Source organism: endosymbiont of Galathealinum brachiosum, assembly GCA_003349885.1.
Classification (GTDB): Bacteria; Pseudomonadota; Gammaproteobacteria; order SZUA-229; family SZUA-229; genus SZUA-229.
The window spans coordinates 115,344-173,014 of sequence record QFXC01000013.1; the positions used below are offsets into that span (position 1 = coordinate 115,344).

At 40.4% G+C, this 57,671-nt stretch carries 53 protein-coding genes and 1 pseudogene (2 of these 54 cut by a window edge); 17 read left to right on the forward strand and 37 right to left on the reverse strand.

Annotation, left to right across the window (positions count from 1 at the left end):
• From DIZ80_13390 to DIZ80_13465, 16 genes are all read right to left on the reverse strand, one after another.
• Nucleotides 1-312, reverse strand: the 5' portion of a protein-coding gene (locus DIZ80_13390) for a periplasmic nitrate reductase electron transfer subunit (GenBank protein RDH81107.1). The gene continues 132 nt to the left of window position 1, outside the view; only the first 312 of its 444 coding nucleotides appear in the window; it begins with the start codon at nt 310-312; its stop codon lies beyond the left edge, outside the window.
• Nucleotides 309-1,205 (reverse strand): quinol dehydrogenase ferredoxin subunit NapH, encoded by an 897-nt coding sequence (locus DIZ80_13395; GenBank protein ID RDH81108.1) that lies wholly within the window; start codon nt 1,203-1,205, stop codon nt 309-311. The genes DIZ80_13390 and DIZ80_13395 overlap by 4 nt, the downstream gene beginning before the upstream one ends.
• Entirely contained in the window at nt 1,205-2,047 is an 843-nt protein-coding gene (locus DIZ80_13400; GenBank protein RDH81109.1) for a ferredoxin-type protein NapG, read from the reverse strand. The genes DIZ80_13395 and DIZ80_13400 overlap by 1 nt, the downstream gene beginning before the upstream one ends.
• 137 nt (nt 2,048-2,184) lie before the next feature.
• Nucleotides 2,185-4,722 (reverse strand): periplasmic nitrate reductase subunit alpha, encoded by a 2,538-nt coding sequence (locus DIZ80_13405; GenBank protein RDH81110.1) that lies wholly within the window; start codon nt 4,720-4,722, stop codon nt 2,185-2,187.
• The gene (locus DIZ80_13410; protein RDH81111.1) at nt 4,719-5,015 is read right to left on the reverse strand and encodes a nitrate reductase; all 297 of its coding nucleotides are present in this window, start codon (nt 5,013-5,015) and stop codon (nt 4,719-4,721) included. The genes DIZ80_13405 and DIZ80_13410 overlap by 4 nt, the downstream gene beginning before the upstream one ends.
• Nucleotides 5,012-5,677, reverse strand: coding sequence for a ferredoxin-type protein NapF (gene napF / locus DIZ80_13415; protein RDH81112.1), 666 nt, complete (start codon nt 5,675-5,677; stop codon nt 5,012-5,014). Before napF ends, DIZ80_13410 begins: the two co-directional genes overlap by 4 nt.
• A gap of 369 nt (nt 5,678-6,046) precedes the next feature.
• Nucleotides 6,047-6,370, reverse strand: coding sequence for a sulfite reductase (locus DIZ80_13420; protein RDH81113.1), 324 nt, complete (start codon nt 6,368-6,370; stop codon nt 6,047-6,049).
• Nucleotides 6,371-6,533: 163 nt separating this feature from the next.
• Nucleotides 6,534-7,802, reverse strand: coding sequence for a c-type cytochrome biogenesis protein CcmI (gene ccmI, locus DIZ80_13425; protein ID RDH81114.1), 1,269 nt, complete (start codon nt 7,800-7,802; stop codon nt 6,534-6,536).
• A gap of 109 nt (nt 7,803-7,911) precedes the next feature.
• Nucleotides 7,912-8,370, reverse strand: a complete 459-nt coding sequence (locus tag DIZ80_13430; GenBank protein ID RDH81115.1) for a cytochrome c-type biogenesis protein CcmH — start codon at nt 8,368-8,370, stop codon at nt 7,912-7,914.
• Nucleotides 8,371-8,376: 6 nt separating this feature from the next.
• Nucleotides 8,377-8,904, reverse strand: a complete 528-nt coding sequence (locus tag DIZ80_13435; GenBank protein ID RDH81116.1) for a DsbE family thiol:disulfide interchange protein — start codon at nt 8,902-8,904, stop codon at nt 8,377-8,379.
• The gene (locus DIZ80_13440; protein RDH81117.1) at nt 8,904-10,877 is read right to left on the reverse strand and encodes a c-type cytochrome biogenesis protein CcmF; all 1,974 of its coding nucleotides are present in this window, start codon (nt 10,875-10,877) and stop codon (nt 8,904-8,906) included. The genes DIZ80_13435 and DIZ80_13440 overlap by 1 nt, the downstream gene beginning before the upstream one ends.
• On the reverse strand, nt 10,877-11,398 hold the full coding sequence (locus tag DIZ80_13445) for a cytochrome c maturation protein CcmE (GenBank protein ID RDH81118.1): 522 nt from the start codon (nt 11,396-11,398) through the stop codon (nt 10,877-10,879). The genes DIZ80_13440 and DIZ80_13445 overlap by 1 nt, the downstream gene beginning before the upstream one ends.
• Nucleotides 11,399-11,544: 146 nt before the next feature.
• Nucleotides 11,545-11,727, reverse strand: a complete 183-nt coding sequence (gene ccmD, locus DIZ80_13450) for a heme exporter protein CcmD (GenBank protein ID RDH81119.1) — start codon at nt 11,725-11,727, stop codon at nt 11,545-11,547.
• Nucleotides 11,717-12,463, reverse strand: a complete 747-nt coding sequence (locus tag DIZ80_13455; protein RDH81120.1) for a heme ABC transporter permease — start codon at nt 12,461-12,463, stop codon at nt 11,717-11,719. The genes ccmD and DIZ80_13455 overlap by 11 nt, the downstream gene beginning before the upstream one ends.
• 212 nt (nt 12,464-12,675) lie before the next feature.
• A complete protein-coding gene (ccmB, locus tag DIZ80_13460) occupies nt 12,676-13,341 on the reverse strand; it encodes a heme exporter protein CcmB (protein RDH81682.1) in 666 nt (221 codons plus the stop codon).
• Nucleotides 13,342-13,367: 26 nt separating this feature from the next.
• Complete coding sequence (locus DIZ80_13465; protein ID RDH81121.1) at nt 13,368-14,021, reverse strand: heme ABC transporter ATP-binding protein CcmA; 654 nt, start codon at nt 14,019-14,021, stop codon at nt 13,368-13,370.
• 223 nt (nt 14,022-14,244) lie between these two features.
• Here DIZ80_13465 and DIZ80_13470 point away from each other — a divergent pair, with 223 nt between their 5' ends.
• From DIZ80_13470 to DIZ80_13525, 12 genes and pseudogenes are all read left to right on the forward strand, one after another.
• Entirely contained in the window at nt 14,245-15,564 is a 1,320-nt protein-coding gene (locus DIZ80_13470) for a hypothetical protein (protein RDH81122.1), read from the forward strand.
• 45 nt (nt 15,565-15,609) lie between these two features.
• A complete protein-coding gene (locus DIZ80_13475) occupies nt 15,610-17,655 on the forward strand; it encodes a hypothetical protein (GenBank protein ID RDH81123.1) in 2,046 nt (681 codons plus the stop codon).
• Between the two features lie 125 nt (nt 17,656-17,780).
• Nucleotides 17,781-18,101 (forward strand): annotated as a pseudogene (locus tag DIZ80_13480) (hypothetical protein).
• 464 nt (nt 18,102-18,565) lie between these two features.
• On the forward strand, nt 18,566-19,822 hold the full coding sequence (locus tag DIZ80_13485; GenBank protein ID RDH81124.1) for a diphosphate--fructose-6-phosphate 1-phosphotransferase: 1,257 nt from the start codon (nt 18,566-18,568) through the stop codon (nt 19,820-19,822).
• A gap of 80 nt (nt 19,823-19,902) precedes the next feature.
• Nucleotides 19,903-20,106, forward strand: coding sequence for a hypothetical protein (locus tag DIZ80_13490; protein ID RDH81125.1), 204 nt, complete (start codon nt 19,903-19,905; stop codon nt 20,104-20,106).
• A gap of 335 nt (nt 20,107-20,441) precedes the next feature.
• Nucleotides 20,442-22,484 carry a sodium-translocating pyrophosphatase gene (hppA, locus tag DIZ80_13495; GenBank protein ID RDH81126.1) on the forward strand — a complete coding sequence of 681 codons (2,043 nt, stop codon included), beginning with the start codon at nt 20,442-20,444 and terminating at the stop codon, nt 22,482-22,484.
• A 1,074-nt stretch (nt 22,485-23,558) separates the two neighbouring features.
• A complete protein-coding gene (locus DIZ80_13500; protein RDH81683.1) occupies nt 23,559-23,747 on the forward strand; it encodes a hypothetical protein in 189 nt (62 codons plus the stop codon).
• Nucleotides 23,748-23,878: 131 nt separating this feature from the next.
• On the forward strand, nt 23,879-24,508 hold the full coding sequence (locus tag DIZ80_13505; GenBank protein ID RDH81127.1) for a hypothetical protein: 630 nt from the start codon (nt 23,879-23,881) through the stop codon (nt 24,506-24,508).
• A 631-nt stretch (nt 24,509-25,139) separates the two neighbouring features.
• On the forward strand, nt 25,140-25,613 hold the full coding sequence (aprB, locus tag DIZ80_13510; GenBank protein ID RDH81128.1) for an adenylyl-sulfate reductase subunit beta: 474 nt from the start codon (nt 25,140-25,142) through the stop codon (nt 25,611-25,613).
• 51 nt (nt 25,614-25,664) lie between these two features.
• Nucleotides 25,665-27,650: an adenylyl-sulfate reductase subunit alpha gene (locus DIZ80_13515; GenBank protein RDH81129.1), complete on the forward strand. Its 1,986-nt coding sequence runs from the start codon at nt 25,665-25,667 to the stop codon at nt 27,648-27,650.
• Nucleotides 27,651-28,033: 383 nt separating this feature from the next.
• On the forward strand, nt 28,034-28,930 hold the full coding sequence (locus DIZ80_13520; protein ID RDH81130.1) for a 50S rRNA methyltransferase: 897 nt from the start codon (nt 28,034-28,036) through the stop codon (nt 28,928-28,930).
• 170 nt (nt 28,931-29,100) lie between these two features.
• On the forward strand, nt 29,101-29,646 hold the full coding sequence (locus DIZ80_13525) for a YfcE family phosphodiesterase (protein RDH81131.1): 546 nt from the start codon (nt 29,101-29,103) through the stop codon (nt 29,644-29,646).
• Between the two features lie 193 nt (nt 29,647-29,839).
• Here the strand turns inward: DIZ80_13525 and DIZ80_13530 are convergent, their stop codons facing one another.
• A complete protein-coding gene (locus DIZ80_13530) occupies nt 29,840-30,256 on the reverse strand; it encodes a CBS domain-containing protein (protein RDH81132.1) in 417 nt (138 codons plus the stop codon).
• A gap of 132 nt (nt 30,257-30,388) precedes the next feature.
• On the opposite strand from DIZ80_13530, the gene DIZ80_13535 reads away from it, so the two are divergent.
• The 3 genes from DIZ80_13535 to DIZ80_13545 are packed head-to-tail and all read left to right on the forward strand — an operon-like array spanning nt 30,389 to nt 34,419.
• Nucleotides 30,389-32,041: an acetolactate synthase gene (locus tag DIZ80_13535; GenBank protein RDH81133.1), complete on the forward strand. Its 1,653-nt coding sequence runs from the start codon at nt 30,389-30,391 to the stop codon at nt 32,039-32,041.
• Nucleotides 32,042-32,054: 13 nt separating this feature from the next.
• Nucleotides 32,055-33,887: a hypothetical protein gene (locus DIZ80_13540; protein RDH81134.1), complete on the forward strand. Its 1,833-nt coding sequence runs from the start codon at nt 32,055-32,057 to the stop codon at nt 33,885-33,887.
• A gap of 1 nt (nt 33,888) precedes the next feature.
• The gene (locus DIZ80_13545) at nt 33,889-34,419 is read left to right on the forward strand and encodes a hypothetical protein (protein ID RDH81135.1); all 531 of its coding nucleotides are present in this window, start codon (nt 33,889-33,891) and stop codon (nt 34,417-34,419) included.
• A 60-nt stretch (nt 34,420-34,479) separates the two neighbouring features.
• On the opposite strand, the gene DIZ80_13550 is transcribed toward DIZ80_13545, so the two are convergent.
• Nucleotides 34,480-35,088: a class I SAM-dependent methyltransferase gene (locus DIZ80_13550; GenBank protein ID RDH81136.1), complete on the reverse strand. Its 609-nt coding sequence runs from the start codon at nt 35,086-35,088 to the stop codon at nt 34,480-34,482.
• 140 nt (nt 35,089-35,228) lie between these two features.
• Here DIZ80_13550 and DIZ80_13555 point away from each other — a divergent pair, with 140 nt between their 5' ends.
• Entirely contained in the window at nt 35,229-35,483 is a 255-nt protein-coding gene (locus tag DIZ80_13555) for a hypothetical protein (protein RDH81137.1), read from the forward strand.
• 898 nt (nt 35,484-36,381) lie between these two features.
• Complete coding sequence (locus tag DIZ80_13560) at nt 36,382-38,064, forward strand: hypothetical protein (GenBank protein ID RDH81138.1); 1,683 nt, start codon at nt 36,382-36,384, stop codon at nt 38,062-38,064.
• 37 nt (nt 38,065-38,101) lie between these two features.
• On the opposite strand, the gene DIZ80_13565 is transcribed toward DIZ80_13560, so the two are convergent.
• The 19 genes from DIZ80_13565 to flhB form a co-directional block, all read right to left on the reverse strand.
• Nucleotides 38,102-38,623, reverse strand: coding sequence for a hypothetical protein (locus DIZ80_13565; GenBank protein ID RDH81139.1), 522 nt, complete (start codon nt 38,621-38,623; stop codon nt 38,102-38,104).
• A 23-nt stretch (nt 38,624-38,646) separates the two neighbouring features.
• A complete protein-coding gene (locus tag DIZ80_13570; GenBank protein RDH81140.1) occupies nt 38,647-39,192 on the reverse strand; it encodes a hypothetical protein in 546 nt (181 codons plus the stop codon).
• A complete protein-coding gene (locus DIZ80_13575) occupies nt 39,179-40,174 on the reverse strand; it encodes a hypothetical protein (GenBank protein ID RDH81141.1) in 996 nt (331 codons plus the stop codon). Before DIZ80_13575 ends, DIZ80_13570 begins: the two co-directional genes overlap by 14 nt.
• Nucleotides 40,175-40,183: 9 nt before the next feature.
• On the reverse strand, nt 40,184-41,890 hold the full coding sequence (locus DIZ80_13580; GenBank protein RDH81142.1) for a hypothetical protein: 1,707 nt from the start codon (nt 41,888-41,890) through the stop codon (nt 40,184-40,186).
• A gap of 435 nt (nt 41,891-42,325) precedes the next feature.
• On the reverse strand, nt 42,326-42,709 hold the full coding sequence (locus tag DIZ80_13585; protein ID RDH81143.1) for a hypothetical protein: 384 nt from the start codon (nt 42,707-42,709) through the stop codon (nt 42,326-42,328).
• Nucleotides 42,710-42,766: 57 nt separating this feature from the next.
• Nucleotides 42,767-43,237: a chemotaxis protein CheW gene (locus tag DIZ80_13590; GenBank protein RDH81144.1), complete on the reverse strand. Its 471-nt coding sequence runs from the start codon at nt 43,235-43,237 to the stop codon at nt 42,767-42,769.
• A gap of 269 nt (nt 43,238-43,506) precedes the next feature.
• Complete coding sequence (locus DIZ80_13595; GenBank protein RDH81145.1) at nt 43,507-44,301, reverse strand: hypothetical protein; 795 nt, start codon at nt 44,299-44,301, stop codon at nt 43,507-43,509.
• On the reverse strand, nt 44,298-45,104 hold the full coding sequence (locus DIZ80_13600; protein RDH81146.1) for a cobalamin biosynthesis protein CobQ: 807 nt from the start codon (nt 45,102-45,104) through the stop codon (nt 44,298-44,300). The genes DIZ80_13595 and DIZ80_13600 overlap by 4 nt, the downstream gene beginning before the upstream one ends.
• Nucleotide 45,105: 1 nt before the next feature.
• Complete coding sequence (locus DIZ80_13605; GenBank protein ID RDH81147.1) at nt 45,106-45,960, reverse strand: flagellar motor protein MotD; 855 nt, start codon at nt 45,958-45,960, stop codon at nt 45,106-45,108.
• 7 nt (nt 45,961-45,967) lie between these two features.
• The gene (locus DIZ80_13610) at nt 45,968-46,714 is read right to left on the reverse strand and encodes a flagellar motor protein (protein ID RDH81148.1); all 747 of its coding nucleotides are present in this window, start codon (nt 46,712-46,714) and stop codon (nt 45,968-45,970) included.
• A gap of 1 nt (nt 46,715) precedes the next feature.
• Nucleotides 46,716-47,822 (reverse strand): chemotaxis response regulator protein-glutamate methylesterase, encoded by a 1,107-nt coding sequence (locus DIZ80_13615; GenBank protein RDH81149.1) that lies wholly within the window; start codon nt 47,820-47,822, stop codon nt 46,716-46,718.
• An 80-nt stretch (nt 47,823-47,902) separates the two neighbouring features.
• Nucleotides 47,903-50,089: a chemotaxis protein CheA gene (locus DIZ80_13620; protein RDH81150.1), complete on the reverse strand. Its 2,187-nt coding sequence runs from the start codon at nt 50,087-50,089 to the stop codon at nt 47,903-47,905.
• Nucleotides 50,090-50,204: 115 nt separating this feature from the next.
• A complete protein-coding gene (locus DIZ80_13625; protein RDH81151.1) occupies nt 50,205-50,951 on the reverse strand; it encodes a chemotaxis protein CheZ in 747 nt (248 codons plus the stop codon).
• A 16-nt stretch (nt 50,952-50,967) separates the two neighbouring features.
• On the reverse strand, nt 50,968-51,360 hold the full coding sequence (locus tag DIZ80_13630; protein RDH81152.1) for a chemotaxis protein CheY: 393 nt from the start codon (nt 51,358-51,360) through the stop codon (nt 50,968-50,970).
• A 170-nt stretch (nt 51,361-51,530) separates the two neighbouring features.
• Nucleotides 51,531-52,256 carry an RNA polymerase sigma factor FliA gene (fliA, locus tag DIZ80_13635; protein RDH81153.1) on the reverse strand — a complete coding sequence of 242 codons (726 nt, stop codon included), beginning with the start codon at nt 52,254-52,256 and terminating at the stop codon, nt 51,531-51,533.
• Nucleotides 52,257-52,279: 23 nt separating this feature from the next.
• Nucleotides 52,280-53,134 (reverse strand): cobyrinic acid a,c-diamide synthase, encoded by an 855-nt coding sequence (locus DIZ80_13640; protein ID RDH81154.1) that lies wholly within the window; start codon nt 53,132-53,134, stop codon nt 52,280-52,282.
• A gap of 33 nt (nt 53,135-53,167) precedes the next feature.
• The gene (gene flhF, locus DIZ80_13645; protein ID RDH81155.1) at nt 53,168-54,547 is read right to left on the reverse strand and encodes a flagellar biosynthesis protein FlhF; all 1,380 of its coding nucleotides are present in this window, start codon (nt 54,545-54,547) and stop codon (nt 53,168-53,170) included.
• 69 nt (nt 54,548-54,616) lie between these two features.
• Nucleotides 54,617-56,698 carry a flagellar biosynthesis protein FlhA gene (gene flhA / locus DIZ80_13650; GenBank protein RDH81156.1) on the reverse strand — a complete coding sequence of 694 codons (2,082 nt, stop codon included), beginning with the start codon at nt 56,696-56,698 and terminating at the stop codon, nt 54,617-54,619.
• An 82-nt stretch (nt 56,699-56,780) separates the two neighbouring features.
• Nucleotides 56,781-57,671, reverse strand: the 3' portion of a protein-coding gene (gene flhB, locus DIZ80_13655; GenBank protein RDH81157.1) for a flagellar biosynthesis protein FlhB. The gene runs 273 nt beyond the window's last position; 891 of the gene's 1,164 nt are visible here — the last part of the coding sequence; the start codon falls outside the window, past its right edge; it ends in the stop codon at nt 56,781-56,783.

Genomic DNA, 57,671 nt, shown 5'->3' on the forward strand with positions numbered 1-57,671 from the left:
AAAATGTGTTTGAGATACCTTTGTCGCACCTGCCTTCCGATAATTTGCCCAGCTATGACATGTCAGGCATTTATTAAACTTCATATTAATTTTGTAACCTTTTGTTTTATGCGGAATCAATGGAGGCTGTTGCACATAATCACGAATGATAGGCGCCTGATCATTAATATTCTTTTTAACAACTATTTCATTCGAGTTTGCTTCAATATCAGATGCTCCCCTTAACGAGGTAACTCCACTCGCGCCTGAGGTTGTTGATATCAGCACTGATGAACCCATCAGTATTAACCCTGCCAAAATTGAATTTTTCATAAGTGAACCTCGTGTTGTGAAGTTAATAAGTTAGATTTTACGAATCTATGTTTTATTGTGAATACATCTTCTGCACAGACATCGATACAACGACCGCAGTTTGTACAATTTCCTGAATTTATTATCGGGCTGCTATCAGCATCACCCTTAAGGGCCGGTTTAATTACCTGTGGCTCCGGGCAAACTGCGAAACAATCCATGCAGTCATTACAGGCTTCTCGGTTTAACGCATTTACTTTTATTAAACTAAATTGTCCCAGCCCACTATAAAAGGCCCCCATTGGACACAGGTGACTGCACCAGGCACGTCGACTAACAAAAGCATCAAGAATAAATATGCCAACAATAAATAACCAGGATAAACCCATGCCAAAAACCAGTTCTCTTTGAATCATAGTAACCGGGTTAACCAGTTCCCAGACCAACATACCCGTCACAGAAGCAAGCAGTAGTGAAACCATTAACAAACCATATCGGCCCATTCTGGAAAAACTCAGCGAAGTTTTAATTTTTAAAACTCGTCTTAACCAGTCGGCTACATCGGTAACAATATTTATCGGGCAAACCCAGGCACAATATACCCGTCCACCCACGATAAAATAAAACAGGGCTACTATCGCCGCACCGGTAACCACCGTTAACTCAGGTATATAACCGGTAAATAACGTTTGTAAAAACACAAACGGGTCGGTTAATGGAATAGTATCCAACGTTAAACTGGACGACATATTACCTTTAATAATCCAGATCCCAAACAAGGGCCCTAATAAAAATAAAAAGAGAATACTCAACTGGCTAAACCGTCTAAGTAATAACCACTTATGTGCCTGTAACCAGCCTTTTTTAACGATTGCATCCTGGCCAATTATTTTATCTGCTCTTTTAGTTACCATCACAGACGACCTTTATTCAAACGATCAAGAGCACTTTCATTAAATGGGCTATCGTCAGGCTGTATCAAGCCCTCACCCTGAAAATCATAACGAGTGCCTTCAGGCAAATTATATTTATGTTCTAAATCTGGAGTAACCAGACTGCCACCCGCTTTCTGCTTTTCTTCCCAGCCCAAACGATAATGTTTACCCAATTCACCTTTGGCTAACTTAGCTGGCAATACTTTAATTGCTGCTTCATCCAGAATACAGGCATGCTCACATTTTCCACATCCCGTGCAATCAGATGAATGTACAACCGGAATAAACAAAGCATGTTTACCCGTACGCACATTATGTTGACGATCAAGTGTGATTGCTTTATCCATTACCGGGCATACGTTATAACAAACCTCACAACGTAAACCCTGAAAAGCGATGCATGCTTCCTGATCAATTAAAACTGCCAGCCCCATACGTGCATCGTCAATATTCGTTAACTCGGGGTCGAGTGCACCTGTAGGACAAGCCTTAACACAGGGAATGTCTTCGCACATTTCACAGGGAATGTCTCTGGCATCAAAATAAGGAGTACCCAGTGCAACAGACTCACCTAACTTTGAAAGTTTTAATGTGTCATATGGGCAATCACGCACACATAAACCACAACGCACACAGGCCGATAAAAAATCGCTTTCATCTTTTACACCCGGCGGGCGTATTGCTGTTGAAGGTAATGATTTTGTTTGCTGTGAATACAAACCCAGCCCAATTCCAAACAAAGCAGCACCACCAGCCGCTCTGGAAATATTTTCCAGAAAGCGGCGACGGCTTTGTAATGTTAGGTTGGTTGGGTTACTCACTGTTCTATTTTTCCAATTTGTTTTTTAACTACAAGCTTAAATCAAGTCATTAGTCTTTAGTCAGAAGTCGTTAGTCAAAGCGGTAGGCTGCGCCTGTTTTTGCTTTTGACTTAAGACTAACGACTTCTGACTATCTTTTATGCTTTTTCAATCTTGATAGCACACTTCTTATAATCCGTTTCTTTTGAAAGCGGATCAGTCGCATCAAGTGTTACCTTGTTAATCAAACGACCGGCATCAAACCAGGGAACAAACACCAGACCTTTAGGCGGTCTATTACGTCCACGTGTTTCTACCTGACATTCTATTTCGCCACGACGAGAAATAATCTTCGCAGTTAAACCTCGGCGTAAACCACGAGCTTTAGCATCATCAGGATGCATAAAAACAACCGCATCAGGGAATGCCCGATACAACTCGGGAACACGACGCGTCATAGAACCTGAATGCCAGTGCTCTAATACACGACCGGTTGATAACCATAAATCGTATTCTGCATCAGGGCTTTCCGCTGCAGGCTCATAAGGTGCGGTAATAATATTAGCGCGACCATCTTTCTTACCGTAGAACTTAAAACCTTCGCCTTTTTTAACATATGGGTCATAACCTTCCGCATAACGCCATAATGTTTCTTTACCATCAATAACCGGCCATCTCAAACCACGAGTTTTATGGTAAACATCAAAGTCTGCCAACTCATGACCTTTCTTTGTACCTTCCAGCTGGAAGCGACGATACTCTTCAAATAAACCTTTCTGTGGATAGAAACCGAAATCATCCATCTCATCATTCTGGTATGAATTTCCACGGTCATCCATTACCACCTGTTTCTTAAACTTATCTACCTGACCGTTTTCAAACAGTACATTAAATAATGTTTTGCCTTTGTATTGTGGCGATTTAGCTAACAGATCAGCAGGCCATACTTCTTCCATCTTGAAACGTTTTGCAAACTCCATTAATTGCCACAAATCAGATTTCGCTTCACCTGGAGCACCAACCTGTTGACGCCAGAACTGTGTACGACGTTCCGCATTACCATAAGCTCCTTCTTTCTCAGTCCACATGGCTGTTGGCAATATTAAATCGGAAGCAATAGCCGTTACCGTTGGATAAGGATCAGAAGTAACAATAAAGTTATCGGGATTACGGTACCCCGGCATTGTTTCTTCATTAAGATTAGCCGCCGCCTGCACATTGTTATTACACATAACCCAATACACATTTAGCTTGCTGTCTTTTAACATACGGTTTTGTAAAACCGCATGATAACCTGGCTTACCTGGAATCGTACCTTCAGGTAATTCCCAGATTTTCTCTGCAAAATCACGATGCGCTTTTTTCTTAACAACATAGTCAGCAGGTAAACGATGAGAGAAAGTTCCTACTTCACGAGCTGTACCACACGCTGAAGGCTGACCCGTTAATGAGAACGGACCATTACCAGGTTGTGAAATTTTTCCGGTTAATAAATGCACGTTGTACATCAGGCCATTAGTCCATACACCACGTGTATGTTGATTGAAACCCATGGTCCATAAAGAGGTTATTTTCTTTTTAGGATCTGCATAAAGTTTGGCTAAACGCAGTAAGTTCTTTTCTGGAACACCAGAAAGTTTGCTTGTATATTCAAGTGTATATTCTTCAACACTCTTCGCATATTCATCAAATGATATACCGCTTAATTTACCACCTGTACCTGTTCTCTTTTTTTCAAGCTCATGCTCAGGACGTAAACCATAACCAATATCTGTAGTGGTTTTCTTAAAGTTAACATGCTTGTCCATAAAGCTTTTATCATAAGCTTTATTCTGAATAATATAATTCGCAATATAATTCAAAATAACCATATCAGTTTGTGGTGCAAACACCATACCGTTATCAGCCAGATCAAAACTACGGTGTTTGAAGGTTGAAAGTACGTGTACTTCACTCCCCTCTTTGGTTAAACGTGTATCGGTAATACGTGTCCAGAGAATAGGATGCATTTCAGCCATATTAGAACCCCAAAGCACAAATGCATCAGCGTGTTCTAAATCGTCGTAACAACCCATAGGTTCATCGGAACCAAAACCACGAATAAATGCACCTACAGCAGACGCCATACAATGACGTGCATTGGGATCAATGTGGTTTGAACGGAAACCGGCTTTCATTAATTTAGATGCGGCATAACCCTCAAAAATAGTCCACTGGCCTGAACCAAACATACCCACTGTAGACGTTATTTTATCTGCAGGTTTACCTTTATTGGCAGCCATATCATTCTTAAGCGCTTCTTTCCACTTAACGGCCATGATATCAAAAGCTTCATCCCAGCTTACTTCTTCAAACTCACCTTCTTTATCATACTCACCACCTGTTTTACGCAACAGAGGTTTAGTTAAACGGTCTTTTCCGTACATAATCTTCGAAAGAAAATAACCTTTAATACAATTAAGGCCTTTGTTTACCGGTGCATCAGGGTCACCCTGAGTCGCTACAATCTTGCCATTTTGTGTACCTACCAATACTGAACAACCTGTTCCACAAAAACGACAGGGAGCTTTGTCCCATCGAATTTTATCTTCAGAGGCTGCCAATACATCTTTAATACCAGGTATGGTTACACCCGCTGCAGTAGCAGTGGCTGCTATTGCATTATTTTTTACAAATTCGCGTCGCGTCATTTTCATGCTGACATCCTCTCTTCAGTAGATTGTAATTCTATAATTTCTTGTTCGTTAAATTCGTCATCACTAAACTGGTAAATCATCGAAGCAGATAACACACCATCAATTTCATAAAAACCCATAATGCGTTCACCTACCTCTTTACGATACTCATCTTCAACGGTCACGATTATTCTCCCGTCTTCTGAAACCGCATGCACCTCTACACCTTGCTGCTGTTCCAGTGTCTGCTTAACAGAATCAATCATGCCCTGCTTTGCATGCACTAACACACTGCAAATATTGTACTTACTCATAGGTTATCTCCACCTGGGTTTTCGCTAACTGGAATACGGCCAACAGGGTTCATACCTGACCGGCTTTCTAAATTTATTTTCTGAACTTCAATAGCATGAGCCGGGCAAACATGAACACACTCACCACAACCGTCACAAACTGACTCATTAATATTAATCTGACTATTACCACCCACTAGCAATTTAAATTCAATCGCATCTGCTTCACATACTTCACCACAGGAGCGACAAACAATACCTCTTGATGCAAAACACTGTTCATTAATAACAATGTGCTGCTGCCAGGGTGACTGCTGATTATCTTGTGTAAGTAATAAGGCGTTTTCAGGACAGGACTGAACACAGGCTTCACAATAATCACACCCTTGTCTGAGAAAGCTCATTTCAGGAAATCCACTGGAGCCTTTAACAATAAGTTGTGACGGACAGGCTTCTGCACATTTAAAACAACGCGTACAGGTTTCCGTAAAGTGAGCTTCGCCAATAGACCAGGGCGGTCTGATTGCCTGTTCACCTTTAAGCTTTCCTTGCAGAAACTGTTTACGATTTATTGCCTGTGTTTTCAATTTGCCTCTCTTTTGAGATCGTCTGGCTAACACTTTTATATGATTATGAGTAGAACATATTAGTGTAATATAATGTTGATATAGATCAAATATGATCTAGCTCAAATTGCTTCCGCCTTAATTACGTATAAATTGTAAGGTATTAACCGGCTAAACCTTTTTGAAATAGATCAATTAAAATATCATTTTTTAATAATATTATTAAAAACCCTTATGAACGATAATTTCACTTATAAGTAAACTGAGCACAGGTATAAACACTGTTAAATTACCAATTACGCTTATGCGTAAATTAGACACACCAGCAAAAGATTATTCAATCTGAGAAAGCATTCTGATCAAAAAAACACAGAGAATAGAAAAGAGAAATGAAATTATATAGATAAATTAAAACAGCTACGAGAAACACAGCCAAAACAACCAGCTACCCGCGAGTAGCTGATATCTGGCTACTTTATATATTACCTAAGCAACACTACCAAATGAATGATCAACTGCACCCGCTGGCACATCAAGCCCGGCTAATTTACAACCTTCTGCAACCGGACCATCTGGTACCACCTGATGCAAATATTTAATACCACCCTGCATATGAAATTTTTCATCAAGCGCATCTTTTACCTGACGCAATTTAGGATGATCAACTTTTTTATAATATTCCTGCAAAGCACCGATAAGTTGCCAGTGCTCATCACTCATTGAAATCCCATCAGATTTAGCAACCGCTTGCGCAATTTCTATAGACCAGCCATGGGGGGCATTTGGAAATGAATCGATTGATACATGCATAACAGTCTCCCGTATTTAATACAATTGACATACTATGAATGTAGCTGAACTTACAGGTATTACTTATGAATCAGACGGAATGAATTTATAGAATTTAGCATGAATAAGGGTGTTAACCGGAGCAACCACATAGGCACCCTGATTAACACCTCGAGTGCTTGTCCTATTTAACCTGATTAATAACCAGTTTAATTTTTTCCTGTGACTTAACATTGACTGGTGATAACTCTACAAATAAATCGCCAGATTGAACACCAGGCTGCCCTGATTTACTAATTGTCGCAGAAATTTTAACCTGATCAAAACTGGATAATTTCATTTGCGGCATCATTGCCATAGCATCATTTAAACTAACTGTTATAGGAAGGTCTGCTGCGGTTTTCTTAACTGCAGCCAAAGGCATAGGTGGGCCCTGCATAGCTTTGGCAAATATAAACAAAGTATCGTTAGCTGATACCTTATCTTTAAGTGCCGAATCCAGTTCAACTGTTACTATTATTTCTGCTGCATTCGTTACCACTTTTGATTCTGCAGCCGGTGCCACCTTTTTAAGCTGTGCTACTTCATTTGCTGATAGCTGACTTTCTGCACCGCTAATCAACTGATCAAGCTGAGCCAGTGTAGCCGCATCCTCAATTAACATCGGGCGTAATTTGTACCAGTAGGTTAAAGCTTTACTAAAATTTTTCTGCTGATTTTCTGCTGTACCCGCCATCCATAAAACCGTTGGACTGTCTGGCATAAGAACAATCACTTTATCAACTATCGGTTTTGCAACACCGGTTAATCGTCCGCCTTCCGTCATCGCTAAAGCATCTGCATAACGAATTAAAACTTCCGGTTCTTCACCAACCTGTTCAATGACTTTTTCATATGAAGATACCGCTTTGTGATATTGCTTCATCGTCATATACGTTTTTGCCAGCATAAACCAGCCTTCGGGATTTTCAGGCTCTTCTGCCAGACGCTGTTCAAGTTTAGCCACCGCATCTTCTATAGTCATTTCAGGGCGATCTTCACCTGCCGGAATAACCGTTGCTTCAATTCGTGTACCTGTAGCTGCCGCAAAATCACCTAACTGATAATAAATTGCAGCTGCTGCCAGAGGAATGATTGCCGCCAGTACAATTGGCATTAATTTACTGGTCTCTTTAGATTCCGATAATTCATTCTGTGACTGCGATTGAGGCACATCCGATAAATCCAGCGCTAATGTTGATTCAAGTTCGTCATGTAACTGCTGAAAAGTTTGCTGATTGATTTCACCCGCTTCAAGCTGAGATTTAATTTCAGCTAAACGATCTTTTGCGATATCAACATTTAAATCATCATACTCGTCCGAAAACGCATAATTTTTCTTTTTTAATGCAGGCACAATAAAATAAATAGCCATTAAAACTAGAATAACTGCACTTATAATAAAACTGATCATAAAACTCTCAAATTATATATTCTTAACCTGCAGAAGCACGAAGAACACAGGGTATTAATAATAAAACCTTTTGCTGTAAATTCAGGCTTTCTGTTTAAATTATTTTCTATCAATCATCCAATAATGATTTGGCTTTTTTCTGCTGCGTTTTATTGACAGCTTTTTCAACTTCTTTCTTTTGACTGCGCATATATGACACAACCACTAAACCCGCAACTACAAAAAATATAATTGGCCCATACCAGAGTATGTAGGTAGCCTTTTTAACCGGTGGCCTGTACATAACAAAATCGCCATAACGAACAATCATGAAATCAACGATTTCATCTTTGCTTTTACCTTCACTCAGTTTTTTATAAACTAGCAATCGCATATCCTGAGCCAGCTCTGCATTAGAGTCAGCCAGATTCTGATTCTGACAAACCAGACAACGCAATTCCTGAACGAGTACGTTGTAATCGTTTTCCATTTGCGGCGTTGCGAAATCGTGAGTTTCAAAACGCGCATGAGCCTGTGAAGACACAGACAAAATGCACAGAATAAAAATAATATTTTTTAGTATTTTCATATTTAATTAGTTTTTGAAATGTTTTTTAAACTTCTTTTCCCACACGGCCGGTGTTATTCCACCCGCATGTTTAGCGACAACAACACCTTCAGCATTAATTGCAAACGTTTCAGGCGCACCATACACACCCCATTCAATTGCCACCGAACTTTCTGGATCAAAACCAATTTTTAAAAATGGATTTCCCATTTTAGTTATCATGGCTTTTGCTTCAGGACGTTCATCACGCCAGTTCAATCCAACAATCGGTATACCTAACTGGCTTAATTCCATTAGAAAACGATGTTCACGCCAACACTCGGGACACCAGGTACCCCAGACATTAAACAACCAGACCTGACCTAACATATCAGCAGTTTTAACCACTTCAGATTCATTATATAAATCAGGTACATTAATGGTGGGTGCTGCCCGACCTATAAATTCTGTTGGAATATCTCGCGGATTATATTCACCTGTATTGGTCTTGTTTAACATAAAAGCAAAACCGCCTATCATGATAAAAAAACCAGCTAATAGTAAATAACGAGCCATTACACAGTCACCGTATTATTACTCTGAACTTCAGATGTTTTTAGCGCTTTACGATAACGCTTATCCGTCGCAGCGAGTAAACCACCAAATGCCATAATTAAAGAACCTAACCAGATCCAGCGAATAAACGGCTTGTGGTATAAACGTACACTCCAGGCACCTTTACCATCCAGGTCTTCACCCAGTGATACATATAAGTCACGCCAGAAGCCCGGGTCAATACCGGCCTCTGTCATAGGCATACCACCGGCGTTATACAAACGTTTTTGCGAATGTAATCGACCAATTTCCTTGCCCTGATAAAATGTTGTAAACCAGCCTTCTGCTGCTTTATAGTTAGGTCCGACTGCATTTTGAACACCTTCAAAAAGGAATTCATATTCACCGATGCTATAGGACTGCCCTTTAACCAGGCGAATATCTTTTTCTGTGCTGTAAAGCGTTGTTAATGTAATGCCCACTACAAACATCGCTACGCCCATGTGGGCAAATGTCTGACCATAGAAACCACGAGGCGTATTAAGTAATGCCTGTAATTTATTCTGCTTACCGGACACCCTGTCAACGATACCTTGAGCACTGGTCATAGTTATCCAAACGGCTAACATAATTGCAACCACCGCACCCCACTTCACATCATCTATTAATGAATATGGAATGGCAGCGCCTAGAACAACACTCACTACAAATGGAATAAGTAATTTCTTACCCATTCTTTCCAGACTATCCTGTTTCCATCTAGCCAGTGCTGCCACACCCAATAACAATGCAATAGGTATAGTTAATGGAACAAATAACGCATTAAAGTACGGAGGGCCTACTGAAATTTTACCTGCATCTAAAGCATCTAATGCTAATGGATAAAGCGTTCCCAATAAAATCGAAAATGCAGTAACGACTAGTAAAATATTATTAATTAATAAACCACCTTCTCGGCTCATCATATTTAACTTCACTGCACTACGAATTTGCGGTGCGCGGTATGTATACAGCGCAAGTGAACCACCCACAACCACAGCAAGGAATATTAAAATAAAGATACCTCGCTCCGGGTCATTCGCAAATGCATGCACTGACGTTAATACACCGGAGCGCACTAAAAATGTGCCTAATAAACTTAACGAGAACGCAAAGATTGCCAGCAATACCGTCCATGCTTTAAACACACCGCGTTTTTCAGTTGCGGCTAAAGAATGTATTAATGCGGTACCGACTAACCAGGGCATAAAGGATGCGTTTTCTACCGGATCCCAGAACCACCAGCCGCCCCAGCCAAGCTCGTAATAAGCCCACCAGCTTCCAAGTGCAATACCAATGGTTAAAAATACCCAGGCAATGTTTGTCCAGGGGCGCGACCATTTAGCCCAGGCCGAATCAAGACGACCACCTAGCATCGCAGCTATAGCAAAAGCAAATGCCACAGAAAAACCAACATAACCCATATACAACATAGGCGGGTGAATGATTAAACCAAAATCCTGTAATAATGGATTTAAACTGCGACCTTCTAAAGCAGCAGGAAACATTCGATCAAATGGGTTAGACGTAAGTAATGTAAATAATAAAAATCCGACACTCACTAGCCCCATAATGGCAATCACTCGACCGCGCATAATTAAAGGCATCGCACGACTAAACAACGCAACGGCTGCTGTCCACATTGCCAGAAACATAGTCCACAATAATAATGAACCTTCGTGGCCACCCCAGACAGATGATATTTTATAAATAACAGGTAATTCAGTATTAGACTGACGCGCTGTATAACCAACAGAAAAATCATCAGTTAAAAAAGCATACGTTAAACAGATGAAACTGATAACAATGAAAATGGTTTGTCCAATTGCAGCAGGAGCGGCTACTTCAACCCAGCTGGAGATTTTTTTCTGTGCACCTATTAACGGCACTGTGCCCTGAATAACCGCTAAACAAAGCGCAAGCACTAAAGCAAAATGACCAATTTCAGGAATCATTATTTTGAATCTCCAGTTGCTTCACTGCCGGGGTAAGGGTTACCTTGACCAACGGGAATACCTTCAGGATGTTTCATGGCTTCAATATCGTCTTCGTTCCATTTACCCGATTTTTTCAAAGCATCTGCCACTTCCGGTGGCATATAATTTTCATCATGTTTTGCCAGCACTTCTTCAGCTACAAACACGTTATTTTTAATTACACCAGTTGCTACTATGCCCTGACCTTCACGGAATAGATCAGGTAATATTCCCTCATACATAACCGGATAGTTTTTTGCTCCATCGGTTAAATCAAAATCAATTCTCAGACTATTCGGGTCACGTTTAACACTGCCGGTAACAACCAGACCACCAATACGGAAACTGTGATTTTCTGGTGCTTTACCTTCTAATATTTCAGTCGGACTGAAAAAGTGATTAATGTTTTCGTTTAATGCCATCATTATTAGTGTAATAAATACACCGATACCGGCGACTAACATGGCTACAAACATCATTCGTTTTTGGCGGGCTGTCATGTACTTCTCTCACGGTTACAGATTATTATTCTCCGTCCCATGCTAATTATTAGATGGGACGATGAAGTCAGATAATTATTTTTTCAGATAGTTCATATTATTAAACAATTATATATCTCAAAAACTAAAATCAATTTACATACTTTTTATGTGTCTTCCTGACGCTGCCGTTCCTGCTGGCGATACTTTATTTTTAACTCTTTAATAATGCTCTTTTTAGTAAATACAGGGCTAATTAAAATCCAGCCTAATACAACTAATGCCAGACCATAAGATGACCATACATAAACGGCATAACCACCCATATGAAAAAATTCACTAGGACTCATTTTCTACAATCTCCTTCACCCAGCGCGTATTTTGCTCACGGCGTAAAAGCTCACCCCGGGCACGCATTAATACAGACGCAGCATAATAAAGTTTAAATGATGTCGCCATCACCATCAGCGGTATTAACATGGAAATATGCATTGATGGTTTATCAAATTTCGCCACTGTTGCTCCCTGATGCAAGGTACTCCACCACTCAACCGAGTAATGAATAATGGGGATATTAACCACCCCCACGATTAACAGGATTGCACCTGCCCTCGCCGAATTTCTCGGATCTTCAATCGCAGCCTGTAACGCAATAAAACCTAAATAAAGAAACAGCAGTATTAACTCGGAAGTTAAACGCGCATCCCACACCCAATAGGTTCCCCACATGGGTTTACCCCAGAGCGAACCAGTAACCAGTGCAAGAAAGGTAAATGCCGCACCAATCGGTGCACTCACACTGGCCATTAAATCAGCCGTTTTAATTCGCCAGATTAAACCAACAGCAGCGGAGATAGCCATAACCATATAAACAAACATGGACATCCAGGCCGCAGGCACATGTATATACATAATACGATAACTCTCACCCTGCTGATAATCAGGTGGGGCGACTAACAGGCCGTAATACAAACCAACGACCAATGACAGCAAAAAACTCCACATAAACCAGGGAATCATCTTTCCTGACATGATGTAGAAATTTTTCGGTGACGAAAATTTATGTACGATTGCGGGTAATTTCATAATTCTGCATATAAGTATTCGTTAATATAAGAGCATTTTTATCATAAATAAACATTGATATAACGCAATTGGTTAATTTCTGTTCTGCATTCTGACATATCGTTACACTAAACGACCATCAGATAAAACTAACACCTACAGGAGAATATCACTGTAGGTGTTAACTTTAGCTGACGATCAGGGGTACGAGACTAATATTTTCTACAATATACTTACTCGACACTAATCTTTAAAGCCGTCGCAGCAGCTAAAGGGGCAAGGGTTACCGATAACACCAGTAAAGCCCCTAAAAAGTACAACTGACCTTTAATCTCCAGCCCGGCCATACTCGCATCCACCGCACTGGCAGAAAATATTAAAACCGGAATATACAGGGGAAGCACTAACAAAGACAGCAACATACCGCCCCGGTTCAATCCTAAGGTTAATGCCATGCCGATTGCACCTACCAAACTCAATATAGGGGTACCTAATAACAGGGTTAACATCAGGGTCATAATGCCCTCACCAGGTAAAAACATAAAAAGTCCAAGCAGAGGTGCCAGAAGTATTATCGGCACACCGGTCACCAGCCAGTGACTGATTATTTTAGCCAGTACCATAAGCGCATTAGAATGCGGGCTAAGCATTATCTGCTCCAGGGTACCGTCCTCAAAATCCGACTTAAACAGGGTATCGAGTGATAACATCGCTGCAAGAAGCGCTGCTACCCAGATAACTCCCGGCGCCATGGTCTGCAGTAGCTGTTTTTCCGGTGATACACCTAATGGAAACAGTGTTACCACAATGACAAAAAACAGCAGCGGATTTAATAATTCATTTCGATGTCGATATGACAACATCAGATCACGTTTAATCAGAGAAATAAACGCGCTCATTGTAGAGGGTGTTTGTAATGAAGCACTCATACAAGCGGCTCCAGCTGGGTATTTGGCAAAACAAGTTTACGTTGTTCACCCGCAGCTATTGTGACTGGCTGATGTGAGGTAATAACCAGCATGCCACCATTGTTGATATGTTGTGTAAATAGAGCTTCCAGCATACCCACTGCATTTACATCCAGAGATGTATAAGGTTCATCTAAAATCCAGCATTTAGCACGGGTTAAAAATAGTTGAGCCAGTGCTACACGGCGCTTTTGCCCCGCTGACAACTGAGCACAGGGAATATCTTCAAAACCGTAAAGCCCTACCTGATATAACGCTTCTTCAATACCGTTCTCTGTTTTACTGCCGTGTAAAGACTTCGCCATACATAGATTTTCTATGGGTGTTAACTCAAATTTTATTGCTGCACGGTGCCCCAGAAAAAGCAGATTCTCAAAATAATCAGATTCTGCATGATGTATTTTACGCCCCTGCCATAACACCTCACCTTCTAACGGCTGAGCCAATCCGGCCATAATACGTAACAGGCTGGTTTTACCGCTACCATTTTTACCTTCAACACGTAACATCTGGCCCGGGCACAGCTCAAAATCAAGACCTGTGAACAGATCTCGATAACCTCGGGTACAACTAACGGATTTAAGGTATAAACCGGCGGTGGCGTCGGTCATGGATGCATTTCCTGCTTTCTACTGAATTTTACTGATGGCGATTTTACAGGGAATTTACCGGAATAAACAGAAATGAATAAACCAGCGATAACGGTTTGTTTGACTTATCCCAAGTTTCAAAGTGATTTACCTCTAATTTTTTAAAATATACCCTGTTTTCCTGACATATTTTATTTGCGAATACCTATACTATATAAACTAACTCTACAAAAATCACATACTTATGACACGATACATCACGCCGTTACTTGTTTTACTGATACTTTCATCTCAACCCGTATTTGCAAATACAGCAGCTTTTGACCTCAAACACCTTCAATCCCTGTTTGAGAGTTACAAACGAGGACAGTCATATAAGTACGCCAAAACATATCAGGCTGAGATGGAAGGTGATCCGTATTTTGATTACCTTTTTGGTGTTTCAGCGATAGATACCGGGCATGCAAGCGAAGGTACATTTGCTCTGGAACGTGTATTACTGGTTTTTCCAGATGATCAGGTCGCTCGCCTTGAGCTGGCTCGTGGTTACTTCATATTGCAGGAGTATTCACTTTCAGGAAAAACCTTCGAAGCGGTTCTGAAAACCAACCCACCGACAAAGGTCAGGGACACCGCTCTGGCATACCTGGATAAAATTCGTATCAGTGAATCACGTTACCGCCCTACTCATAGTGGCTTTGTAGAGTTTTCACTCGGTAATGATGACAATGTAAATGCCGGACTGGATGAAGGCACAACATTCATTATTACTCTCGATCCAGACAGTTTTGGACAGGATGATAATTTTAGCTCACTGGCTGGCGGCTGGACTTATGCTCACCCATTTACTCCTGGCTGGTTATTTGAGTCAACGCTTTCGGGTAACTTTCGTAAAAATGCAGAATTAGATCAGTTCGACACTACTACCGGCACACTTCAGGTTGGCATCACTCACCTGCAGGCATCGAGCAAATATAAAGCAGAGTTAATCAATCAGCAGTTCAATTTAGATGGTGAAAGTTATCGCTCACTCAACGGACTAAATTTAAACTGGCAATATACTGTTTCACAGCAGTCCAGCTTTAATACCGCTCTGCAATACGCCCAGCTGGATTACCCGGATTTGAGCATAAAAAACTCTGACCTAATAACACTGGGCATGAATTATACCCATGCTTTCGCTGCTTATCTTCAACCTATACTCTTCTCCACGTTAAGTCTGGGAACAGAAATGGCTGAAGAGGATACAAATCCAGGCGCTCTTTCAGAAACAGAACGTGACATATACAGCTTACGTCTTGGTGTCGTTTTAAATTTCACCAACACACTTGCATTACAAACATCTATCGGCACACAAAATAGTGCTTATGCCGCAGGCTCTGCTTTACAACCTGACACAAAACGTGAAGACGATTACAACACAGCTAACTTAAAACTAATCTGGGCATTTGCCCGTAAATGGCGACTCGACACACAGTTTGCCTATAGCGATAACAGCTCAACTGAAGACCTGAAAAACTATGAGCGTAACGTGACCAGCATGACCGTAAATTACACATTTTAAAATAATAGAAACAGTGACTACCAGAGTCCTGCAACACTAATCAGGATGAGAACTGAAATTTTTCAAGGCAGAAAATATTTATACCCGGAGATACTTATGTATAAAACTATTAATACAAAATATTTAATCAGCCTGCTACTCATCAGCAGCCTTTTTACCACAGAGTTATACGCGGGTATTTCTAATGGCACTCACTGGATTATCAAACCCGGTGATTCACTCTATAAAATTGCTCGTACTGTTTTTCCAGACAGCGCTAAACAACAGGCTAAATTACGTAAAGAGCTGGTTAGCCAAAACCCGATTGCATTTAAAAATGGAGCAGGAAATATTTCCGTAGGCGACAAATTACAATTACCAGATTTTGCTATTAAACAAAATAAACCTGCCATCAAAGTTGCTCCTGTTGTTGCCGCAAAGAAAATACCAGCCACAAACAATACAACTAGCAAACCCATCATAAAGAATGTAACTACCGCTGCCCCGGTAGATAAACTTCAAACTACAACAGATCAACTTATAACACCTGATCCAGCAGATATTATCGGTAAAGTCATTATCAATGTGGGTGACCTTAATGCTCAAAACAGGGGTGCAATGCGAAAGTTAAATCGTCGCTCATCTATCTACAAAGGTGATACTATTTCGACGGGTGGTAAAAGCCTTACACAAATTCGTTTGAAAGATGGCGCATTATTATCACTGCGCCCACACACAGAAATCAAAATTGCTGAATTTCGATATAACGGAAGAGAAGATGGTAGCGAACAAAGCATCCTGGAGTTATTAAAAGGCGGGTTCCGCACTATTACTGGTGTTATCGGGCATAGAAACAAACAGAACTATCAGGTTAGAACCAGTGTTGCCACTATCGGTATTCGAGGCACTCATTACTCACTGGTATTGTGTCAGCAATCAAGCTGCAGTGATGGCGATAATAATGTAGACGATGGTTTATATGGTGGTGTTGCCGACGGCAGTATTGTGATTGAAAACCAGACAGGTATACACCAGTTTAATAATGACCAGTTTTTCAAACTGACTTCTTCCAGTGCAATACCAGTTGAGTTTTTAACGCCTCCATCTGTTTTCACACTGAAAAACAACGGTGGAAAATTTGCTAGTCTGAAAAAAAGCAAACACATTCCAAGTAAAGACGTAAATGCAAGAGCACGACGTTTAGCCGTTATCATACAACCCAACCAACTCGACCCTGTAAAACCACCAAAGCCTCTTATTGGTGATTTAAACACTCCACCAGTCGCAGAATTTCAACCCGATCTGGCACCGGATGGCGCAGGCATGCTGCTGGCTTTCAACCAGTCTACAATCAATACGGCGATTACAGGCACTTCCGCATCCGTTATTATCGCTCCGAACAATAACAACCAGATCATATTAGGCCCGAACCGCACTCCCGTTGCCGGCCGTGAAATTTCAGCCAATGAAACCGGTGAGCTGGTAAACCATGAATTAGTCATGACATCACCTGAAGGCTCATTCGCCACGCTTGTTCCATCAAGTATTGGAGGCAGCGCAGCACTTGGTGTTAACTGGGGTCGATGGAATGGTGATTTTATCCTGCTGGAAAACGGTGCACGAGTACCGACTAAGGATAATTTCCACTACATATACACTGAAAACCTGACCACACCAACCCAGCTGGCAAATCTGGGCGGTATAAAAGGTGCTTCGGTTACCTATACAGCCGTAGATGGCACTTTACCGACTAATCATCTGGGAGATGTAGGCTCAAATCTAGCCACTATAAATATGGGTGCTGACTTTATCGCTCAGGAAATAACATTTTATGACGTAGATACTTCTATAACGACCTCAAATGGTACTGCTTTTTTTCAGGCTGGTATTATCAGCCCTGTCGCATTTCAGGACCTGAGTCGTGATTTTGCCATTACAGGCACATCATGTGATAACGGCAGCGGCTGCACGGGAACAGCCAATGTATTATTCGTTGGATCTGAAGCAGCCGGTGCCATCACTTCTTATCAAATTCATGATGATAATGGCCAGGGGGGTATATCTGGTACTGCATTACTCGCTGAAGGTCAGGGACAAACCCCAATTCAATAAACGACTAGCCTTGTCCTGACTTTATAAATGATAAAAAATCAGGGCAGGCTGGCTAACGCTATATTGGTAATTTACCAATATTTCGTATACCCTTCACCGCTCTAAAAACACCTAAGTAAACAACCATGTCAAAAATACCCGACTATACCAAATCTGAAATCTGGACCATTGAAAGCACCCTGAAAGAACGCTGGGGTAAAGAAAACGAGATTGAGCTGCAATTTGCAGATACTGAAATCCGTTTACATATGGGTGACAGGGAAACGACAGAATGTCCGGCTATTATCTGGCAACATGAAGGTTGTAATTTTATTATTTTCAAATCCGGCATACAAAGTTACCGCTGCCAGTTTTTCTATAAAGGTTACCAGCAATACGGGACAGGACAACATGAGTATGACGATATCGGTGACTGTATTATCTCTTTACTACAGGTTCAATCTGACCAGAATCGTGAAGCTCAAATAGAAGAAGAAAACAGCGATGGCAGTCTGCCACGTGGCACTCAGGTAAAATAACCTCAAAATACGACACCAACATTACTCGTGATGTGATCAATTTCTTTAAACCGAAACTTTTCATACTATGTATTGTTATGACACATACCCCTCGGGGACAGAGCATCTTTCCCGCTCTGTCCCCTTCATTGATACCACCAACAGTTGTACAAAGCCTGTCATCACCCTGTCACTCCAATCGAAATCACCACTGGACACGGCATACCAGAAAGCTTAGTTACATTATATAATCATCCCCTTATATAACCCCAACTAGGGGCTACATAAATAAGCTTAATTTGTACCCTACCCTCGCTTGAGTCACACTCTTTCACCAAATTTTATAAGGTTTTTAGACTTGATCTCATAAAAGTCTAAAAATGAACACAGAATTATTAACGAGGAAAATCATAATGAGCGCTAAAAATGCATTTTACGCACAATCAGGTGGTGTAACAGCCGTAATCAACGCTTCAGCATGTGGCGTTATCGAGACAGCACGTAAGCACCCTGACAAAATAGGTAATGTATATGCTGGTCGTAACGGAATAATCGGCGCACTAGAAGAAGACTTAATTGATACAAGTCTTGAATCGTCAGACGATATCGCAGCACTAAAAAACACACCATCTGGTGGTTTTGGTTCTTGCCGCTTCAAGCTAAAAAGCCTGGAAGACAATAAAGCTGAATACGAACGTTTAATCGAAGTATTCAAAGCACACGATATTGGTTACTTCTTTTATAACGGTGGCGGTGACTCTGCTGACACATGTTATAAAGTATCTCAGTTATCTGAAAAAATGGGTTACCCAGTACAAGCTATTCACGTACCAAAAACTGTAGATAACGATTTACCAATTACTGATAACTGCCCAGGTTTTGGTTCAGTTGCTAAGTACATTGCAGTTTCTGCATTAGAAGCATCTTTCGATGTTCGCTCAATGGCAAAAACATCTACTAAGATTTTCGTTCTTGAAGTTATGGGTCGTCACGCAGGCTGGATTGCAGCTGCTGGTGGTTTAATTGAAGACGAAGGTATTCCAGTTGTTATTCTTTTCCCTGAAATTGAATTTGATCAGGATAAGTTCATGGCACAGGTTGATGCAAAAGTTAAAGAACACGGCTTCTGCACTATCGTTGTTTCTGAAGGCATTCATTACCCAGACGGTAAGTTCCTTGCAGAGCAAGGTACTCGTGATAACTTTGGTCACGCTCAACTAGGTGGCGCAGCTCCTGTTGTTGCTAACATGATTAAAGAAGCTTTAGGTTACAAATTCCACTGGGCAGTTGCTGATTACTTACAACGCGCGGCTCGTCACTTAGCATCAGAGTCTGATGTTGAACAGGCATATGCATTAGGCGAAAAAGCAGTTGAGTTTGCAGTTGCAGGCGAAAACTCAATTATGCCAACAGTTGATCGTATTTCTAACGATCCATACGAGTGGAAAATTGGTAAAGCGAATTTAGCCGATGTTGCTAACGTTGAGAAAATGATGCCAATGGAATACATCACTGAAGATGGCTTCGGCATTACTCAAGCTTGTAAAGATTACCTGACTCCTTTAATTAAGGGTGAAGCGTATCCTGCTTACAAGGCAAACGGTTTGCCTGATTATGTAACACTTAAGTTACAGTCAGTTGACCAGAAACTCGAGAAATTCGAAGTTTAAAAAAAACAAACCGGAGCTGGTGAAAACCTCCTCCGGTTTTTTTATGTTTTTTAATAAGTAACTGAAACAGTAATTTTAAAATGACTCTAGAAAAAGCCAGAGAAATGATTGCCGATCATGTAGCCATCGCAGGTGGTTACAATCAGACATCAACAAAAATTGTTTTGGGTGAATTACAAAATGATGTAGGCCAGGCGGCTGTTGATAGTATTATTCGTGAATTTGGTTTACAGGAACTTTGGGGATTTGTACCCGGTACAAAATTCGAAAGGATGTATAAATAGTTTTAATAATTATGCTACATAAAAAATTAAAATGATAAGAGTCAAGAATTAACAGTAACTAATATATAAAATACTTTTGCACATATAAATAAAACTCGTTACAGATTGGAACAACTCTGGGTTGAAATTGATTAACATCAATATTCGGAATTGGTTATAAAGCCTATAGTCAACCATCCGATTTTAATTGAGTAGTTACGGCTAACTTAAATGGATTTGCAAACTTAGCCCGATACTTTAAATGTGCAATTAAATATTTCCGATGAGCCAGATTAAGCTGCTTTAATATCTGACTCAAATAAATTTTTAACAATAATAAGTTGGGGGTTAGACCTATGTCCACTGGACTATTAATCGCTTTAGTGTGTGCTTTTATCGGCATCGCTTATGGTGTTATTTCAATCTTCACAATTTTATCTAAACCTATGGGTAACGATAAAATGGTGGAAATCGCTAATGCGGTTCAGGAAGGCGCTATCGCTTATCTGTCTCGCCAGTACACAACCATTGGTATGGTTGGCGGTGTATTATTCATCGCGATGGGCTTTGCTCTTGGCTGGTATTCAGCTATCGGTTTTGCTATCGGCGCAATACTATCAGGTGCTGCAGGTTACATCGGTATGCATGTGTCTGTTCGTTCTAACTCTCGTACTGCTGAAGCAGCTAAAGAAGGCATTAACCCTGCTCTACAGGTTGCATTCAAAGGCGGTGCTATCACAGGTATGTTAGTGGTAGGTCTTGGTCTATTAGGTGTTGCAGGTTACTACACTATATTAACGGCTATGGGTGTTTCACAAGAAGAAGCATTACATGCATTAGTTGGTCTGGCATTTGGTGGCTCTTTAATCTCTATCTTTGCTCGTTTAGGTGGCGGTATTTTCACTAAGGGTGCAGACGTAGGTGCTGACATCGTTGGTAAAGTTGAAGCCGGCATCCCTGAGGATGACCCACGTAACCCAGCAACTATCGCTGATAACGTTGGTGATAATGTGGGTGACTGTGCAGGTATGGCAGCTGACCTGTTTGAAACATACGCAGTAACTATCATTGCAACTATGTTGTTAGGTGGTCTGGTAATGAGCGAAATCGGTGAGTTAGCAGTAACTTACCCATTAGTTCTAGGTGGTGTTTCTATCATCGGTTCTATTATCGGTACTTTCTTCGTGAAAACGTCTGACGGCGCAAAAATTATGAATGCGCTTTACAAGGGTACTATTGTTGCTGCTGTTTTCTCTGCGGTTGCATTCTACTTTGTAACTCAGGAAATGATGGCCGGTGTTTCATTAACACTAGATAGCGGTGCTGTTGTTGGTGCAACTGAATTCTATTATGCAGCACTGATTGGTCTTGCTCTAACGATTGCGATGATCGTAATCACTGAGTACTACACAGCGACTGAATATGCACCTGTTAAGAACATTGCTAAAGCTTCAACTACGGGTGACGGTACTAACGTTATCGCTGGTTTAGGTGTATCAATGAAATCAACAGCTATGCCTGTACTTTCAATCTGTGCATCTATCTGGGGCGCTTACGAGTTAGCCGGTTTATACGGTATCGCGATTGCGGCAACTTCAATGCTGTCTATGACAGGTATTATCGTTGCTCTTGACGCATACGGCCCTATTACGGATAACGCTGGTGGCATCGCTGAAATGGCTGAGCTTCCTGAAGATGTTCGTACAACTACAGATGCACTTGATGCGGTTGGTAACACAACTAAAGCGGTTACTAAAGGTTACGCGATCGGTTCTGCCGGTCTTGCAACATTAGTTCTGTTTGCTGATTACACTCACACATTAACGGCTAATGGCCAGTCTGCGGTATTCGATCTGTCTAACCATATGGTTATTATCGGTCTGTTTATCGGTGGTCTGATTCCTTACTTATTCGGCGCTATGGCGATGGAAGCAGTAGGTCGTGCAGCGGGTGATATCGTAACTGAAGTACGTCGTCAGTTTAAAGAAAAACCAGGCATTATGGATTACTCTGAAAAGCCTGATTACTCTAAAGCGGTTGACCTGTTAACTAAAGCAGCTATTAAAGAAATGTTAATTCCTTCTTTATTGCCTGTAGCGGTTCCCATTATCGTTGGTCTGACTCTTGGTGCTGAAGCACTGGGTGGCGTACTGATTGGTACTATCGTTACTGGTTTATTCGTTGCGATCTCTATGACTACCGGTGGTGGTGCATGGGATAACGCGAAGAAATATATCGAAGATGGCAACCACGGTGGTAAAGGTTCTGATGCTCATAAAGCAGCGGTTACCGGTGACACTGTAGGCGACCCGTACAAAGATACAGCTGGCCCAGCGGTTAATCCTTTAATTAAGATTATGAACATTGTGGCACTGTTGATTGTTCCTTTACTTGGCTAAGATTTTTTCTTAACCTGTAAAGACTAGAAGCGCGGCTTCCCCGATGATGAGTTGGGGAGCTGCGCTTTTTTTTGCATTTATTTAAAGTTTCAACAGTTGTTGTAATTGCAAACCTAAGCCTTAAGACGCACATGATTTCTGCAGTTTCGGACTGTAAGCGTATCTGCAAGCCCCTAACTTAACGGGAATTAGAATTCTATGGTGTCGCTTGCTTAGCGAGTCACTTTCTTTTCTACAGCAAAAAGAAAGTAACCAAAGAAATGCCGCCCCGCTTAACCCATGCTTTTTTTAAAAAGCGAAATAAAAGTTCCTTCTTCATTCCCCATTTTTGTGGCTGCTGCGGAACTCACGAATTAAAAAACTAATTCGCTCAGACATCCTCGCAGAGAACCCCACAAAAATAACTCATTCATCAGCTTGTGTAATGGGGGAAATGAATCAAAAGAATAAAAGCACAAGCTGATTATGCTGGCTTGCTGTTAGCTACATACTGGATTTATTGTTATGTGTTCATAGTAGCTGGATTCCTACCTTCGTAGGAATGACGATATAGAATATTTTTCTTTTTAAAGAAAACTTTATATCGGTTTTGATTTACCCCCCTCTGGAGCTTGCCGAAAATTGTATACATATAAGGGCAAATTCACAGGGATGTGAATTTGAGTCCCGATAAGCCAGGACGGCTTACCGGGACGACCCGGCAACAGAGTAATGAACTGACCGGTTAAAACACTACTGGAAGCCTTCGGTACAATTTTCGGGAATTCTCATTAGCTTTTTAATGAGAACAAGCGAGTAAAGGGCGGCGTTCTTTTGCTTACTTTTCTTACGCTGTTGTAAGAAAAGTAAGTCGCCAGCGCGGCGACTAAGCAGAATTCATGTTCCCATGAAAATTAGAGCGAGTAATTCTCCATCAGATGTCACCACAAAAACCACATCCCTATAAAACCAGAGGCTTGCAAACAAACTAACAACCAAAACCAATACGACAACCGGTATCTAAAGAAACCCACCATCTGCTAAAATTTATATATAAATGACAACACAAGGAGAGCTCAAATGGCACATATTCAAATAGCCCCGGATGTTGAATTCAAACTGGATATAAACCTGGATGACATCACTAAGAACTCCAGAGACTACAATGTACAGCAACACAAAGCTGAAATTTATGCCAACTTTGAAGCGCGACTAAAAAAAGCATTTCCTGAAGGTTATAAAATTAACAGCTTTGATTTTGGACTGGATTCTAACTGGCACTAAACACAGCCACACTCCCCTGCAGGCTTAAACCTTAACAGGCAGGTTTTTTTGTGTCTCACCCTTTATCTGCCCTACAATTACCCACTGAATAACGCTATAATCCCCACCCCGAGATTCAACAGCGAACCAGCATGTCAACAAAGCACACACCCACAGAAATAAAACTCCATCAGAAATCACAATTACTTGAAATTAGTTTTGCTGAAGGCGAAAACTTCAAATTACCCAGCGAATATCTGCGCACACATGCCAAATCAGCAGAAATTGAAACATCAGAAAAACCCGTTTTTGGCAAAGCCGATATCAAGCTGGAAAAAATTGAACCTCAGGGTAACTATGCTCTTCGTCTTTATTTCGACGATGGTTACGACTCCGGTATTTTCTCCTGGGATACATTTCATGAGCTGGGAACTGACTACGATGCCAATTGGGCTCAATATCTAACCAAACTGGATAAGTATGGCCTGAAGCGTGAACCTGCTAACAAAGCAGCTGAAGGACAGGCAACTATCCGCCTTATGTACTTCATGACCAATATGCTTAAGGTCACACGTAAAGAAACTGAAGAACTACCTTTACCCGGCAGTATTCGAGATATTGAAAAACTACTTAAATTGCTACGTATGCGTGGTGAACACTGGGAACGCATGTTTGCAGAAGATGCTGTACAAATTACGGTTAACAAACAATTTGCAGAGCTGTTTACCAAACTGGAAGACGGTGATGAAGTTGCATTTGTTCCGGTTTCAAAAGATATTTAAAGCTTTCTATACTAAGCCTGTATCAGGCGTACCATTCGCCAGCTCAAACTATCCCCGACAAAATAACCTGACTAAAAATCTGGCGACAGGACACAACAATTCAAATAGCCTGCAAAAATACAATTAACTTTTAAAAGTTGACTAATTTAGTAGGTTTTATATTAATTTCTAAATAAGAATTCACTTATATTTGATAGTTATCAATGCACAAGATAACTATCTGTTTTATAAATGCTTTTCGCAATTATACAGAGGGCTTAAATCTTTATAAAAGTTGAATAAAAATTACTTATCTGGGTAAAGATAATTGTGTTTGTGTTTTGCCACTAAAGGGATTAATGTTCAATCCCCGAAAGGGCGACTAACCGGAATTTCAGTACTTTGCCCTGTCCTGTACTGAAGGCGTAAAAAGCTTTTTTAAAAGCTAATTACATCCGGGGAAATGGAGCTTCCAAACGAATTCTGGCCGGTAAGCCAGCCTGACGGATCCGACAAACAGGGTGGCCTAACCGGCCTAATAAATCTGTGAATGTTTTTGATGAGATTTTGTTTTAGATTTTTAATACAACTTTGATTCAGACGTATTTGCAAAAAATGTAATATTACAATAAACCAGCAAAGGAGCATACGAATGCCAACTTTCGTACGTACTGAAAAATGTGATGGATGCAAAGGTCAAGATAAGACTGCTTGCATGTACATCTGCCCACATGACTTAATGAAGCTAGACAAAGACGGTTCTGACACTGGTCACGCTATGAAGTCATATAACCAAGAGCCAGAGCAATGTTGGGAATGTTATTCCTGCGTTAAGATCTGCCCACAAAATGCAATCGAATGTCGTCACTATGCTGACGTAGTTCCATTGGGCGGTTCTGTACAGCCTCTACGTGGTACTGACTCTATTATGTGGACTATCAAGTTCCGTAACGGCACTATGAAGCGTTTCAAATTCCCAATCCGTACGACTCCTGAAGGTTCTATCGATCCTTATGCAGGTAAGCCAGAAGCAGACATGGCTAACATTGAGAAGCCTGGCTTCTTCAACCATGACGAGCTAAAAGGTTACCGTTCAGGCGATCCTAGCGAATTAATCTGCAAGTAATTGCCGGTTTTTAAATAATTAATAAATATAGATATTTCAGAGGAACATATAATGTCTGAAGGTACTTTTGGTAATCCTACCGTTGTTGAAGAGTCTCACGATATTCTTCTTATAGGCGGCGGTATGGCATGTTGTGGCGCGGCATACGAGATTATGCGCTGGATGGAAGGCACTGACCTTACTGTTAAATTAGTTGATAAAGCGGCTATGGATCGTTCTGGTGCTGTTGCACAGGGTCTTTCTGCTATCAACACTTACATCGGCGATGAGCAGGATCCTGCTGATTACGCACGTATGGTTTCTAATGACCTTATGGGTATTACCCGTGATGATTTAGCATACGATGTAGGCCGTCACGTTGACGAGTCTGTTCACCTTTTCGAAGAATGGGGTCTACCTATCTGGAAAACTGACGAAAACGGCGAACGTTACGACGGTTCTAAAGGCATGGCTACTTTAGCGGAAGGCGGCAAGCCTGTACGTTCTGGTAAATGGCAGATAATGATCAATGGTGAGTCTTACAAGTGGATCGTTGCAGAAGCAGCGAAAAAAGCTTTAGGTATGGACCGCATTGAAGAACGTATCTTCATCGTTAAATTAATCAACGATAAGAACGACCCTAGCCGTATTGCTGGCGCAGTTGGCTTCTCAACTCGTGAAAACAAAGTTGTTGTATACACTGCAAAAGCTATCCTTTTAGCTGCTGGTGGTTGTGTAAACATCTTCCGTCCACGTTCAGTTGGTGAAGGTACTGGTCGTGCCTGGTACCCAGTTTGGAATGCGGGTTCTACATATTCAATGGCTGCTGAAGCAGGTGCTGAATTAACTCTTATGGAAAATCGTTTCGTTCCTACTCGTTTTAAAGACGGTTACGGTCCTGTTGGCGCATGGTTCTTGTTATTCAAATCTCAAGCAACTAACGCATACGGCGAAGCTTACATGGTTAAGAACAAAACTATGTTAGACGATTACCCTCCATACGGCGCAGCTGCAGTTCCTGCATCTTGCCTACGTAATCACTTAATGCTTAAAGAAATGAAAGACGGTAACGGTCCTATCTGGATGGATACTGTTACAGCTCTTGGCAACCTACGTGAAACACTTTCACCTCGTGAAGTTAAGCACTTAGAAGCTGAAGCATGGGAAGATTTCCTTGACATGTGTGTTGGTCAATGTGGTATCTGGGTTGGTGAAAACATTGAGCCAGAGAAGAAAAACTCTGAATTAATGCCTACTGAACCATACCTGTTAGGTTCTCACTCTGGTTGCTGCGGAATCTGGACTTCTGGTCCTGATGATGTTGGTGCACCAATGGAAGAAACTGAAGCTGGCGTTCCTGATCACCTTCCTAAAGGCTGGAACTGGGGCTACCGTGGTATGACTACTGTTCCTGGCTTATTCACAGCTGGTGATGGTGTTGGTGCTTCTGGTCACAAGTTCTCTTCAGGTTCTCACGCTGAAGGCCGTTTAGCTGCTAAAGCTATGGTTAAGTACTGCTTAGACAACAAAGACTTCACTCCTGAGCTAGATGCTTCAGTTGATGATTTAGTTGCTGAGATCGTACGTCCAGCTAAGACATTCCTTGAGTTTAAAGATTACTCAACTGCTATTGATGTGAATCCTAACTACATCACTCCTAAAATGCTTCAGTTCCGTCTACAGAAAATCATGGACGAATATGTAGCTGGTGTTGCAACTTACTACAACACTAATGCAGAGATGATGAAAGTAGCTGGCGAGAAAATCGACATGCTTAAAGAAGATTCATTAAAGCTACGTGCTAAAGACCTACACGAATTATTACGTGCCTGGGAAAACTATCACCGTATCTTAACTGCAGAAGCTCACTTGAAGCACATCGAGTTCCGTCAAGAATCTCGTTACCCTGGTTTCTACTATCGTACGGATAAGAACTTCGTTGATGAAGAAAACTGGCATTGCTTCGTAAACTCTATCTATGACAAGACAACTGGTAAGTTTACTTGTTTCAAACGTGCACACGTTGACTTGGTAGATAAGTCTAAACTTTTCAAATAAGCTTTATTTGAATTGTTAGATTAAGAGACGGGCTCCGAAAGGGGCCCGTTTTTTTGTGGGCAATACAAAAGTAAACTGATCCAGTCATATTTACCTGGTATCAGAGAATGATCACGCTTGTTAAGGAGCATCTCCCTCGTGGATAGAACGCGCTTTTTGCGCTCTGTCCCCGAGGGAGATGAACCGTAACAGGGAAATACATATCCAGTTCATCACATTATTTATCTATATCAAGTAAGCAACACCGAAATAGAATATAATATGCACCCTGTTTACAGCAAGAACATCATTTATTCTGCAATAACCTCTTGAAATTCAGAGATTTAACCCCATATTTGATGACTTAACCAATTAACACTTGAACATACTTTAGAGCACGAATCATGAGCGAAAACACATTCGAATTACCCCATAACAGCCCGGTTGAACCTACACGCCTGGAATTAGAAGACAAGATTAAATTCCAGTGCCACAAAGGCATTTCATGCTGGAACGAATGCTGCGCACGTGCTGATGTTTCATTAGCCCCTTATGACATTATTCGAATGAAAAATCATTTGAATATCGAATCATCTGAATTCTTAAATACATACACTGTTCCATTTGAAATTGATGCACATGGTATCCCGGGTATAAAACTGCGAACGACTGATGACGGCGCCTGTTTATTTATGAAAGAAGAGGGATGCTCTATTTATGAAGACCGCCCTACTGCTTGTCGATACTACCCATCAGGCCTGTTATCTATGCGCGCATTGGGTAAAAGCGAAGATGAACGCCACTTCTTAATGGTTAAAGAGCCACACTGTAAAGGCCATGATGAAGATCGTGAAATCACAATTGCAGACTATCGTAAAGAACAGGTGGTGGAAGAGTTCGATGAATTGAATCGTGACTGGTATCGCATCATTCTAAAGAAAAAATCGACGGGTCCTACCATTGGTGCACCATCAGATATGAGCCTGCAGTTATTCTTTATGGCAAGTTATGATGTTGATCGTTTCCGCCGTTTTGTTGGTAGTGATAGCTTTAAGAGCATGTATCAGGTTACCGACGAAGAATTTTCAAAATATGCGGAAGATGATATCGCTCTAATGCAGTTTGGTTTCGCTCTAATGAAGCAGGTTTTATTTGGTGAGCTGACTATCAAGGAACGTGATGGAGCATATGACAAACGCACTGAAGAACGTAAAGACATACTGGCTTACCGTAAAGAAGTTGAAATAGACAAGCACAATCAAAAAGCTGAAGAGGCCCGCAAAGCGGCTCTTGATGACTAATTTTTCGCTTCAAGATCAACAGTAAATTTTCTAACCCCTGAATTTATCTACTCCATTCGGGGGATTTCTTTTCCGAAGTATAGGACTATTATTATAGTTCTAGGAAACAACGTCTCTTTAGCCGCCAGCTTGCCTGGCGGCTTTTTATTAATGCATAAAAGATCAAAGCCATGATACCCCCCAAATCAAGTACACGTCGAGTTGCAATCGTTTCTGACACCCATAGCGTTATCAGCCCCGACATTTTAAATGCGATAAAATCCTGTGATCAGATTATCCATGCGGGTGATATCTGTGGCGCACATATCCTTGATCAATTAAAAGCAATATGCCCAAATGTAACCGCTGTTACCGGTAATAATGATGTAGCAAGTTTGTGGGCAGAGAATGAGAAATCCGTTGTTAATAGCCTGCCTGCAATCGCTGAAATTGATTTACCCGGAGGCATTGTAGCAATTGAACACGGTCACAAACATGGCATGCATCAGCCAGACCATACTTCTTTAAGAATGAGCCACCCTCACGCAAAAGTAATTGTATATGGGCATACTCATACCATGCTGGTAGATGATGAGACCAATCCCTGGGTTATTAATCCCGGAGCTGCTGGCGCAACTCGTACACGCGGTGGTCCATCATGTCTGATATTAACGGCTTCTGAAGATTGTGACTGGAACATTGAGATGATTCGATTTGAAGAGGAAGCGGTCGCTTAAGATAACGTTTTTACCCTGCTAAGGAATATCGTCCTTGGGGTTAGACCCGGTGCTTTTCCGGCTCTGACCCTGGTTTAAGCCATCAAGAGTTTATGGAGTCGGGTATCTATACTGCCAGCTCTTGGTGGTATGGGTTAAGGGGACAGAGCGTTAAAGATGCTCTATCCCCGATAGAGATGTTCCTTAGCATTTTCTATTTCAGCAAATGCAGCGCCAACTTAACGAAATCGACTGATGTCACTATACCCTTCAACTCCCCCTGCTTTACCACGGGTAAACAGCTCACCTTCTTTGTAATAAACAACTCACCCACAGTGATTAAACCAGCATCAGGCTCAACAGTAATAGATTCTGTAGACATGATCTCTTTAACAGCTGTTCTGCTTTCACGCTTTTCCAGACCACTTAATCCAAATTTTTCAACAATATTAAAAGCATGATTCAGTAAACTGCGCTGTGTTAATAAACCTGTAAAGCACCCTGACTCATCATCTACAACGGGTAAATGCCGTATTCCCTTATCTTTAAGAATCATCCTTGCGTGATGAATACTATCCGACTCTTTAACATGCAAAACATTATGGATCATAATATCGGTGACTGTTTTCATATCATTTACAGGTCCTTAGGTATTTGTATTCAAATTACGTATTGCAGCAAATCAATACAAATAGTATAGCTTTTAATACAACTTATAAAATCGTTCTTAATCTGATAAAAATCAGCTAAAATTAGCCCCCTCATGAAAATTAAAGTTAGCGACCTCATTGTCAGATATCTGGAACGCCTTGGCGTTGAATATATCTTTGGTATGCCCGGAGCCCACATACTTCCGGTATACGACAGCCTGTATAACTCAGACATTCAAAGCGTGCTTGCAAAACATGAACAGGGTGCTGCTTTTATGGCGGGAGGCTGTGCACGCGCATCTAACAGAATTTCAGCCTGTATAACAACCGCTGGGCCAGGTGCAACCAACCTGGTTACCGGCATTGCTAATGCGTATGCCGATAAACTTCCAGTCATTATTATTACCGGTGAGGCGCCTACCTATATTTTTGGAAAAGGCGGATTACAGGAAAGCTCTGGTGAAGGCGGAAGCATAGATCAGGATGCTCTATTCAAAGGCATCACCCGCTACAATAAGGTTATTGAACGCACAGATTATCTGGAAAATGTACTTAACCAGGTATCTAAAATTTTATTATCAGATAGCTCAGGCCCCGTATTATTAAGTTTCCCTTATAACGTTCAAAAAGAAATGATTGATGACAGCATTCTGGATGCTGTCATCACAAAAAGACACATCACTGCCATTCGTAACAACTCATTACCCGTAGAAGATTTCACTCAATTTATAACACAGGCTGACAAACCGGTTATTATTGCCGGGCACGGTTGCATTAAAGCCGATGCGCAACTTGAGATAGACCAGCTAAGTGAATTATTAAACATTCCAGTCACCACAAGCCTGAAAGGCAAAGGCGTAATCAGTGAACAGTCTGAACGCTCTCTGGGCAGTCTGGGCGTAACTTCATATAGTGAAGCACGAAATTACATTATTGAAAAATCAGATTTACTCATTTTTCTGGGTGCTAGCTTTAATGAACGAACCAGTTATCTATGGGATAAAAATTTACTCGAAAACAAAAAAATAATCCAGGTCGATACCAGCCCTGAGCAACTTGAAAAAGTTTTTAAGGCTGACTTGCCAATTCTAGGTGATATCAAACAGGTAATAGCAGGTGTACTTGATTCACTAAATGTTCAGCGTATTCAGAAAAAGTCATACACTAAAGTTAAGCATGATATCCCGACTGAAAGTGACGCAGCATTATTTAATGATCGTTTTTCATTAATTAAAAAATTCTTTGATGAACTGGAAAGTCATTTTTCTGAAGATATGATGATCTTTGACGACAATATAATTTTTGCTCAGAACTTTTTTAATGTTTCAAATGGAAACAGGTACTATTCGAACTCAGGTATATCTTCCCTCGGCCACGCTATACCTGCTGCAATAGGTGCACGTTTTGCGATAAAACATCCAACATTAGCAGTTTTAGGTGATGGTGGATTTCAAATGTGCTGCATGGAATTAATGACAGCTGTAAACTATAAAATTCCGCTTACTGTTATTATGTTTAATAATTCTACAATGGGGCTAATACGAAAAAACCAGTTCCAGCAGTATGAAAAACGTTTTATTGACTGTGATTTTGTTAATCCTGACTATAAGTTATTAGCCGATTCCTTTGGCATAGAATATAAAAAAGTAGAGCTCACAAGTGACCTGGATGGTCTTTTTGAAAATATTGACTATCAAAATTCGATTAACTTAATTGAAATCATTATAGATAAAGATTTATTTCCAACTTACTCATCCAGACGTTAATGAATTTACCTGAATGCATAAGAACAACAGTCTAAAAAAACTGCTCAATTTATACCAAAGTGATGACACAATAGCAGCACTTTCCACTCAACTTAATGACACTGACAACGCAAAAGAATTAATTAATCTTTACAACCAGGCCATCCCACTTATTGAAAAAAATCTGTGGAAAAATGAAATCGCTGAGACAGAACTCAGGGATTACCAGAATCTATTCCATGACCTGGAAAACATTATCTCTTCTGATAAAACACCTGACACAAGATATAATTTCATTATAGCCATTCCTGTAGCAGACAGGCCGCAACACCTAAAATCCTGCCTCAATAGCATCTTCGAGCTTTGTACTAAATATAATTATGGTGGCTTTGAAAATGGACTATTTAAAAAAATCAGTGTATTAATTGCAGATGACAGTCAGAACACTGAAAATATAATAAAAAACAGAGAAATGGCTGAACATTTCACACATTCAGGCCTGGAAGTAATTTACTTTGGTCTGGAACAACAAAAAGAAATCGTATCTCAACTGGACAATCGAAAAACAAAAAATATCACTGGTGATTTTACTTCTGATAATTTTTTCCATAAGGGTGCATCAATCACACGCAATATAACCTATCTAAAATTACAACAACTACAGAATAGAAACGAGCCAACATTATTCTATTTTATCGATAGCGATCAGGAATTTCAGGTTAGCATTCAAACCTCTAATAAACACAGGGAATGTTATTGTATAAATTACTTCCATTATCTGAACAAAATATTTTCAAACAGTAAGATAAGCATACTAACAGGCAAGGTAGTGGGCGACCCACCTGTTTCACCTGCCGTTATGGCTGGTACATTTCTGGAGGATTTAATTTACTTTGTAAAACAGCTATCAATGTTACAGGCTGGACAGGCCTGTGAATTCCACAATGACGTAAAAAATAACTCAAATGACGCGTCTTATCATGATATGGCCGAACTATTTGGTTTTAAGCCCTCATCAGATCATTATGACTATCACTGTTCTTTGGAAAACACACACAACCATATTGATTGCTTTAATCATTTTTCCGGTAAACTAAAGCATTTTTTTGATGGCGAACACCCAACTCGTAAAAGTTACTATCAACATGAAGACGTAATCAACAGCATAAAATCAGCAAGAACTATCTATACCGGAAATTACATATTCAAACCTGAAAACCTGAAGTACTTTATTCCTTTTGCCAATCTAAAACTGCGAATGGCTGGCCCCGTACTAGGTCGTATCATCAAAGCAGAATTAGGTGATCATTTCGTTTCAGCTAATTTACCCATGTTACATAAACGAACAGTCAATACCATCGGCCAGTCAGAGTTCAGGCCGGGAGTCACTCGCCAGAACAACCAGATAGACTTATCAGGCGAGTTCACCCGGCAATATTTTGGTGATGTAATGTTATTTACAATGATTGAATTAACCGATAAAGGATACCCTCAAACAAATGTTTCTTATGAGGTATTGTCAGATACCATACATAAAACCATTGTTTCAATGAAAAAAAAGTACACTATAAAACACAGGGAAATTTCAGTTAAAATAGATTCTCTTAGAGAGTTACTGAATAATCTGGAAAAAAAATGGCATAATACATCTGAATTCGATTCGAATAATCAAACCAGTGCATTTTCAGATTTTAATCATTTTATTGATAATATTGATTTTAATTTTGGTAAAAACGCTCGAATTTATGAAATAATTAAATCCGAAGACACTAAAAATAAACACCTTAAGCAGATCGCTAATGCAATTATGTCCTATAACGATGATGTATCATTATGGCAGAAAATTTTATCTGAGATAAAACACTAATATGAATGTTTTTATTCTAAATACCGGACGTTGCGGCTCTACAACCTTTATCAAAGCCTGTGAACACATCACAAACTTTAGCTCTGCACACGAGTCACTGTCTACTCACGTCGGCATTAATCGCTTTGCTTATCCTACTCGACATATTGAAGCCGATAACCGACTTTCCTGGTTTTTAGGTCGTCTGGATTCAATTTATGGAAATGATGCATTTTATGTTCACCTCAATAGAGACAAGCAAAAAACAATAGACAGCTTTAGTAAACGCGAAGAATATGGAATTATGAAAGCATATAAAGAAGGCATTCTTTTAGGTGGTAAAAAAGAGCAATCAGCCATAGAAATAGCTGAAGATTACGTAGATACTATTGAGTTTAACATTGAGCTATTTCTAAAAGACAAAACCAGTAAAATGAATTTTTCTCTCGAAAATGCGGTCCATGATTTTGATATGTTTTATAAAAAAATAGCAGCTAAAGGTAATCTACAAGCGGCATTAAACGAGTTTACTATTAACTATAATGCATCGTAAATAAGATCGCCCTTTTTAAATTTTAAGACCAGCCCGCAGAAACACATGAATAGCGCTATCTCAGGTTCTATTTATCCTTAATACCGAACAACCTCGTTCAGTTTCAATATATTCATGTTCTATCTCGGAATACATCGATAACCACATTTCAACGAGTTCCTTTTCTTCTTCTCTGGCCGCATCATCCAGAAATACGATTGATTCATCTGCCATGCGATCAAATAATAAAGGCAAAGCAGGAAAGCGTGAATGTTTCTGAATAAAGCCCGGTGGTCCATCAATCACGAGCATATCAATTTTTACATCTGGTAAGTTTTTTAGTTCATACCAGTCATAATTTCTATCATTAACTAAAATCTGCTTTAACGGTGCATGAATAATATCAGCCTGACTATCTACAGAAAAATTTTCCAGATTCAATCTACTTTTATCAGCATATTCATGACCGTTCTCAAGACTAAACACCTTTCCTTTCTCATTTATCTGACAACACCTTGCAAGAGTTAATGTAGTCAAACCACTACTGCACTCAACAATTACTTCTGGTTTGACCTTTTGACAATATTCTTTAATCAGAAAAAGAAAATCTGCAGCAGCAGACCAGTCAGGTGTGATGGGCAACTCTATTTCATAACCCAGGTCTTTCTGTAACTGCTGATAAGTCTGCATATCTAAACCATTATTTGAGAAAGGTAATTATAATATCCATTAGCAATCATTAAAACCTTCAATATTATAGATTTACCATAGTACCTCTCACTAACTATCAATGGTAAAATCAGCTTTTGATTTTATTCAGGGTTATTTTTATGATGTATCTGGTTTTAGAGGTGCAATCCACTGAACATACCGATAAATGCGGTCAGCTAAATGCGTGGGTAAATGTGCCAACACACACGGCCGCTATGGAAATTTTACATGAAGAACTTTCACTGGAAGGATGGGCTCTCATTAATGTAGTTGAATCAAATACTACCGATGAGACCGATTATTTCCCTCCGTGTACATCACTGGATGCTTTTAATGAAGCTAAACGCGGATTATTAGCACTTCGTTTTCTGTAAGTTTTTTAGTTATATCAATTCAAAACTTTAAAAATTGCTCCTGCCCGATCTCGTATATTCAAGGCAAGATACTGTATTTTCTGTGCATACTTTGGCAGTTGCTCCTGCCCAACCTCTTGCATTCTGGGCAAGATACCGCACGTCCTGTGCATACCTTTGAAAATTGCTCCTGCATTTTCAAGATACCGCACGTCCTGTGCATAAAAATACCCGCATAAAGCGGGTATTTAGAATTTTTATCATTTAATGGCTTAAATCATTTAGCCTCAACAAGCTTTATTATTACAGCCGCCTTTAGACTTGCACAGGCCGAACATAATAACTACTACTGCTATAGCAAGGCTAATACCCACATATGTAAAAATGTCCATAGATGCCATAGGTTTTACTCCGCTAATCAATTAAAACACTATATTAGAACATACTTATCGATATAGCTATCAGCTCATGCCTTATTCGAGACTTTTATATCAATTTCTTGATGTTAGTCACATCTGAGAACATCCAAAAAAGCAATTCAACCTATTGATATAAATAAGTTTTTTAAATATCCATTGATTATCAGCCTATACACTTCTATAGCATTCAATAACAGGTTTAAAGATCACAATAATGATGAAAATTAAACTGAAATTTGATAAAACCCTCTCCATAACCAGCTTAAAAATAATTTTATTAAACTTAACTAATACCCTCAAACTAACGATTTTACTTACAGATTAAGTCTTTCAATTCCCTGATCAATATGAACAGATCAAATGACACTTTTTGATAAGAGTTTTTCGGGCTGTATCCCCCATAATCAAGCCTGATTACGCACAAAATACGGTCATGAGGTATAATCTTCCACATAATTAAAAAAGCATATAATCGTCAACTCATTCAGCCAGGAAGAATTATGACAATTTTAATCACTTGTCTCGTACTATTTATTTTCACTACAATTATCAGCACTACCCTCTGGCTTAAGACGGCTTTAAAACTCAAAAACAATATGGTCATACTGGCAGATGGTCTGGAAAAAAATGAAGTTATTGAGAAAAGCCTGAATTCATCTCAGCGTGAATTAAAAGGCGTAATGAACAATCTTCAGGAGACATACTATAGAACCGACCTTAACGGGGTCGTATTATATGTTTCCGACTCCGTTGAATTACTACTTGGTTATACTGCTGAACAACTCATAGGGCAAAAAACTACGGATTTTTATGTCGATCCAGATAAACGTAACAAGTTTATAGACGCATTAACGAAAAACAATGGTTATGTAGAACAGTATCCATTTACTCTACAACATAAAGATGGCTCAACTGTATGGCTGTCTACCAACGCTCGATTTTTACTTGATCAGGCAGGTAATGTCATTGGTGTTGAAGGCACAGGCCAGGGTTTTAGTGTACGTAAGAATGAGGAAGAAAATTTAATTAAAGCTAAAGATCAGGCAGAAAAAGCAAATAAAGCAAAAAGTTTGTTTTTAGCTAATATGAGCCATGAAGTTCGCACACCTATGAATGGAATTGTTGGTTTCACTAATTTGCTATCAAAAACCCGGCTTGATAAAGAGCAGGCAGAGTATGTAGATACTATTAATACCTCAATGAAAGACTTGCTCAATATTATTAATGATATTCTCGATTTTTCTCGTATCGAATCTGGAAAAATCGAACTTAAAACCCAGATTGTTAATATCAACGACTTTTTAGAATCAGTAATACGCCTGTTTTCAGAAGCCGCAAATTCAAAATCGCTTAAACTGACGTATCAAAAAATAGGCTCGATCAATGATAATATCATTATCGATCCGCTCAGATTCAGACAGATTATTTCTAACCTTATCGGTAATGCGATTAAATTCACTGACAATGGCTGCGTCAACTTAACTGCTGAGATACGAAGCATCAACAACTCACATGAATTAATCATTGAAGTAATCGATTCTGGAAAAGGTATTGCTCAGAATGAGCATACACATGTATTTGAAGCATTCAACCAGACGAATGATTCAATCTACAAACCTGACTCAGGCACCGGTTTAGGGCTGGCTATTTCAAAACAACTCATTGAATTAATGGGTGGAATTATCGGCGTAAAAGATAATGTAGATAAAGGTACTATTTTCTGGATTAAATTACCCGTCACCATAACGCATGAACTGCCAACACCTACACTTATTGAAGCTAGTATAGATAATGCGAATGATTTGTATAAGGGATTACGCGTATTAGTCGCTGATGACAACGCTATTAATCGTAAGTTGATATGCACCTTACTTAATCAACAACATGTTATTGTGGAAGAAGCTGGAGATGGCAAAATTGCACTTAACTTAGCTCAAAACAATAAATACGATCTAATTCTTATGGATATTCGTATGCCTGAACTTAATGGCATTGAAGTCACTAGAACTTTACGCGCAAACAACCCTGATAATAAAACACCCATTATCGCTTTAACAGCTCATGCCCTACCCAATGAACAACAGTCATTTATCGAAGCGGGAATGGATGCCTGTATTACTAAACCCATACTGGAGTATCAGCTATTTGATCTTCTTGATGAATGGGTGACAAAAGCAGGGTAACGCTTACCTAAAAATCACACAGCTGAAAATCAACGATTTAATTCAGACTAGATATCTGCGATTTTGTTTTTGAAAGTGCCCGTTTTATCATAGCTTCCAGCTCATCATTCTGTGAATTTCTGAAGCCTTTATGTTTATAAACAATATCACCTTCCCTGCTGATTAAATAAAAGGTAGGAACAACAGATAATTTATAATCTTCGGGCACTCTACCCTCCGGGTCATAAGCAATACTGAAATCAGCATGAATCATCTTTAAAAATCGAGCTGCTTTCTCCCGTTCCGTATCCAGATTAACGGCAATTATTTTAAGCCCTTCTTCTGAATATTTTTCCTGCATCTCATTCATAAATGGAAACGACCGACGACAGGGCACACACCATGACGCCCAGAAATCAAGATAAACAACCTTACCTTTATAACTGGACAATTTAATTACTGAGTCATCACCCTGTAAAATAAAATCAGGAGCTTTATTTGAATATACCGTATTAGAAAAAAAAATTAACAAAAATACAATCAAATTTCTTAAACCAATAACACTCATTTTTTCACTCATATTAACTTTATTTCAATAGTAACTTAAGGCAATGCATCAAGCACCGTTTGTAACTTACGGCCGTCTTTATAATCTTCATTCATTTGTAAAATCGTATTACTATCAATAACAATTGTGCTACCCATCGTCGCACTGTATAAATTCGTTACCGTATGATTCAGGTCATCTACCAGCACATTGGATGCGCCATATCCACTATCCAACTGCGAGGATCTGGCTACGCTTACAACACCGGAAACATAATCAATAAAGTAAAATTTCACATTGGGATAATTAGGAATTATATTCGTTCTCATATGTGACATATGGCTATCACATATCGGACACCACATCGTAAAATACACCACGATCGCATCTGAGCCAACGAGTTCAGCAGACATTAAAAAAGGGTTATTTAATGTATCAAAAACGGCAAAGTCAGGTGCTGTTTCTCCAGGGTGATAACCAACGGTTGAGGAGTTATAATCACCACGCTCATCAGAACCTGATGGATTTATATCATCAAACACGTCTGCACAGGCCGATAGTAATAAAATTGAAATAATTAATAGTGGCCTAAGGAATAACATAACTCACCCCTATTGTTATAGTATCCGTCACCGGAAAATTAGAACCTAAACCATCACTACTTGGTAAGTGATTAAATGAAGCTCTGACAATCCAGTCTTTGGCCATTGTTGAATAGGCTACAGCCAGAGATACTGACTGAGTATCGAAACCTGATGTTGGGTCAACAGCACCATTTATAGTTGCCTCATCTTCTTTTAACGCTGCATAGGTAACGGTATAAGTGAGTGTATCTAGTTCTTCCAGTGTTTTACTGTAGGAAAAACCCAAAGATCCGGAGAAGCGATTACCTAATTTACGTTTATAAGGTTCTACATAATTTCCATATTCACGGTTCACGTCACGCTCTAAATACGTCCCATATGAAAGATTTAATGTTAGCCCCCATGGAAACACGGTTTTATCTATCAACATATTTGCATCAAGACGGTAAAAACCTCTACCGGTTATATCGAAACTATTCTGCACATTATCATAGGGTGAGATGCCTGTGGGTATAGTTAAACTTGCCCCAAAGTAAGCTGCCGGGGTTAAATCTTCTATACTATTAACGGCATAAACACATTTAATATCATCAAAATTTTCATACCAGAAACCAACAGTGGCATCACCTAAACCATTCGTCTTAGATTCTAAACCGGCATATTTATTATCATTCCATACATAAGGCATAACGATACTTGCCTGCCAGTTATCATTTATACGTTTTGCAAAACCGGGAGTAATTCTAAACTGATTCAAATCTGACCCTGGCGGATCATCAAGGTGCTCACCGTCTTTATTCCAGAAGCCATGATACTGTTCATACCCAACAGATACGTCATACATACTATCAAAGAATTTTGGCAGAACTAATGTCGCTGCACCGCCGCCACCACAACAGGAAGCTGATTGAACCGGTGCACTAAATAAAAAAGCGGCCCCCAGAAGGAGGCCTAAAATCACCTGTGTCTTACCACAGGCTAAGGAGTTTAGTTTCTTCACACTTACTGCCTACATGCTCATGCTTGGATTAGGAGTTATAGTGAAAGTTTGTAAGTCAGCATTAGTAGGTTCAGGATTTATAATATCCAAAATATTACCATCTGTTGTTTTAACTTCGTTGTTAACAGTTAATCTAACTCGAACTTTATTCTCGTCACCCATTCCATCATTTAATGTTACACCTATAGTCCATAGACCATCAGTACAATCCGATGCAGCTGGATTCCATGAACCATCATTAACTGAAACACTTACAACAATATTAGGGCAATCAACAGCTAACTCACTCATCATATTACCTTGATTAAGTATAAGACCAGTTGTTAGTGCAGGAAAATTATCCATACTTTCTTTAGTGGCAAGAAACAGACTTAGATCATACGAACCTGAATCACCTGTTAAATCATCTTTAAAGACAAAATAGGTACGGCCTTCCATGCTATTGGTAACCATAGACATAACCTGGTCATCTACACCTTTAAGTTTAGTCAGAGTTGTATCACCCATTGCCATCATCACATTTGGATAAAAATTAGCTGTCTCAGTATCATCGATAGTTACAGCTAAGTCCCAGTACCCCATAGAAAAACCATTCATAGCAGTAGTCATTACATAATAAACAGTACCAGTGTATGTACCATCGTTATTATCAACTACAGCATTAGCCTCAGGCATAGCTGATGTATGTGTCATAGCTGCCATATGCATCATTGGTTTAATAGCAATGGAAAGTCCAGATGTATCCGCACCAGGATTATTAATATCAGTAACTGTCAATGTAAATTTTGTTTTTCCTGCTTTTTCACCCATACCAATTGGTGAATAAACAATTTTATAAGTGTCAGTTAATGCCACTTTAGCAAAAGGAACATTACCGATCTGATCACTTGTTAAACCTGTTAGATCATTTGAGTGAGTATCGCCCATTTGTCCACTATCATGGAAATTAACCAGTGCCATTGAGAAACGATTTTGTATATTTGCTTCAAGTTGTACGGTAGCACTTACATTAACAGCACCAGTTGATCCAACACCATCCAGTGAACCAACAGATAAGTCATCTGCAAGGGCTGTAAACAAATCAAACTGTTCAGCAATAAAGGCAGGGTCTTGAACATCCCCCACCTTCAATCCAAGATCCATCGCCAACTGACTAAAAGCGGCTGCACGTAAACCCGCCAGTTTAGATTCATCACTTGCATCTGCATTTGTAACTGTTGCATCAACAGGATTAATTGTCACATCCGGTGTATAACCAAATGCATTTTGAAATGCCGTCTGCGCCTGAGTCATATCCATACTCTGATTCATCACCATATTTGCAATAATAGTTGAACCCGGTGTAGCACAAACGCTACCACCATCACTTAGTGAGTTAGCAACTACATAAGCAAGCATTTCACCCGCATTTCCGTTACTACCCGTTGCTTCGTCATTAAATGTTCCACCGCTAGATTTTAATATCAGATCCTGTGTCAGGCTTGCTTCAGGAATACTTAACGTATACTGGCCCGCATCATTTGTTTGAACAGGGCCGGCTACAACATTGCCACTCCCATCAACAACACTAACATCTGCACCATTTATCGGTGCAGCGACAATAGTGCCGCTAATGCTGGCATCGGTAGAACTACTACCTGAACTACTACATCCCGATAACACACCCAGGGAAAGACTTACAGCCAAAGCAAGAGGAGCAACTGAATACATTTTCATACGAAACAACCTTTATCTATTTAATTAAACTGTATTTTTTAATCCGCATTTATAAACAAAAAACACGGTAAAAAACAGACAAATAAACTTATTATTTATTTTCTATCAGAAGATAAAGACAATAGCATGAACAGACTTATAAAAATTACAGTGTGACAATTAGTCGCACACCTGAATGATTTTAAAATGATTTAAGACAAACTTTGGCCACTCATGAATCATTCTTATTTTTAGAACTTTATGAAAAATTGATTATTATCAAAGACAAGACATGAGGGTTGGGAATATTTATTCTTGTTAATTTAGCTTAGCAAAACATATAATTATTTCACAGTGTGGTTTATTTTTTTAAACCGACATATATTTTTCACGGTAAATCTTTATCAATCCTTAATTGCAAAACCTGCCTGAAAAATTAAAACAAAATTAAGTTTATTATGCCGCTTGTTGCTGATGCATCATAACCAGTAGCTGAGCCTCTGTAAGACTTATATGACATAACTCTGCGATACTTTCTGCAGGTGTTGATTTTTGAGCCAGTTCAATAGCATATGAATAAGGCGAGTTACTATTCATATCACTAGAAACCTCATCTATTTTTGCAGCCAGTTCCTGCATCTGTTTCTCAAGTTTTATAAAACGCTCACCCAGACCAAATGAACCTGCATTTAATGCTGTAAGCTCACGACTAACCTGATTCGTTTGAATTGTTGCCTGAATAGACTGCTGAAAAGATGCTAGTTGTTTTTTTGTATAAATAAATAATGCCAGAGACATTAAAAACATCAAACTTGATAATAAGATAATTAGTGCATTCATTTTACTCTCCGTTCTTCCATTTATAGACACGATGTCTGACGGAGAGTAAACCCTGATTTAGAAGCCGGACATATCCGACCATTCATCATCTGTTAGAAGCTTGTTTAAATCCACAAGAATTAACAATTCTTCATTTCGGCTTACAACCCCTTCAATATATCGGGCTGTTTCGTCATTACCTACATTTGGTGCAGTTTCAATTTCATTCGCATAGATATCAACAACTTCAGAAACACCATCAACAACGATACCTACCGTCTGATTTTCCGCTTCAATAATGACAATACGTGTGGAATCATCCATTTCTTTAGTCGGCAATCCAAATCGCATGCGTGTATCAATTACTGTAACCACATTGCCGCGTAGATTGATAATTCCAATTACATAATTCGGAGCGCCAGGTACAGGTGCAATATCAGTTACTCTAAGAACTTCCTGTACTAACATCACATTGATGCCATAAATTTCATAATCTAACCGGAATGTCACACACTGTCTGTGGTCAACATTCTCGTTATTATCACTCATATCAAGTGCTCCACTTATTTATAATTACTGCAGTTTATATGCCAGTTTTATTTGCCCAAAGATAAGTTAACCATCAGCTCGCATTTATAAGCAACTGATAAATTAATTTATCCTAATTTTATTTTAGACCAGATAGCCATAAACGCCAGCTGCTAAGGAATTTTAAAGTAACTGATGAATATCAATTCATTGCACTTTGTTTTTCACATGCCTATTAGCCATATACTACTAAACACTGACTTACAGCTAAAAGCCTTTATATACGGGCTTTAATCCGTTTTAGTTAACATTTTTGCGAATACTTCCGTATCCATAATTGCACATAAGTGCTCTAATGAAGTGCCTGACAGCCATGCTCGGGTACTTTTATTTTTACGCCATTTCACTTCATCTTTATCTAACCAGATAACATCACCAATACTGGTGCAGGCTAGCCCCCATTTATAATCATCAACCAGCAAAATATGCCCGAGTCGATTTTCGGAGTTATTTTCAAGTACTTTGTGACGGTTTTCTGGCATTACCAATAATGCGGTATCAATTACTTTAACCTGATTTTGCAAATGCTGAACCAGGCCTAAATACCAGTCTGTCTGATTTGGTGTTTCTGTTATATTTTCATCCCATGGAATCACACTGTTTAATTTAACCAGTGGTACAGCCATTTTCAGGCCTGAAACATTAAACAATAAACACTGGAATCGTGATTCTGCCCATTCAGGCACACCTGATTCAGGTACTTCTTCCTCAGGCTCTAACTGTAATTCAACTTCAGTCTCAGTTTTTATTTCAGGCTGCACATCTGTCTTTATTTCTGCCACTGTTTGCGTAAGCACATCGGGTACTTCAGCAACCAGCTGATCCAGACCAACGACAGATGGTGATTTTTCAGGTTCTTCATGAGGCCGGCTTACTTCAGCTTTTATAACCGGCGTTAACTCAACTTTCGCAGCTTCTGCTTCAGCAAATGACTCTTCGTCTTCGGCTACTTCAGATAATAACGATTGCAGATATTCATGTATTGCCTGATCCTGCTCGGTATTTTTTTTACTGGCTTCACTCATACATTAATATCCCCTGCCACTGACATACTGGACTCTTCATCCAGTTCAAGCAAATAATCGAGCAGGTGAGAATAAGCTCTACCGCCTCTACTGCTAATACGCTCTATCGTTAGAGGAATGCCTTTCTGGCTAGCTTCTCGAAACTGTGTATCAACGGGAATAACACCGTCCCAGATCGTTTCTTTATATTGTTTTTTAAGCGTGCCTAATGTCTCTATTGAAGCATTAAGACGCTGATCATAAAACGTTGGCACAATACTGAAACAAACTTCTTTTTTACGCGCTTTCTGAATCATTGAAAGGGTGTGAACCATACGCTCTAAGCCTTTTAATGCCAGAAACTCTGTTTGCACAGGGATGAGTAATCTTTCACAGGCGGCCAGCGCATTAACCATTAATAAACCCAACATTGGCGGGCAATCAATAATGGCTAAATCATAAAATTCTGTAACCTGTGATAGTGACTTTTTAACCACTAACCCCATGCCATCTTTAGTGCCTAACTGGCGATCCAGTGTTGCCAGTGCAGATGATGCGGGAATGAAATCCAGCCCCTTAAAACGAGTTTTATGGATAGTTGTTCTGGTGTTTAAGGTTTTCTTTAATGATTGCTGAAACAAATCATAAGCACTATCCTGAATCGCATCCGGGTCAAGTCCAAAATAACTGGTAAGCGAGCCATGGGGATCAAGGTCAATTAATAAAACTCTATGCCCTCGTTTTTGCATAACCCCAGCAAGGTTTACTGCAGAAGTGGTTTTGCCCACGCCGCCTTTCTGATTAGCTGTTGCCCAGATTTTCATATCAGGGCGCTCCAAAGATTGAGCGTACGGGTTCAGGACCCTGTAACGTAGTCACTGGTATTTCAGGCACTGACTCTGGTGAAACTGCCGGGGTTACTTCCGAATCTGCAAACGGGCTTGAACCAGCAAACATATCTTCACCTGTCATCACCCGAATGACCACACGACGGTTTTTCTGTCGATTTGTAACAGAGTCATTGGCGACGATCGGTCTGAATTCACCATAACCAATCGCACCCATACGAGCCGGATTTATGCCCTTTTGTGCCAGTAGTTTGACTACGCTTGCTGATCGTGCAGCTGATAACTCCCAGTTACTCGGGTAACGCCCGGTATTGATTGGCACATCATCGGTATAACCTGAAACATATAATGGATTTTTTGTTGTGCCGATAACGGCTGTTAACTCAGACAAAATATTTGCTGCATCGGCTGATAATACCGCATCACCCGATTTAAATAACAGGTTGGATTTAATTTCTATTTCCAGCCATTTTTCATTACCTTTAACGGCAATCATGCCTTTTTTCACCCATTGCTTCAGCCGCTTATCTAGTGACGCAGCCGTTTCCTCCATAGAAACCCAGCCAGTTTGACCGATTAAACCAACAGCAATAGGTGCGCGTTGAACAGAAACGCCTAATTGAGAGCCGATAGGAAAAGGAGAGTTTGATTGCGCACTGAATGCAGTCATGACTGAGTCAGACAATACTCGATATTTGCCCATATTCACATTTGAAATGGAATACATTACAACAAAAAAGGCAAATAACAGGGTTATAAAATCAGCATAGGACACCAGCCAACGATCAGTTGAATCAGCAGGTTCAGTATCTGTTATGCCACGGCGTCTCATTGTTCTATTATGTTCTGCCTACAAAACTTTGCAATTTAGCCTGTAAACTTCTGGGGTTTTCACCCTCAGAGATGCTGACAATTCCTTCAAGTGTCATCTCAAATTGCACAGACTGACGTTTTACCAGTGTTTTTAATTTACCTGCCATTGGGAGCAATATTAAGTTGGCAAAGCCTACACCGTAAATGGTTGCTACAAACGCGGTTGCTATTCCACTACCGAGCTTTTCAGGATCGGCCAGATTATTCATAACATGAATTAAACCTAACACAGCACCTAAAATACCGATAGTCGGGCTATACCCACCCATCGATTCAAATACTTTTGCTGCCAGCATATCCTCGTGTTCGATCGTATTAATCTCTGTTTCCATCACATCACGAATAGTTTCAGGCTCGTTCCCGTCCACTAACATCTGCAAACCTTTACGTGAAAACTGGTCTGTTTCTGTTTCAGATGCATTTTCTAATGCGAGTAAACCTTCTCTACGGGATAACTGACTCCAGTTAACGATTTTATCTATCGTTTCATCAAGATCAATTTGGGGGGTGACAAAAACCCAACGCACAATCACCATTGAGCGCCAGAAAGTTGGAAGCGTGGTTTGTACCAGGACAGCGCCAATCGTGCCACCTATTACGATGACAAACGCTGTTAACTGAAATAAATGGCCGAGATGACCGCCTTCTAGCACACTGCCGCTTAAGATAGCGACAAAAGCTATGACGAGCCCGACAATACTCAAGATATCCATACTAGGTATTAGTAGCAAGTTTCTTGCCGATTTCTTTCATCGGCAAAATTTGTTCCGCAATTCCAGCTACAGCCGCTGGCATACCATAAATAACACTGGTCGCTTCATCCTGCGCCCAGATACTCGCACCACGCGCTTGAAGCGCTTTACAGCTAACACTACCATCCGCGCCCATGCCCGTTAGAATAATTCCAAGCATTCGATTTCCTACTGCACTACCCACGGTTGCAAAGGTGACGTCTACGCAAGGTTTATAGTTCTGCATAGGATCAGTTTCTTCCTCAACTCGCACCAGAAGCCGCCCTGCTCGCTTTTCAAGCTTCATCTGCTTACCACCCGGGGCTAACAAAGCAATACCTGGTTTAAGTGAATCACCATTTTTGGCTTCACGTACTTCAATTTTACACTGCTGATTAAGACGCGCTGCAAACGCTTCAGTAAACGTAGCGGGCATGTGCTGAACCAGCAAAACAGGTAAGGGGAAACTGGCAGGTAACTGGGTTAATACTTCCTGCAATGCAACCGGGCCGCCCGTAGAAGTTCCAATGGCGACCAGATCATAATCTGATGGTTTAAATGCTTTATTGCTTGTTCGGCGCGATGGTGACGCAGCCCTAGGGGCAACTGGTTGCCGCTGAGGTGCTGCAGGAGCTGATGAGGTTCTTGATGATGCAGGTGCAGATGCACTGGAACTCGTTGGTCTAAGTTTAGAGGGTGAGACTAATGCTTTTACGCGAGAACATAATATATTTCGGGCTTCTGCTTTATCATTTGATATATCATCAAAACGCTTAGGTAGAAAATCCGTTGCCCCGGCTTCCAGCGCATCCAGAGTTGCCTTGGCTCCATCATAAGTTAAAGATGAAAACATAATGATAGGAACAGCCCGCTGTTTCATAATTTCACGGGTAGCGTCTATACCATTCATTACCGGCATTTCTATATCCATGGTAATGACATCAGGTCGACAAGTTCTTGCTTTATCAATCGCGTCTTTGCCATCCTGGGCGGTTTCAACGACTTCAATTTGCGGATCGGAATTTAAAATTTCCGTTAATCGACGACGGAAAAAACCGGAATCATCGACGATTAGCACTCGTATTGCCATTTAAATTTCCTGAGATTATCTAAGCATATAAGAAGAGTATCTGATTACTGCTTAAGGATAAATATCTTATTTAATTGTATTTAATAATTTGCGCGAGCTTTCAATAAACTGGGCACATCAATAATTAAAGCAATGCCACCATCACCGGTAATCGTTGAACCCGCAAATTCTGCCAGATTCTGTAACATTTTACCCAGTGGTTTTATCACAACTTCTTCCTGACCAATAACAGAATCAGTTACCAGCCCTACCAGACGGTTACCCACAGATACGATAATAACCTGACCGACACCATCACCCGAGGTACATTCTTCACCGGGTTTCAACAACCAGTTAGATAAATAGAATAAAGGCACCGCTTTTTCACGCACCATAACCATTAACTGGCCATCAACTACATTCGTCTTGCGAGTTTCCAGTTCAAATATTTCATTTACATTCGCCAGTGACAGAGCAAATGTATGCTCACCCATAGCAATCATCAATGTTGGCAAAATAGCCAGTGTTAAAGGTACTTTAATACTGAGCGTTGTACCTTTACCTAAAACAGAATCAATATCCAGAGTACCATTTAACTGGGTTATACGTGTTTTAACCACGTCCATACCCACACCACGACCAGATATATCTGATATTTCTTCTTTAGTAGAGAAACCGGCCATAAAGATCAAATTAAAACATTCTTTATCATCCATACGGGCAGCGGCCTCTTCATCCATCAGGCCTTTTTCTACTACTTTAGTTCTTAATATTTCCGGATCCATACCTGCGCCATCATCTTCTATGGCTAATAAGATATGATCACCTTCCTGAGTCGCACTTAATATAACCGTGCCCACCCGTGGTTTACCTTTCTTTTCACGATCGCCGGGTAACTCAATACCATGATCTACCGCATTACGCACCAGATGCACTAATGGATCAGCCAGTGCTTCAACCAGATTTTTATCTAAATCGGTATCCTCACCCATCATTTCAAGTTTTATTTCTTTGTTGATTGAGCGGGATAAATCTCTTACAACTCGAGGGAAACGGCCAAAAACTTTTTTAATTGGCTGCATTCGAGTTTTCATTACCGATGTCTGTAAATCGGCAGTAACCATATCCAGATTAGTTATTGCATGAGTCAGCTTACCCTCCTGCATGGTGGAGCGAAGTGTTTGCAGGCGATTACGAACCAGCACCAGCTCACCTACCAGATTCATCATTTCATCAAGGCGCTCAGTATCGACACGAACCGAAGCTTCTGCTGCTGGTTTGGCCGGCGCTTTTGCTTTAGCGGGTTCTTTTTTAGGGGCAGGTGCCGCAGGTTTAGGTTTCTCCGCAGCTACTTCAGGTGTAGCCGCTTTTTCGGCAGGATTATCAGCCGTAGGCCCTTTACCTTTTCCATGCATTTGATCCAGAATGGCATCAAATTCATCATCAGTAATTAATTCATCACCAGCTGATTCTTTTGCTGGTTCATCTTTATTTTCTGCTGCGGGTGTATCTGCTGCAGTTGGCCCTTTACCTTTACCATGCATCTGATCCAGAATTGAATCAAATTCATCATCAGTCATTAAATCATCAGCCGTTTCTCCGGCATCAGATTTCGGTGCTTCTGCTGGTTTTTCGTCCTCAATCGGCTTGCCACCGCCGTGTTTACCTTTACCGTGAAGATCGTCTAATAACGATTCAAATTCATCATCGGTAATGTCAGAGCTATCCGAACCGGCATCCGCTACCTCTTCGGTTTTATCCTTTTCATCCATTGCATCAAGCAAGGCATCAAACTCATCATCTGTTATATCCTGATCAGCCTCATCCTGAGCCGGTGCAGCTTCCTCAACCGGAGCAGGAGCAGATGGTTCTGATACTGCCCCTCCAGGCTCACTATCACCAGGAACAGCATATACTTTTAAATCAGCAAGCAATTGCTCTGTTGCAGCAGTAGGATCATCTCCCTCCTGAATTTCTGCAAACATAATCTGTACCGCATCCAGCGCCTGCAATACACAGTCCATTAAGCCGGGGCTAACTTTACGTTCATCATTACGCAGTACATTAAATACATCTTCACAGACGTGACAGCAATCAACCATTGGATCTAACGCTAAAAAGCCCGCACCACCTTTAACGGTGTGAAAACCTCGAAACACAGCATTAAGCAAATCAGCATCTTCTGGAGACTCTTCCAGTTCTACCAGCTGTTCACTTAATAACTCAAGAATCTCACCAGCTTCAACCAGAAAGTCCTGAAGTATTTCATCATCTAGATCAATTGCCATTTATAGCCTTTGCTAATTTAAAATTTATTATCGCTAATTACTTAATTGTTCCGCTTACTACGCAGGTTTTTAACACCGAAATGAACCTGTAAAAGTAAGTTTAATAACCACCAGACTAGAAGCCCAGGCTTGCTAACAGGTCATCAACATCATCCTGACCCTTCATAACATCGTCCGAGGTTTCTTTACCTGGAACCTGTGGCCCATCAAGTTTCATTTCTTCTTCCTTCGCCGGCTCTTCCTTCGCTTGCGTTTCACCCTGTATTTTTATTAATTCAACCAGATTCGTTTCAATTTCATCTACCAGATTAATAACCTGACGAATAATTTGCCCTGTTAAATCCTGAAAATCCTGAGCCATTAGTATTTCGGTAAAACCGGAAAGCAATCTGGACATCATCACTTCTGATTCATCAAAGAAAGTTTCTACATCTTTCCCCATAGAACGAAGTTCATCCGCAGATAATTCACGCTTACGAAATTTCTGCCACTGTGCTTTTAAGACCCCGGCTTCTGTCGATAACTTTTCAGCTACCGGACTGCCCTCTTCGATAACTCCCATAGCCGTATTAGCCGCTTTTTCTGTCATTGTAATGACATATTCAAGGCGGTCTTTAGCATCAGGGATATCCGTTTCTGCAAGATCTGAAATACGTGAATCCATTCGGAACTTCATTATAGAATCATGAATATCCCGGGTCATTTTACCCAGTTCCTGAAACAGCTGATTATCTTTAAAAGTGTTTATTTCATCAATCTGGGTTTCGAGCTGCTCATCGCTGGTTTCAGGTGATTCAAGGCTTGCAATCAACTCCTGAGCTTTTTCCAGCAGAAGGTCTCGATTAATAGGCGTTACTTCCATAAAAATTCCTAACCTTCTAAGATGCGTTATCTATACGTTCAAATATTTTATCAATCTTTTCCTTGAGCGTTTGAGCTGTAAAGGGTTTAACGATATAACCATTCACCCCTTCTTGCGCAGCCAGTACAATCTGCTCTTTTTTAGCTTCAGCTGTCACCATTAATACAGGAAGTGTTTTCAATCTTTCATCTGCGCGTACAGCGCGTAACAGATCAATACCTGTCATACCCGGCATATTCCAGTCGGTGACCAGAAAGTCAAAATTACCCGACTGCAACTTGGGAAGCCCGGTATTACCATCATCCGCTTCTTCTGTATTGTTAAAGCCCAGATCTCTAAGCAGATTTTTAATTATTCGCCGCATTGTGGAGAAATCGTCCACAATAAGGATTTTCATATTTTTATCCAAGGCGGATACCCTCAGTGTCTATAGTTTATGTTTACATTGATTCTGGCAGACATTTGAGTTTTTTCCAGTCTGAATTGAAAAAAACTCACTGCAACCAATGACTTATTTACTGTTATTCTATAACTCCATAATGATCAGAAGAATTTTACTAATCCTGATCTATTTTGTAATCATGCAATCCAGTCGCCCATTTTACTACGTATATTTTTAAGTGCCTGACTATGTATCTGGCATACCCTTGATTCCGATATCTCCAGCACCAGGCCTATTTCTTTTAAATTTAATTCTTCATTATAATATAACGACATCACCATTTGTTCCCGCTCGGCAAGTGTCGCAATGACTTCAGCAAGATTTTTTTTAAAACTACTATCCTGCAATATTTCAAATGGCTCACTCTGTGATGACTTAAGTCGACTTTGTTGACCTGGATCATCATCCGTCTGGTCCAGACTAAATATCTGCGCATTTGAACTATCACGCCTGATAGTATGATAATCATCCAGCGAAATTTCCAGCCTGTCAGCAACTTCCTGATCTTTTGCATCACGACCGGTTTCATTTTCTATATCATGGACGGCTTCTCGTACCTGCCGCATTTTTCTGTGTAAGGAACGGGGCGACCAGTCAGCATGACGTACATCATCTAACATAGCACCACGCACACGAATGCCCGCATAGGTTTCAAAACTGGCACCCTGAGAAGGATCGTAATTTTTTGCTGCTTCAATCAGACCGATCATGCCGGACTGAATTAAATCATCCACCTGAACACTGGAAGGTAACCGGGCAACCAGATGATAAGCAATACGCTTTACCAACCCAACGTGCTCAATAATTCGCTGATCACGCTGATCTTTCTGAACCTCTGTATACATGGTATTTGCCGCATTCATTAACAAAGTATAGTCAACTCCTGCTAACCAGCTGCACTAAATTTAATCAGTCTTTCTACAAAAAACTCCAGATGCCCAGAGGCACTTTCAGGAACCGGCCAGGCCATGGCTACTTTAGCCAGCTTTCTGAAAGCCAGCGAAGAGGGGCTCTGCGGATATGACTGCAATACTGCTTTCTGTTTTTTTACTGATTTGACCAGATACTCATCATAAGGAACCGCACCCATAAAGTTTAACGTAACATCAAGATAATAATCGGTTACTCGAATTAACTTTTTAAAGAGCTTAGCCCCTTCCTGCGGATCACGAACTGAGTTGGCCAGTATATTGAATTTATGGACACCATGATCTTCTGACATCACTTTAATCAGGGCATACGCATCCGTTAGAGATGTAGGTTCATTACATACCACAACAAGCACTTCATTCGCTGCTTTTACAAAACTCACTACACCATCAGAAATGCCTGCAGCTGTATCCACTACCAGAACATCCACCGGCATACTTAAATCACTAAATGCTCTAATCACACCCGCATGTTGCCCGGGGCTTAATTCGGACATCATTTGCATGCCTGATGCTGCAGGAATAATATTCAAACCTTCAGGGCCTTTAACAACAACTTCTTCAAGCGTTCGTTCGCCCGAGATAACATGAGATAAATTATATTCAGCACGTAAGCCTAACAATAAATCTACATTTGCCAGACCTAAATCCGCATCCAGCAGTAATACATTTTGCCCTGCTGCGACCATAGCAAGTGACAAATTCACTGAGACATTGGTTTTACCAACCCCTCCTTTGCCACTGCTTACCGCAATTACCTGTACTGGTTTTGTTGACGCCATTCGTCTTATGCCTGCTGCCTGGTCAATCATTAAATAATATGTCTTTAATCTTAAATCGTTAATTTATAAAGGAGCATGGCCTATCGCGTTAGTAAACGCAACAGCCATAAACTCATCATCAATACTTTGTTTATAGCGCTTAGAATGAGCAAGCGTATCATCAACTAATTCTCGTGCCCGCGCTGGTTCTATGTCCTCAGGTACTTTCTGTCCATTACTTACATAAGCGACAGGAAGTCGATGTTTTATAATGGCACTTAATACCCCACCTAAACTGGCTGCTTCATCCAGTTTAGTCAAAATGCAACCCGCCGGACTGGCTTTTTTAAATGCACTTATCACCTCATCCAGTGTGGATATCTGTGCATTTGCCGATAATACAAGATAAGGTTTGATCATAGATGACGGGTGACTTAAATGTGCCAGTTGCTGACTAATATCAATATCACGCTGACTCATGCCTGCGGTATCAATCAGAATTAGTTTCTTATCGTGTAATTTGTGTAATAACTGCTGTAACTCCTGAGCATCATTGGCGGAATGCACCGGTACACCAAGCAAACGACCGTATGTCACTAATTGCTCATGCGCCCCTATTCTATATGTATCAGTACTAATTAATGCCACATGACGTTGCCCGTGTTGCATAGCAAAACGTGCCGCCAGTTTAGCTATGGTTGTGGTTTTACCCACACCTGTTGGGCCAACCATCGCAAAGACGCCCCCCTGATTTAAAATATCATCACCTGCTATCGGTATCTGATGAACCAGTTGCTTTAATGCCGCTTGCATTGCCTGTTCCACATCAATCGAATCATCCAGCCCTTTGGCCAGATATTTACATACGTCCTGACTTAAACCCATTTCAGTTAAACGTTTATACAATGAAACGCGTAATGGGTGTCTGGTAGCCATTTCTTTCCATTCACCCAATACGTGTTGATTTTCAATCATTGCACGCAGTGATTTTAATTCATCACGCATCTCCACCATACTATCAGTGAAAGGAGGCTGCATCTGTACTGGAGGCTGATACAAACCGGCTGCCTGATGAGCTGTATCTTCAGTAAGTTCTGCAACTGCCTCAGTTGTAACGACCTCTTCTACAGGTGCAACTTGCTGGGCAGGTGCCTGCTGTTCAGCAAGCTCACTTATGTGATTAATTGTATCAGGTGCATCAACCGAGTTGAGTTCACTTTGCTGTATTTCTCTTTCAGCTGCAGCTCGCTCATAATAAGCCGCTGCACTATTCGGTTTACTTTCAATCAGCGTTTGATCCAGCGCTTTATTAATTAGACTTTCATCGTAATCACGGGCCGCAAGTATTTCAATTTTTCCATCAACAACCCTGTTAGATAAAATAACAGCATCAGATCCAATTTCTGCTTTTACCAGTCGCATTGCAGTTCGCATATCGTCTGCAACAAATCGTTTTACCTGCATGTTAATTCTCCAACTATTTTATTCTTTTCAATTAACTGACGATTAAGTATCGTTAGTTTTTTCAAATTATTAATCAGCACCAACAGATGCCACTACTTTGATATTTTTATTATCGGGAATTTCGCTATAAGACAAAACATTCAGACCCGCGATAGAATGTTTTACAAGTTGTGATAACCATAAACGTAATGGTGGTGCCACAACTAAAATTGCTGGCTGGTTTGCCATTTCCTGCTGCTCAGCCACCTGCTCAAGTGACTTGAACATTCTTTCAGTTAAACCTGGCTCTACGCCAATTGAACCTTCTGAGGCATTTTGAGCTGACTGCATTAATAACTGCTCAAGCGATGGCTCTAATGTAATAACAGGAAGATCATGTTCCATGCCATTTATTTTTTGAATAATGGATCGACCTAATGCAATTCGAACAATTGCTGTCAGCTCAACTGGATTTTGTGTAAACGCACCATTTTCAGCTAATACTTCTGCAATCGTGCGGATATCTCGAACAGAAACTCCTTCACTTAATAAATTCTGCATCACTTTAACAACCACACTAAGTGGTAGTAATTTAGGCACAAGATCTTCTACCAGCTTAGGTGATTTTAATGCCAGATTATCCAGTAGTTGCTGCACTTCTTCATGACCTAATAATTCCTGAGCATTATCATGGAGTATCTGGTTTAAATGCGTTGCAACAACAGTCGTTGCATCCACTACGGTATAACCCAGAGTTTGTGCATGATCTCGCATACCCGACTCTACCCAGACAGCATCTAAACCATATGCAGGATCTTTACCTGGCATTCCCTGAAGCTGGCCATAAACCTGCCCGGGATTAATCGCCATTTCCCGATCAGGGTGAACTGAACTTTCACCGACAGGAACGCCATTTAAAGTAATACGATATGCGTTTGGACTTAAATCTAAATTGTCACGGATATGTACTGAATGAATAAGGAAACCCAGTTCCTGAGATAATTTTTTGCGTACACCTTTAATGCGATTTAATAACTGTCCATTCTGATTACTATCAACCATAGGAATCAAACCGTAACCTACTTCAAGACCAATTAAATCTACAGGCTGCACATCATCCCATGATAATTCTTTCTGTTCTGGTGCAACCTCAGGCTTTTCTTCTACCTGAACTCGTTGCTGCAATTCTTCTTCCTGTTTATTTTTATCCATCCATTTTGCTGTCATAACTAAAACACCAGCTATGCTTAAAAAGGCAAAGTTTGGCATGCCTGGAATTGAACCCATAATGCCAACAATTCCTGCCGTTACCCATAACACCTTAGTGTTTGAAAACATCTGTTGTTTAACTTTTGTACCCAGATCCTGTCGATTCGAATCACGGGTAATAATGATTGCGGTTGCACTTGAGAGTAACAACGATGGAATTTGTGCAACCAGACCATCACCAATTGTTAATAGCGTATAATTTCTAACCGCATCTGAAAGTGCCATATCATGCTGACCAACACCAATTGCAAAGCCGCCCACAATATTAATGATTAAAATTAAAATGCCTGCTACTGCATCTCCTCGAACAAACTTACTGGCACCATCCATCGAACCATAAAAATCGGCTTCTGCAGCGATTTCTTCACGACGACTTTTTGCCTGTTCCTGATCAATAATACCTGAGTTTAAATCCGCATCGATAGCCATTTGCTTACCGGGCATCGCATCTAAAGTGAATCGTGCACTTACTTCTGAAACTCGACCTGCGCCTTTAGTAACCACTACAAAATTAATAATAACCAGAATGGCAAATACAACTAAACCTACTGCATAATTACCACCGATTACAAATTCACCAAAAGATTCTATTACCTGACCTGCAGCACCGGTACCAGTATGACCTTCCAGTAATACAACTCGTGTAGAGGCCACATTCAAGGCCAGTCTAAATAAAGTTGCAACAAGAATAATCGTCGGGAAAATAACAAAATCTAAAGGTCGCTGCGCATAAACACTCACCAGCACAATCACAATTGAAAGACATATATTAAGTGTGAAAAATAAATCCAGCGCGATGGGAGGCAAAGGTATAATCAACATACCCAGTAATGCAATGACGGCAATCGGAGCCATTAACCCCTGACGCCACATATTTTGAATATTATTTACGACTGCTTCCATCTTCTTTCACTCTTTTGTTACGCTTTTCGAGTTCTATTTACCCACTCGATTGACTGAAAACATTAACTACAGCACACCCGGCTTACGGTTCAAGCGGAGCATCCCCGGGCATATTTACAAACTTTTCAAATTCTTCCGGTATCTCCGTCTCAGGTCGTGACGGTTTTTCGCCGCCATTTTTTTGTACATCCCGTAACTGGAATACGTATGCCAGTACCTGAGCGACCGCTACGTAGAGACCATGGGGTATTTCTCTGCCTATATCAGTAGTGTGATACAAGGCCCGTGCCAAAGGTGGTGATTCGAGCAATAAAATTTCATTTGCACTGGCAACCCTTCGAATATTGGCTGCCACAAGATCAGCCCCTTTCGCCAGCACAAGGGGCGCTCGCATGTTTTCAGGGTCATATTTCAGAGCCACTGCAAAGTGAGTCGGGTTAGTGATTACCACATCTGCATCCGGCACCGAATCCATCATCCGGGCTTCAGCCATCTCACGTTGGGTCTGACGAATTTTTGCTTTAACTTCCGGTTTACCTTCCGTGTCTTTCATCTCATCCTTGACTTCCTGCAAGGTCATCTTCATCTGTTTTTTGTGATCCCAGATCTGAAAAGGCACATCAATCGCTGAAATAATCATCAATGCAATGGTCACCAGTAAAAATGCCCATGTCACCAGCTCACCAGCCTTAACCAGCGCAGGCTTCATCGGCATATTTCCCAGCTCAAGGTAATCACTCATATTGAGTCGGATCACAATCAGTGCGACAGCCGCAACCAGAATGAACTTGCCCATGGTTTTAATTAATTCGACTAAACCTTTAACCGAAAATATTTTTTTCATGCCTTTAATTGGGTCTAGTTTGCTCAGTTTCGGTGTAATGGTTTCAAAACTAAATGCCCAGCCACCAATACTGATAGGTGCAAACAAGGCGCCTACAAACATCAATGCAAAAAATGGTACCAGTAACCA

Bases quoted from the DNA above. Each gene is read 5' to 3' on its own strand.
- DIZ80_13520 (RDH81130.1), top strand. From the start codon at position 28,034: ATGAGCGAAAACACATTCGAATTACCCCATAACAGCCCGGTTGAACCT.
- DIZ80_13395 (RDH81108.1), bottom strand. From the start codon at position 1,205: ATGGTAACTAAAAGAGCAGATAAAATAATTGGCCAGGATGCAATCGTT.
- DIZ80_13455 (RDH81120.1), bottom strand. From the start codon at position 12,463: ATGAAATTACCCGCAATCGTACATAAATTTTCGTCACCGAAAAATTTC.
- DIZ80_13405 (RDH81110.1), bottom strand. From the start codon at position 4,722: ATGAAAATGACGCGACGCGAATTTGTAAAAAATAATGCAATAGCAGCC.
- DIZ80_13585 (RDH81143.1), bottom strand. From the start codon at position 42,709: ATGAATGCACTAATTATCTTATTATCAAGTTTGATGTTTTTAATGTCT.
- DIZ80_13410 (RDH81111.1), bottom strand. From the start codon at position 5,015: ATGAGTAAGTACAATATTTGCAGTGTGTTAGTGCATGCAAAGCAGGGC.
- DIZ80_13470 (RDH81122.1), top strand. From the start codon at position 14,245: ATGACACGATACATCACGCCGTTACTTGTTTTACTGATACTTTCATCT.
- DIZ80_13440 (RDH81117.1), bottom strand. From the start codon at position 10,877: ATGATTCCTGAAATTGGTCATTTTGCTTTAGTGCTTGCGCTTTGTTTA.
- DIZ80_13475 (RDH81123.1), top strand. From the start codon at position 15,610: ATGAGAACTGAAATTTTTCAAGGCAGAAAATATTTATACCCGGAGATA.
- DIZ80_13430 (RDH81115.1), bottom strand. From the start codon at position 8,370: ATGAAAATACTAAAAAATATTATTTTTATTCTGTGCATTTTGTCTGTG.
- DIZ80_13640 (RDH81154.1), bottom strand. From the start codon at position 53,134: ATGATTGACCAGGCAGCAGGCATAAGACGAATGGCGTCAACAAAACCA.
- DIZ80_13600 (RDH81146.1), bottom strand. From the start codon at position 45,104: ATGAAAATCTGGGCAACAGCTAATCAGAAAGGCGGCGTGGGCAAAACC.
- DIZ80_13610 (RDH81148.1), bottom strand. From the start codon at position 46,714: ATGGATATCTTGAGTATTGTCGGGCTCGTCATAGCTTTTGTCGCTATC.
- DIZ80_13485 (RDH81124.1), top strand. From the start codon at position 18,566: ATGAGCGCTAAAAATGCATTTTACGCACAATCAGGTGGTGTAACAGCC.
- DIZ80_13555 (RDH81137.1), top strand. From the start codon at position 35,229: ATGATGTATCTGGTTTTAGAGGTGCAATCCACTGAACATACCGATAAA.
- ccmD (RDH81119.1), bottom strand. From the start codon at position 11,727: ATGAGTCCTAGTGAATTTTTTCATATGGGTGGTTATGCCGTTTATGTA.
- DIZ80_13515 (RDH81129.1), top strand. From the start codon at position 25,665: ATGTCTGAAGGTACTTTTGGTAATCCTACCGTTGTTGAAGAGTCTCAC.
- DIZ80_13465 (RDH81121.1), bottom strand. From the start codon at position 14,021: ATGACCGACGCCACCGCCGGTTTATACCTTAAATCCGTTAGTTGTACC.
- DIZ80_13445 (RDH81118.1), bottom strand. From the start codon at position 11,398: ATGACAGCCCGCCAAAAACGAATGATGTTTGTAGCCATGTTAGTCGCC.
- DIZ80_13570 (RDH81140.1), bottom strand. From the start codon at position 39,192: ATGTTATTCCTTAGGCCACTATTAATTATTTCAATTTTATTACTATCG.
- DIZ80_13615 (RDH81149.1), bottom strand. From the start codon at position 47,822: ATGGCAATACGAGTGCTAATCGTCGATGATTCCGGTTTTTTCCGTCGT.
- DIZ80_13565 (RDH81139.1), bottom strand. From the start codon at position 38,623: ATGAGTGAAAAAATGAGTGTTATTGGTTTAAGAAATTTGATTGTATTT.
- flhF (RDH81155.1), bottom strand. From the start codon at position 54,547: ATGCAGGTAAAACGATTTGTTGCAGACGATATGCGAACTGCAATGCGA.
- DIZ80_13435 (RDH81116.1), bottom strand. From the start codon at position 8,904: ATGGCTCGTTATTTACTATTAGCTGGTTTTTTTATCATGATAGGCGGT.
- aprB (RDH81128.1), top strand. From the start codon at position 25,140: ATGCCAACTTTCGTACGTACTGAAAAATGTGATGGATGCAAAGGTCAA.
- ccmI (RDH81114.1), bottom strand. From the start codon at position 7,802: ATGATCAGTTTTATTATAAGTGCAGTTATTCTAGTTTTAATGGCTATT.
- DIZ80_13625 (RDH81151.1), bottom strand. From the start codon at position 50,951: ATGGAAGTAACGCCTATTAATCGAGACCTTCTGCTGGAAAAAGCTCAG.
- DIZ80_13620 (RDH81150.1), bottom strand. From the start codon at position 50,089: ATGGCAATTGATCTAGATGATGAAATACTTCAGGACTTTCTGGTTGAA.
- DIZ80_13595 (RDH81145.1), bottom strand. From the start codon at position 44,301: ATGAGTGAAGCCAGTAAAAAAAATACCGAGCAGGATCAGGCAATACAT.
- DIZ80_13590 (RDH81144.1), bottom strand. From the start codon at position 43,237: ATGAGTGATAATAACGAGAATGTTGACCACAGACAGTGTGTGACATTC.
- flhA (RDH81156.1), bottom strand. From the start codon at position 56,698: ATGGAAGCAGTCGTAAATAATATTCAAAATATGTGGCGTCAGGGGTTA.
- DIZ80_13525 (RDH81131.1), top strand. From the start codon at position 29,101: ATGATACCCCCCAAATCAAGTACACGTCGAGTTGCAATCGTTTCTGAC.
- DIZ80_13420 (RDH81113.1), bottom strand. From the start codon at position 6,370: ATGCATGTATCAATCGATTCATTTCCAAATGCCCCCCATGGCTGGTCT.
- DIZ80_13540 (RDH81134.1), top strand. From the start codon at position 32,055: ATGCATAAGAACAACAGTCTAAAAAAACTGCTCAATTTATACCAAAGT.
- DIZ80_13530 (RDH81132.1), bottom strand. From the start codon at position 30,256: ATGAAAACAGTCACCGATATTATGATCCATAATGTTTTGCATGTTAAA.
- DIZ80_13490 (RDH81125.1), top strand. From the start codon at position 19,903: ATGACTCTAGAAAAAGCCAGAGAAATGATTGCCGATCATGTAGCCATC.
- ccmB (RDH81682.1), bottom strand. From the start codon at position 13,341: ATGAGCGCGTTTATTTCTCTGATTAAACGTGATCTGATGTTGTCATAT.
- DIZ80_13605 (RDH81147.1), bottom strand. From the start codon at position 45,960: ATGAGACGCCGTGGCATAACAGATACTGAACCTGCTGATTCAACTGAT.
- DIZ80_13550 (RDH81136.1), bottom strand. From the start codon at position 35,088: ATGCAGACTTATCAGCAGTTACAGAAAGACCTGGGTTATGAAATAGAG.
- hppA (RDH81126.1), top strand. From the start codon at position 20,442: ATGTCCACTGGACTATTAATCGCTTTAGTGTGTGCTTTTATCGGCATC.
- DIZ80_13535 (RDH81133.1), top strand. From the start codon at position 30,389: ATGAAAATTAAAGTTAGCGACCTCATTGTCAGATATCTGGAACGCCTT.
- fliA (RDH81153.1), bottom strand. From the start codon at position 52,256: ATGAATGCGGCAAATACCATGTATACAGAGGTTCAGAAAGATCAGCGT.
- DIZ80_13505 (RDH81127.1), top strand. From the start codon at position 23,879: ATGTCAACAAAGCACACACCCACAGAAATAAAACTCCATCAGAAATCA.
- DIZ80_13560 (RDH81138.1), top strand. From the start codon at position 36,382: ATGACAATTTTAATCACTTGTCTCGTACTATTTATTTTCACTACAATT.
- DIZ80_13580 (RDH81142.1), bottom strand. From the start codon at position 41,890: ATGAAAATGTATTCAGTTGCTCCTCTTGCTTTGGCTGTAAGTCTTTCC.
- DIZ80_13545 (RDH81135.1), top strand. From the start codon at position 33,889: ATGAATGTTTTTATTCTAAATACCGGACGTTGCGGCTCTACAACCTTT.